The 56,011-nt window shown below is 64.1% G+C and carries 49 protein-coding genes and 1 tRNA gene; 13 read left to right on the top strand and 37 right to left on the bottom strand.

The features are described 5' to 3' along the window. Positions 1-238: 238 nt before the first annotated feature. The 3 genes from PRtIB026_RS19920 to PRtIB026_RS19910 form a co-directional block, all read right to left on the bottom strand. Positions 239-901, bottom strand: a complete 663-nt coding sequence (locus PRtIB026_RS19920) for a lysoplasmalogenase (protein WP_203652035.1) — start codon at positions 899-901, stop codon at positions 239-241. Between the two features lie 264 nt (positions 902-1,165). Beyond that, positions 1,166-2,491: an isocitrate lyase gene (gene aceA, locus PRtIB026_RS19915; RefSeq protein ID WP_203652037.1), complete on the bottom strand. Its 1,326-nt coding sequence runs from the start codon at positions 2,489-2,491 to the stop codon at positions 1,166-1,168. Between the two features lie 494 nt (positions 2,492-2,985). Then, the gene (locus PRtIB026_RS19910) at positions 2,986-3,750 is read right to left on the bottom strand and encodes a secretin N-terminal domain-containing protein (protein ID WP_177330852.1); all 765 of its coding nucleotides are present in this window, start codon (positions 3,748-3,750) and stop codon (positions 2,986-2,988) included. Between the two features lie 227 nt (positions 3,751-3,977). Between PRtIB026_RS19910 and PRtIB026_RS19905 the strand changes: the two genes are divergently transcribed. Continuing rightward, on the top strand, positions 3,978-5,420 hold the full coding sequence (locus PRtIB026_RS19905; RefSeq protein ID WP_203652040.1) for a SulP family inorganic anion transporter: 1,443 nt from the start codon (positions 3,978-3,980) through the stop codon (positions 5,418-5,420). Between the two features lie 141 nt (positions 5,421-5,561). Here PRtIB026_RS19905 and fusA read toward each other — a convergent pair whose 3' ends face one another. Next, a complete protein-coding gene (gene fusA / locus PRtIB026_RS19900) occupies positions 5,562-7,676 on the bottom strand; it encodes an elongation factor G (RefSeq protein WP_203652042.1) in 2,115 nt (704 codons plus the stop codon). 67 nt (positions 7,677-7,743) lie between these two features. Beyond that, entirely contained in the window at positions 7,744-8,172 is a 429-nt protein-coding gene (locus PRtIB026_RS19895) for a hypothetical protein (protein WP_203652043.1), read from the bottom strand. A 230-nt stretch (positions 8,173-8,402) separates the two neighbouring features. Here PRtIB026_RS19895 and PRtIB026_RS19890 point away from each other — a divergent pair, with 230 nt between their 5' ends. After that, the gene (locus tag PRtIB026_RS19890) at positions 8,403-8,705 is read left to right on the top strand and encodes a hypothetical protein (protein WP_110738050.1); all 303 of its coding nucleotides are present in this window, start codon (positions 8,403-8,405) and stop codon (positions 8,703-8,705) included. Positions 8,706-8,708: 3 nt separating this feature from the next. Here PRtIB026_RS19890 and PRtIB026_RS19885 read toward each other — a convergent pair whose 3' ends face one another. Further along, on the bottom strand, positions 8,709-9,959 hold the full coding sequence (locus tag PRtIB026_RS19885; protein WP_203652044.1) for an aspartate aminotransferase family protein: 1,251 nt from the start codon (positions 9,957-9,959) through the stop codon (positions 8,709-8,711). 214 nt (positions 9,960-10,173) lie between these two features. Between PRtIB026_RS19885 and PRtIB026_RS19880 the strand changes: the two genes are divergently transcribed. From PRtIB026_RS19880 to PRtIB026_RS19870, 3 genes are all read left to right on the top strand, one after another. Then, entirely contained in the window at positions 10,174-10,671 is a 498-nt protein-coding gene (locus PRtIB026_RS19880) for a PaaI family thioesterase (RefSeq protein ID WP_203652045.1), read from the top strand. Positions 10,672-10,737: 66 nt separating this feature from the next. Further along, a complete protein-coding gene (locus PRtIB026_RS19875; RefSeq protein WP_203652046.1) occupies positions 10,738-11,253 on the top strand; it encodes a GNAT family N-acetyltransferase in 516 nt (171 codons plus the stop codon). A 30-nt stretch (positions 11,254-11,283) separates the two neighbouring features. Further along, positions 11,284-11,979 (top strand): glutathione S-transferase N-terminal domain-containing protein, encoded by a 696-nt coding sequence (locus PRtIB026_RS19870; RefSeq protein WP_203652047.1) that lies wholly within the window; start codon positions 11,284-11,286, stop codon positions 11,977-11,979. A 139-nt stretch (positions 11,980-12,118) separates the two neighbouring features. On the opposite strand, the gene PRtIB026_RS19865 is transcribed toward PRtIB026_RS19870, so the two are convergent. Next, complete coding sequence (locus tag PRtIB026_RS19865; RefSeq protein ID WP_203652049.1) at positions 12,119-13,735, bottom strand: inorganic phosphate transporter; 1,617 nt, start codon at positions 13,733-13,735, stop codon at positions 12,119-12,121. A 130-nt stretch (positions 13,736-13,865) separates the two neighbouring features. On the opposite strand from PRtIB026_RS19865, the gene PRtIB026_RS19860 reads away from it, so the two are divergent. Together PRtIB026_RS19860 and PRtIB026_RS19855 are read left to right on the top strand one after the other, a co-directional pair. Further along, positions 13,866-14,252: a DUF488 domain-containing protein gene (locus tag PRtIB026_RS19860; RefSeq protein WP_186714710.1), complete on the top strand. Its 387-nt coding sequence runs from the start codon at positions 13,866-13,868 to the stop codon at positions 14,250-14,252. Next, positions 14,242-14,673, top strand: a complete 432-nt coding sequence (locus tag PRtIB026_RS19855; protein WP_203652052.1) for a GNAT family N-acetyltransferase — start codon at positions 14,242-14,244, stop codon at positions 14,671-14,673. Before PRtIB026_RS19860 ends, PRtIB026_RS19855 begins: the two co-directional genes overlap by 11 nt. Before the next feature lie 141 nt (positions 14,674-14,814). On the opposite strand, the gene PRtIB026_RS19850 is transcribed toward PRtIB026_RS19855, so the two are convergent. The 11 genes from PRtIB026_RS19850 to PRtIB026_RS19800 form a co-directional block, all read right to left on the bottom strand. Next, positions 14,815-16,248, bottom strand: a complete 1,434-nt coding sequence (locus PRtIB026_RS19850) for a right-handed parallel beta-helix repeat-containing protein (RefSeq protein ID WP_203652054.1) — start codon at positions 16,246-16,248, stop codon at positions 14,815-14,817. A 14-nt stretch (positions 16,249-16,262) separates the two neighbouring features. Continuing rightward, entirely contained in the window at positions 16,263-17,324 is a 1,062-nt protein-coding gene (locus PRtIB026_RS19845) for a polysaccharide lyase (protein ID WP_244670978.1), read from the bottom strand. Between the two features lie 95 nt (positions 17,325-17,419). Then, the gene (locus PRtIB026_RS19840; RefSeq protein ID WP_203652060.1) at positions 17,420-18,814 is read right to left on the bottom strand and encodes an alginate O-acetyltransferase AlgX-related protein; all 1,395 of its coding nucleotides are present in this window, start codon (positions 18,812-18,814) and stop codon (positions 17,420-17,422) included. A gap of 30 nt (positions 18,815-18,844) precedes the next feature. Then, a complete protein-coding gene (locus PRtIB026_RS19835) occupies positions 18,845-19,474 on the bottom strand; it encodes an alginate O-acetyltransferase AlgF (protein WP_203652062.1) in 630 nt (209 codons plus the stop codon). 18 nt (positions 19,475-19,492) lie between these two features. Further along, complete coding sequence (locus PRtIB026_RS19830) at positions 19,493-20,587, bottom strand: alginate O-acetyltransferase (RefSeq protein WP_203652064.1); 1,095 nt, start codon at positions 20,585-20,587, stop codon at positions 19,493-19,495. 156 nt (positions 20,588-20,743) lie between these two features. Beyond that, positions 20,744-22,171 carry an MBOAT family O-acyltransferase gene (locus tag PRtIB026_RS19825; protein WP_203652066.1) on the bottom strand — a complete coding sequence of 476 codons (1,428 nt, stop codon included), beginning with the start codon at positions 22,169-22,171 and terminating at the stop codon, positions 20,744-20,746. A 12-nt stretch (positions 22,172-22,183) separates the two neighbouring features. Continuing rightward, the gene (locus PRtIB026_RS19820) at positions 22,184-23,629 is read right to left on the bottom strand and encodes an alginate export family protein (RefSeq protein WP_203652068.1); all 1,446 of its coding nucleotides are present in this window, start codon (positions 23,627-23,629) and stop codon (positions 22,184-22,186) included. Continuing rightward, positions 23,626-25,074 (bottom strand): sel1 repeat family protein, encoded by a 1,449-nt coding sequence (locus PRtIB026_RS19815; protein WP_203652070.1) that lies wholly within the window; start codon positions 25,072-25,074, stop codon positions 23,626-23,628. The genes PRtIB026_RS19820 and PRtIB026_RS19815 overlap by 4 nt, the downstream gene beginning before the upstream one ends. Before the next feature lie 9 nt (positions 25,075-25,083). Beyond that, positions 25,084-26,247, bottom strand: coding sequence for a PilZ domain-containing protein (locus PRtIB026_RS19810; protein ID WP_203652072.1), 1,164 nt, complete (start codon positions 26,245-26,247; stop codon positions 25,084-25,086). A gap of 16 nt (positions 26,248-26,263) precedes the next feature. Then, positions 26,264-27,796: a glycosyltransferase gene (locus PRtIB026_RS19805; protein WP_203652075.1), complete on the bottom strand. Its 1,533-nt coding sequence runs from the start codon at positions 27,794-27,796 to the stop codon at positions 26,264-26,266. A gap of 54 nt (positions 27,797-27,850) precedes the next feature. Then, on the bottom strand, positions 27,851-29,158 hold the full coding sequence (locus tag PRtIB026_RS19800; protein WP_203652077.1) for a nucleotide sugar dehydrogenase: 1,308 nt from the start codon (positions 29,156-29,158) through the stop codon (positions 27,851-27,853). Between the two features lie 568 nt (positions 29,159-29,726). Between PRtIB026_RS19800 and PRtIB026_RS19795 the strand changes: the two genes are divergently transcribed. From PRtIB026_RS19795 to PRtIB026_RS19775, 5 genes are all read left to right on the top strand, one after another. Beyond that, positions 29,727-30,116: a helix-turn-helix domain-containing protein gene (locus PRtIB026_RS19795; protein ID WP_028692527.1), complete on the top strand. Its 390-nt coding sequence runs from the start codon at positions 29,727-29,729 to the stop codon at positions 30,114-30,116. Between the two features lie 63 nt (positions 30,117-30,179). Beyond that, positions 30,180-30,818, top strand: coding sequence for a UvrY/SirA/GacA family response regulator transcription factor (gene uvrY / locus PRtIB026_RS19790; protein WP_028692526.1), 639 nt, complete (start codon positions 30,180-30,182; stop codon positions 30,816-30,818). Positions 30,819-30,829: 11 nt separating this feature from the next. Beyond that, on the top strand, positions 30,830-32,653 hold the full coding sequence (gene uvrC / locus PRtIB026_RS19785; RefSeq protein WP_050704747.1) for an excinuclease ABC subunit UvrC: 1,824 nt from the start codon (positions 30,830-30,832) through the stop codon (positions 32,651-32,653). Between the two features lie 33 nt (positions 32,654-32,686). Further along, positions 32,687-33,247, top strand: a complete 561-nt coding sequence (gene pgsA / locus PRtIB026_RS19780; RefSeq protein WP_028692524.1) for a CDP-diacylglycerol--glycerol-3-phosphate 3-phosphatidyltransferase — start codon at positions 32,687-32,689, stop codon at positions 33,245-33,247. 64 nt (positions 33,248-33,311) lie between these two features. Beyond that, positions 33,312-33,387: transfer RNA gene (locus PRtIB026_RS19775), tRNA-Gly, on the top strand. A 121-nt stretch (positions 33,388-33,508) separates the two neighbouring features. On the opposite strand, the gene PRtIB026_RS19770 is transcribed toward PRtIB026_RS19775, so the two are convergent. The 4 genes from PRtIB026_RS19770 to PRtIB026_RS19755 form a co-directional block, all read right to left on the bottom strand. After that, positions 33,509-33,766: a PAAR domain-containing protein gene (locus PRtIB026_RS19770; RefSeq protein WP_186734712.1), complete on the bottom strand. Its 258-nt coding sequence runs from the start codon at positions 33,764-33,766 to the stop codon at positions 33,509-33,511. Then, the gene (locus tag PRtIB026_RS19765; RefSeq protein ID WP_244670979.1) at positions 33,763-34,578 is read right to left on the bottom strand and encodes a DUF6708 domain-containing protein; all 816 of its coding nucleotides are present in this window, start codon (positions 34,576-34,578) and stop codon (positions 33,763-33,765) included. Before PRtIB026_RS19765 ends, PRtIB026_RS19770 begins: the two co-directional genes overlap by 4 nt. A gap of 198 nt (positions 34,579-34,776) precedes the next feature. After that, the gene (locus PRtIB026_RS19760; RefSeq protein ID WP_267812763.1) at positions 34,777-35,961 is read right to left on the bottom strand and encodes a DUF6708 domain-containing protein; all 1,185 of its coding nucleotides are present in this window, start codon (positions 35,959-35,961) and stop codon (positions 34,777-34,779) included. Beyond that, positions 35,961-38,465 carry a T6SS effector BTH_I2691 family protein gene (locus PRtIB026_RS19755; protein WP_324256568.1) on the bottom strand — a complete coding sequence of 835 codons (2,505 nt, stop codon included), beginning with the start codon at positions 38,463-38,465 and terminating at the stop codon, positions 35,961-35,963. Before PRtIB026_RS19755 ends, PRtIB026_RS19760 begins: the two co-directional genes overlap by 1 nt. On the opposite strand from PRtIB026_RS19755, the gene PRtIB026_RS19750 reads away from it, so the two are divergent. Next, positions 38,364-38,759, top strand: a complete 396-nt coding sequence (locus PRtIB026_RS19750) for a hypothetical protein (protein WP_267812761.1) — start codon at positions 38,364-38,366, stop codon at positions 38,757-38,759. The two genes, PRtIB026_RS19755 and PRtIB026_RS19750, sit on opposite strands and share 102 nt — an antisense overlap. Positions 38,760-38,912: 153 nt before the next feature. On the opposite strand, the gene PRtIB026_RS19745 is transcribed toward PRtIB026_RS19750, so the two are convergent. The 15 genes from PRtIB026_RS19745 to tssB form a co-directional block, all read right to left on the bottom strand. Next, the gene (locus tag PRtIB026_RS19745) at positions 38,913-39,170 is read right to left on the bottom strand and encodes a PAAR domain-containing protein (protein WP_062574485.1); all 258 of its coding nucleotides are present in this window, start codon (positions 39,168-39,170) and stop codon (positions 38,913-38,915) included. Continuing rightward, a complete protein-coding gene (locus PRtIB026_RS19740; protein ID WP_238341046.1) occupies positions 39,167-39,970 on the bottom strand; it encodes a DUF6708 domain-containing protein in 804 nt (267 codons plus the stop codon). The genes PRtIB026_RS19745 and PRtIB026_RS19740 overlap by 4 nt, the downstream gene beginning before the upstream one ends. A gap of 2 nt (positions 39,971-39,972) precedes the next feature. Then, entirely contained in the window at positions 39,973-43,131 is a 3,159-nt protein-coding gene (locus tag PRtIB026_RS19735) for a T6SS effector BTH_I2691 family protein (protein ID WP_203652080.1), read from the bottom strand. Further along, a complete protein-coding gene (locus tag PRtIB026_RS19730) occupies positions 43,128-44,066 on the bottom strand; it encodes a DUF4123 domain-containing protein (protein ID WP_203652081.1) in 939 nt (312 codons plus the stop codon). Before PRtIB026_RS19730 ends, PRtIB026_RS19735 begins: the two co-directional genes overlap by 4 nt. Then, positions 44,063-46,174, bottom strand: a complete 2,112-nt coding sequence (locus PRtIB026_RS19725) for a type VI secretion system Vgr family protein (protein WP_203652085.1) — start codon at positions 46,172-46,174, stop codon at positions 44,063-44,065. The genes PRtIB026_RS19730 and PRtIB026_RS19725 overlap by 4 nt, the downstream gene beginning before the upstream one ends. A gap of 74 nt (positions 46,175-46,248) precedes the next feature. Continuing rightward, a complete protein-coding gene (locus PRtIB026_RS19720; RefSeq protein WP_062574481.1) occupies positions 46,249-46,764 on the bottom strand; it encodes an Hcp family type VI secretion system effector in 516 nt (171 codons plus the stop codon). A 121-nt stretch (positions 46,765-46,885) separates the two neighbouring features. After that, a complete protein-coding gene (gene icmH, locus PRtIB026_RS19715) occupies positions 46,886-47,722 on the bottom strand; it encodes a type IVB secretion system protein IcmH/DotU (RefSeq protein WP_203652089.1) in 837 nt (278 codons plus the stop codon). A 1-nt stretch (position 47,723) separates the two neighbouring features. Then, positions 47,724-49,061, bottom strand: a complete 1,338-nt coding sequence (gene tssK / locus PRtIB026_RS19710; protein ID WP_203652093.1) for a type VI secretion system baseplate subunit TssK — start codon at positions 49,059-49,061, stop codon at positions 47,724-47,726. 46 nt (positions 49,062-49,107) lie between these two features. After that, positions 49,108-49,896, bottom strand: coding sequence for a type VI secretion system lipoprotein TssJ (tssJ, locus tag PRtIB026_RS19705; RefSeq protein WP_267812754.1), 789 nt, complete (start codon positions 49,894-49,896; stop codon positions 49,108-49,110). Then, a complete protein-coding gene (locus PRtIB026_RS19700) occupies positions 49,893-50,474 on the bottom strand; it encodes an FHA domain-containing protein (RefSeq protein WP_203652104.1) in 582 nt (193 codons plus the stop codon). Before PRtIB026_RS19700 ends, tssJ begins: the two co-directional genes overlap by 4 nt. Further along, complete coding sequence (gene tssG / locus PRtIB026_RS19695; RefSeq protein ID WP_203652107.1) at positions 50,471-51,487, bottom strand: type VI secretion system baseplate subunit TssG; 1,017 nt, start codon at positions 51,485-51,487, stop codon at positions 50,471-50,473. Before tssG ends, PRtIB026_RS19700 begins: the two co-directional genes overlap by 4 nt. Continuing rightward, positions 51,451-53,217: a type VI secretion system baseplate subunit TssF gene (tssF, locus tag PRtIB026_RS19690; protein WP_203652112.1), complete on the bottom strand. Its 1,767-nt coding sequence runs from the start codon at positions 53,215-53,217 to the stop codon at positions 51,451-51,453. The genes tssG and tssF overlap by 37 nt, the downstream gene beginning before the upstream one ends. Positions 53,218-53,220: 3 nt before the next feature. Next, entirely contained in the window at positions 53,221-53,619 is a 399-nt protein-coding gene (tssE, locus tag PRtIB026_RS19685) for a type VI secretion system baseplate subunit TssE (RefSeq protein ID WP_203652113.1), read from the bottom strand. Then, positions 53,616-55,106, bottom strand: coding sequence for a type VI secretion system contractile sheath large subunit (gene tssC, locus PRtIB026_RS19680; protein WP_267812751.1), 1,491 nt, complete (start codon positions 55,104-55,106; stop codon positions 53,616-53,618). The genes tssE and tssC overlap by 4 nt, the downstream gene beginning before the upstream one ends. A gap of 50 nt (positions 55,107-55,156) precedes the next feature. After that, a complete protein-coding gene (gene tssB / locus PRtIB026_RS19675; RefSeq protein WP_203652115.1) occupies positions 55,157-55,660 on the bottom strand; it encodes a type VI secretion system contractile sheath small subunit in 504 nt (167 codons plus the stop codon). Positions 55,661-56,011 lie beyond the last annotated feature (351 nt).

The following is a 56,011-nucleotide window of genomic DNA, read 5'->3' as shown; positions in this document are numbered from 1 at the left end:
CGTTGCAAATTTATTCGTAGGTTTAAGAACAAAAATCTTTCGTAACTGGCTGAAAGCCTTGAGTTTCGGGCATTGCACGCGGATTTGTTAATTATGTTTCTTACCCCGCGTAACGACAGGCTAGTTGCGTAATGATAATTAATATCATTTAACCTGAGCTGTAATGTTTTAGCTGTTTTGGGCCTTGCAAAGTTCATCTGCCGAGCGCCCCCTCTTGCAAATGCGAAAAACTCTCGTTCTAGCAGCTTCTGGCATTGCTCGCACCGCTCTGGGTCAATACTTTGTCGCTTGTGTCGCGGCTTACCGACGCGGCGATCAGCCACTGGCCGAGCCAGTAGAAGAGGATGATCAGGTGCTCGGCGGTGGCGAATGGGCTGACGAAGCGGTCGATGCCGATCAGGCTGTCGGAGAATACAAATGCACAGGCGCCCAGCGCGGCCAGGCCACCACAGGCCAGGGCGCGCCAGAGCATGGCGCCGATGGTCAGGGCGTAGAGCGCCACTGGAATCAGCAGTGGGCCCAGGCCATGGCCGGCGAGCAGGCCGAACAGCGAACCGCCGATCAGCACGGCGCAGGCCAGGGCCGGGTAGGCCGGGCGTCGCGTGAGGCTGCAGTAGCCGCGCAGGTAGGCCAGGTGCGCGCAGAGGAATGCCCCAAGGCCGAACACGAACAGGTCTCGGGGGATCGCCAGGAGTATGTCGCCGAGCACCGAGAAGGCCAGGCCGAGGATGATCCAGCGGCGATAGGGTGTGGCGGGGGTGGTGCTCAGCCAGGCAATCAGTGCGAGCACCGGAATGGGTTTGACCAGCAGGCCGAGCAGGGCGTTGTCGCTGGCCAGCGCGTATAGATAGAAGGCGGCGGCTGCGACGGCGAGGGTAAGCAGGTGGCCAGGGCGGGGCATGGGCAGTCCTTGCTGTGGGGTAGCCACAAGCTTAGACCTGATCCTGGGTTTTGCTGGTAATGCGGTCCCTGTAGGAGCGGCCTTGTGCCGCGAAAGGGGCGCGAAGCGGCCCCGCGATCTCTACATCATGCAAAATCGCCGGGGCTGCTGCGCAGCCCTTTCGCGGCACAAGGCCGCTCCTACAGAGGAGCTGGGCTTGGCCTGAAAATGAACAAGGCCCGGGATCCTCGCGAATCCCGGGCCTTGTTCAACAGCTCACTGCACTCAGTGGAACTGCTCTTCCTCGGTCGAACCGGTCAGTGCGGTCACCGACGATGCGCCACCCTGGATCACGGTGGTCATGTCGTCGAAGTAGCCAGTGCCCACTTCCTGCTGGTGCGCGACGAAGGTGTAGCCTTTGCTCGCGTCGGCGAATTCCTGCTCCTGCAGCTTCACGTAGGCGGTCATGTCGTTGCGGGCGTAGTCGTGCGCCAGGTTGAACATGCCGTGCCACATGTTGTGGATGCCGGCCAGGGTGATGAACTGGTGCTTGTAGCCCATGGCCGACAGCTCGCGCTGGAACTTGGCGATGGTGGCGTCGTCCAGGTTCTTCTTCCAGTTGAAGGAAGGCGAGCAGTTGTACGACAGGATCTGGTCCGGGTATTCCTTCTTGATCGCCTCGGCGAAGCGGCGGGCTTCATCCAGGTCCGGCTTGGCGGTTTCGCACCAGATCAGGTCGGCATACGGCGCGTAGGCCAGGCCGCGGGAGATGGCCTGGTCGAGGCCGGCACGGACTTTGTAGAAGCCTTCACGGGTACGCTCGCCGATCACGAACGGCTGGTCGTACGGGTCGCAGTCGCTGGTCAGCAGGTCGGCGGCGTTGGCGTCGGTACGGGCCAGGATGATGGTCGGTACACCGGCAACGTCAGCGGCCAGGCGGGCAGCCACCAGCTTCTGTACGGCTTCCTGGGTCGGTACCAGTACCTTGCCGCCCATGTGGCCGCATTTCTTGACCGAGGCCAGCTGGTCTTCGAAGTGCACGCCGGCGGCGCCTGCTTCGATCATGTTCTTCATCAGCTCGTAGGCGTTCAGCACACCGCCGAAACCGGCTTCGGCGTCAGCCACGATCGGTGCGAAGTAGTCGATGTAGCCTTCGTCGCCCGGGTTCTTGCCGGCTTTCCACTGGATCTGGTCGGCGCGACGGAACGAGTTGTTGATGCGCTTGACCACGGTCGGTACCGAGTCGACCGGGTACAGCGACTGGTCGGGGTACATCGACTCGGCCGAGTTGTTGTCGGCGGCAACCTGCCAGCCGGACAGGTAGATGGCCTGGATGCCGGCTTTTACCTGCTGCACTGCCTGGCCACCGGTCAGGGCACCCATGCAGTTGACGAAATCTTTTTCTGGGCGGAAGGACGGGTGGGCACCTTGGGTGACCAGCTTCCACAGTTTTTCTGCGCCTTGGCGAGCAAAGGTGTGCTCTGGCTGCAGCGAGCCACGCAGGCGAACGACATCAGCGGCGGTGTAGGTACGGGTCACGCCTTTCCAGCGCGGGTTTTCGGCCCAGTCTTTCTCGAGGGCTGCAATTTGCTGTTCGCGTGTCAGTGCCATGGAAATAAACCTCGTCGCATCGATCTTGAGTGTAATTGTGCTGATGCTCGGATACGCGGATCAGAAGCCAGGCGGCTGTCCTGTCCGGGGGAGTGCGGCGGCGAACGCAGGAGGCTCGAAGGGGAAGGGTTGTGCAGGCCAGGCGAAGGTGTGCCCTGCAGGTCGGCTCGTGGTTGCCTTGCTGCGGTGCGACGCGATTGCCAGAACTGCGGTGATGCGCTTCCGTCCCTCGGGACAACTTCTTCGTTGCAGTCGCAATCCCGTCGAACCGCCTTGTGGGCCGTATGGACACGAGGTGCCTCCACGGTGGGAGGAGCGCACCTCGAAGACCCTTGCCAGGGCCTCTGATTAGCGGGAGCGAGGCCATCATGCCCTTGCCGAAAAGAGCCTGTCAAATGTTTTGTAGTGCTTTTTCCGGCTTACTACATCTTTGGTCTAATGCGACTTGGTGGTCAGTTTCAAGGCCTTTGGTCGAGGCCTTGAATTGCCTGGGTTCAGTCGAGAAGGTCGACTTTCACCCGCAAAGTCATGTTTTCACCGCGCTGGGTGCTGTAACTGAGGCTTGACGCGCTGCGTTCGGATTGGCTCTGCTGGTTGAACCCGGCCAGGGTGATCCACTCGCCGAGCTTGCCGGTGACGGTCGTGTCGGTGCTCTGCACTTTCACTACATCGGCACGTTCCTGGCTCATTCGATCATTATTGGTGCTGATTTGCAGACGAACCGTGTCGCCGCTCAGGCGCGGGGTGACGTAGAAACCCTGGGTGACATTGCGGTATTCGGTGTTGCTCTGGATGCGCCCGTAACCGTCGGTGGCGGTGCTGGTGACGGGGATGCTCTGGCCCACCTGGATCAGTGCCGGCTGGCCGTCGCTGGCCTGCACCTGCTGCATGCCGCCTTCGCGGTTGGCGGTGCCGTAGCGGATCACGCGGGCGTTGCCGCGGTTGTCCTGGAAGTTGCTGTCGTTGTTGTCGACGCTGATCAGCAGGCGTTTGGGCGCGGTGTCGAGCTGTTGCAGCAGGGCGCGCAGGTCGTCGATGCGTTCCTGGCTGGCGTTGACGATCAGCTTGTCCTCGAAGGTGCTGACGCTGCCGTCCTTGCCCAGGAACGACTGGGCGGCAGGCAGCAGTTCGGCGCTGCTGCGGTGTTGCAGGGGGATGACCTCGGTGGCGGCCTGGGCGGTAAGGCTGGCGGCCAGCAGCAGGGAGGCGAGCAGGGGGCGTAGCGGCATGTCCATGATCTCCGCGGGTGGAATGGACATGATGGCAAATTTGCGTGCAACTTGCCGTGCGGATTGACGGTGGCTGCTGTCAGACAAATTTCGTACCATCGCGCCCCTCGATTTCCAGTCTCGCTCCCAAAAGGCAACGCATGTCTTGTGGGAGCGGGTTTACCCGCGAATGCGTCAGGGTATGCACCATCGCATTCGCGGGTAAACCCGCTCCCACAGGTAATGTGTGCTGCCATTGCTGTCTGTACAGGACCTCCATGAAACCCGCCCGACTTCGCGCCGACCTGCTCGCCGGCCTCACCACTTCCTTCGCCCTGGTGCCGGAGTGCATCGCCTTCGCCCTGGTGGCGCACCTCAACCCGTTGATGGGGCTGTACGGCGCCTTCATCATCTGCACCCTGACGGCCTTGTTCGGTGGCCGTCCCGGCATGATCTCCGGCGCCGCCGGTTCCATGGCGGTGGTGATCGTCGCCCTGGTGGTGCAGCACGGCGCCCAGTACTTGCTGGCCACGGTGCTGCTCGGCGGGGTGGTGATGATCCTGTTCGGCGCGTTGCGCCTGGGCAAGCTGGTGCGCCTGGTGCCTTACCCGGTGATGCTCGGCTTCGTCAACGGCCTGGCCATCGTCATCGCCCTGGCCCAGCTGGAGCACTTCAAGGACGGCGAGCACTGGCTTGGCGGGACGCCCCTGTACCTGATGATCGGCCTGGTGGCGCTGACCATGCTGGTGGTCTACCTCCTGCCGAAGCTGACCCGGGCCGTGCCGCCGGCGCTGGTGGCGATCCTCGGCGTCGGCCTGCTGGTCTACCTGCTCGACCTGCCGACCCGCACCCTTGGCGACATGGCCCATATCGCCGGCGGCCTGCCGCACCTGGCCCTGCCGGAGGTGCCCTGGAACCTCGAGACCCTGAAGATCATCGCGCCTTACGCATTCCTGATGGCCATGGTCGGTCTGCTGGAAACCCTGCTGACCCTCAACCTCACCGACGAGATCACCGAGAGCCGCGGCTATCCGGACCGCGAATGCGTGGCCCTGGGCGCGGCCAACATGGTCTCGGGCCTGTGCGGCGGCATGGGCGGCTGCGCGATGATCGGCCAGACCGTGATCAACCTCAGCTCCAATGGCCGTGGACGCCTGTCGGGCGTGGTGGCCGGGGTTATGATCCTGCTGTTCATCCTGTTCCTGTCGCCGCTGATCGAGCGCATTCCGCTGGCCGCGCTGGTGGGGGTGATGTTCGTGGTGGCCCAGCAGACCTTCGCCTGGGCCTCGCTGCGGGTGCTGCACAAGGTGCCGGTCAGCGATGTGCTGGCGATCATCGCGGTGACCGTGGTCACAGTGTTCACCGACCTGGCCATGGCGGTGATGTTCGGTATCGTCATCGCGGCGATCAACTTCGCCTGGCAGCATGCGCGGGAGCTGTACGCCGACAGCCATTTGGATGGTGAGGGCAGCAAGCATTACCAGGTGCATGGCACGCTGTTCTTTGCCTCGACCACGCCGTTTCTCAACCAGTTCGATCCGGCCAATGATCCGGCCAGGGTGACCTTGGACTGCCAGCATTTGAGCTTTGTCGATTATTCGGCGATAGCTGCGTTGCAGACCTTGCGCGAGCGGTATGCCAAGGCCGGCAAGCAGTTGCGGGTGGTGCACCTGTCGGAGCGCTGCAAGAAGCTGCTTAAGCGGGCGGGTGAGCAACACTGAAGGCACGATACCTGTAGGAGCGGCCTTGCGCCGCGAAAGGGCCGCAAGGCGGCCCCGGCGATCTTTGCCCAACACTGAAATCCTGGGGCCGCTTCGCGACCCTTTCGCGGCGCAAGGCCGCTCCTACAGAGGGCGTGCTCCCTACGACTCGCCGCGATTCTTCTTCACGATGGCATCGGCAATGCTCGCAGGTGCTTCGGCATAGCGGGTGAACTCCATCGAGAAACTGGCCCGACCCTGGGTCATCGAGCGCATCGAGGTGGCGTAGCCGAACATCTCGCCCAGCGGCACCTCGGCACGGATCACCTTGCCGGCCGGAGTCTCGTCGCCGTCCTGGATCATCCCCCGGCGGCGGCTCAGGTCGCCGAGGATGTCGCCCTGATACTCCTCGGGCGTCACCACCTCGACCTTCATCACCGGCTCCAGCAGCACCGCGCCGCCTTTGTGCGACAGCTGCTTGGTGGCCATGGACGCGGCGATCTTGTAGGCCATCTCGTTGGAGTCGACGTCGTGGTAGGAACCGTCGAACACCGCCGCCTTGAGGTTGATCAGCGGATAGCCGGCGAGCACGCCGTTCTTCATCTGCTCCTCGATGCCTTTCTGGATTGCCGGGATATATTCCCGTGGCACCACGCCACCGACGACTTCGTTGATGAACTCCAGGCCTTCCTTACCTTCGTCGCCCGGGGCGAAGCGAATCCAGCAGTGCCCGTACTGGCCACGGCCACCGGACTGGCGGACGAAGCGGCCTTCGATTTCGCAGGTGTTGCGGATCTTCTCGCGGTACGCCACCTGCGGCTTGCCGATATTGGCCTCGACGCCAAACTCCCGCTTCATACGGTCGACAATGATGTCCAGGTGCAGCTCACCCATGCCGGAGATGATGGTCTGGCCGGTCTCCTCGTCGGTCTTGACCCGGAACGACGGGTCCTCCTGGGCCAGCTTGCCCAGGGCGATGCCCATCTTCTCCTGGTCGCCCTTGGTCTTGGGCTCCACTGCCACCGAGATCACCGGGTCGGGGAAGTCCATGCGCTCGAGGATGATCGGCTTGTCCATGTCGCACAGGGTGTCGCCGGTGGTGACGTCCTTCATGCCGATCAGCGCGGCGATGTCGCCGGCGCATACGTCCTTGATCTCGGCGCGCTGGTTGGCGTGCATCTGCACCATGCGGCCGATGCGTTCCTTCTTGCCTTTGACCGAATTGAGCACGGCGTTGCCGGAGCTGAGCACACCGGAATACACCCGGGCGAAGGTCAGGGTGCCGACGAACGGGTCGGTGGCGATCTTGAAGGCCAGGGCCGAGAAGGGTTCCTTGTCGTCGGCGTGGCGTTCCAGGTGCTTCTCTTCGTCGTCCGGATCGGTGCCCTTGATCGCCGGGATCTCGCTGGGGGCGGGCAGGTAGTCGATCACCGCGTCGAGCATCAGCGGCACGCCCTTGTTCTTGAACGACGAGCCGAGGATGGTCGGCACGATCTCGTTGGCAATGGTGCGCTTGCGCAGGGCGGCCTTGATTTCCTCGGTGGTGAACTCCTCGCCGTCGAGGAACTTCAGGGTCAGCGCTTCACTGGCATCGGCCGCAGCTTCGATCATATGGGCGCGCCATTCGTCGGCCAGGTCCTGCAGCTCGGCGGGGATCGCTTCTTCACGGTAGCTGGTGCCCTGGTCGGCGTCGTTCCAGTAGATGGCCTTCATCTTCACCAGGTCGATCTGGCCGATGAAGTGCTCCTCGCTGCCGATGGCCAGCTGGATCGGCACCGGATGGTGGCCCAGGCGCTGGTCGATCTGCTTCACCACCCGCAGGAAGTCGGCGCCCTGGCGGTCCATCTTGTTGATGTAGGCCAGGCGCGGCACATGGTACTTGTTGGCCTGGCGCCATACGGTCTCGGACTGCGGCTCGACGCCGTCGGCGCCGCTGAACACCACCACCGCGCCATCGAGCACGCGCAGCGAGCGCTCGACCTCGATGGTGAAGTCGACGTGGCCGGGGGTGTCGATGATGTTGAAGCGGTACTTGTGCTCGAACTGCTTGGTCGAGCCTTGCCAGAAGGCCGTGGTGGCCGCCGAGGTGATGGTGATGCCGCGCTCCTGCTCCTGGGCCATCCAGTCCATGGTCGCGGCGCCGTCGTGCACCTCGCCCATCTTGTGGTTGACCCCGGTGTAGAACAGGATCCGCTCGGTGGTGGTGGTCTTGCCGGCATCCACGTGGGCAACGATACCGATGTTGCGGTACAGCTCGATGGGGGTCGTGCGGGCCATGGTCGGTCACCTGTGGGTGAGGATTCTCCCAAGGTAGCAGAGCGGGAGAATCCTGCCGGGGCGACCGTCAGTCGGCGAGCACCTGCAACTGCCACTGGCCATCGTTTTCGCGGGCCAGGCCGCTGGCCGGCAGCAGGGCCAGCAGGCGCTCGTGCAGGGCGGCCTCGGTGAACGACTTGAGGGTGGCCATGTCCAGGGTGCCGACGGTGATCAGCTCGGCCTTGGTATACGACAGCCAGGCCTTCTTCAGCGCCATCAGCACGTCGCTGCCGGCGGTGCTGGCGAAGCGCCGGTGCAGGGTGCGGCCTTCCAGTTCGAAGCTGTGACGGTGCTCGTAGCCGCTCTCGTCGCCATTGCCCTCGACGCAGCGGTGGCAGCGGCAGGGGCCGTCGCCGAAAGCGTTGCGCAGGTAGGCGTTGAAGTCCACGACGGGCTTGAGGGTCAGGCGTTTGTCGACCTCGAACAGGTCGGCGATCAGGGGTTGTTCGGCGCTCACTCGGTATCCTCGCGTGGTGTGGCGTGCATCGCCGGGCACCCTAACAGATCGGGCCCTTCAGATCACCTTTTGCAGGCCTGGCCTCTTCGCGGGTAAACCCGCTCCCACAGGCAATGTGAAAATCCCTGTGGGAGCGGGTTTACCCGCGAAGAGGTCATTAGAGACAACAAGGGCCGCCTGCCGTACTCTACGCGCCCATACGCCTAATACACCTGTTGAGGTAACCCCGCTTGAGCACCAAGTACCCGTACACCGCCACCGTGACCATCAGCGCCGAAGACCGTGGGGGCGATACCGAGGCCTCGGAGAACACCAACATGCGCGTGGGCCTTGAGGCGGTGACCGAGGTGCTGAAGAAAGTGCATTTCGTCGGCACGCTCGCGGCCCCCGAAAAAGGCGCCACGCACATCTGCGTCACCTTGGAGAATGGCCTGACCTACTACGGCCTGATCGTCAACGGCCACGCCGAGCTCGAAGGCGGCTGGATCGCCTTCGAGTGCGACATGCCCACTCCTGAAGAACTGGGCCTGTAACCCTCAGTCCAGCTCCATCAGGCACTGCTCGAGGATATCCAGGCCTTCCTCGAGCACCTCAGGCTCGATGGTCAGCGGTGCCAACAGGCGGATGATGTGCCGCGCCTTGCCGCTGGGCATCAGCAACAACCCCTTGCTGCGCGCTGCCTCCAGCAGTTTGGCCAGTTGCGCCGGTGCCGGGCTGCCGTCCGGGTTGACGAATTCCAGCCCGCGCATGGCCCCGGTGCCGGTCAGGCGCCCGAGCGCTGCGCACATTCCCGACGCTTTCCAGCGCGCATGGCGCGCCACGATGGCCTGTTCCTGCCGTTCGCCCCAGGTGGCGATATTGGCGTCGGTCATCTGCGCCAGGCTTGCCAGCGCCGCCGCGCAGGCGATCGGATTGCCCGAATAGGTCCCGCCCAGCCCGCCCTTGGGCAGCGCGCCCATGATCGCCTGCCGCCCGACTACCGCGCCCAGCGGCATGCCGCCGGCAATGCTCTTGGCCAGCAGCAACAGGTCCGGCTCGATGCCCAGCCGGGGGAAGGCGAAGCGCTGGCCGGTGCGGCCGAAACCGGACTGGATCTCGTCGATGATGATCAGGATCCCGTGCTCGTCGCAGAAGCGGCGCAGGGTCTGGGCGAAGGCGGGGTCGAGGGCGAGAAAGCCGCCTTCGCCCTGCACCGGCTCGAAGATGAACGCCGCCACGTCCTCCATCGCCAGTTCCACGCCGAACAGGCGCTCCATGGCCTTGAGCGCCTGCTCGCAGCTCACCCCGGTGTCCGCGCTGGGGTAGGGCAGGTGGTAGACCGGACCGGGCAGTTCACCGACCCGCTGCTTGTACGGGGCGACCTTGCCGTTGAGGTTGAGGGTGGCCAGGGTACGGCCGTGGAAACCGCCGTCGAAGGCGACGATGGCGCGCTTGCCGGTGGCGCCGCGGGCGACCTTGAGGGCGTTCTCCGCCGCTTCCGCGCCGCTGTTGGTGAGCATGCCCGCCAGCGGGTAGCTGACCGGGACGAACTGGCGCAGGCGCTCCATCAGCTCCAGGTAGGGGCCGTGGGGCGCTGCGTTGAAGGCGTAATGGGTCAGACGCGCGGCCTGCTGCTGGATGGCCTCGACCACCGCCGGGTTGCAGTGGCCCAGGTTGAGCACGCCGATACCGCCGACGAAGTCGATGTAGCGCTTGCCGGCGGTGTCCCAGACTTCGGCGTTGCGGCCGTGGGAAAGAGTGATCGGGTGAACGATGGCGATGGACTGGCTGATACTTTCCTGATTCATCTGCACGCGGCCTGTTGTTCGAGTCAGGTCGTATCCAAGCGTGGCGGGGATATATCCCGCAAACGAATTATTCGATTGCCGTCATTCGTTTTCTTCCTGAATTTGATGGGTTGTCTTTGACATTATCCCGGGACACGCTCATTGGCGTGGAACGGGCAGGGCGCTACCATCGGCAGCCAGCCTCCTTCCCAAATCCAACAAGCCAAGGACGCACATGACCGAGCAAGCCCTTTCCCTGCAGCAACTCGCCGCCCCTGATGGCACCTGCTATGGCTGCGGTTGTTCCCACCCCAGCGGCCTGCACGTGCAGAGTCACTGGGATGACGACGGCGTCCACCTGCTGTGCCGTCATTCCCCTGATCCGACCTTCATCGGCTGGCCCGGCCTGGTCTACGGCGGCCTGCTGGCCATGCTGGTCGATTGCCATTCCAACTGGACCGCGATGGCCCACCACTATCGGGCCGAAGGCCGCGAGCCCGGCAGCCTGCCGCGTATCGACTGCGTTACCGGCCAGCTCAGCCTGACCTACCTCAAGCCCACGCCGATGGGCGTCGAGCTGCAGCTCAAGGCGCGGGTCGAGGGTGAGGTGGGGCGCAAGAGCCGGGTGATCTGCGAGGTCTGGGCCGGTGATGTGCTGACCGTCACCGCTGACTCGGTGTTTGTCCGGGTCGATACCGAGAAGCTCAAGCGCCAGGCTCACGGCGACGCCTGAACCTTGCGCCGGTTGGGAGGGGCTGGCATTGTCGAGGGTGATCCGGATGCCCGACAGGATGTTGCCATGCCCTACCAGATCCGCCCGGCCCGCAGGGACGATTGCGCAGTCCTGAGCCATATCGGCCAGGCCACCTTCGCCCTGGCCAGCCCGCCCGACAGTGCCCCGGCGGCGCAGCAGCATTACATCACCCACAACCTGCAGCCCGAGCATTTCCAGGCGCACCTGTGCCACCCGCACAAGCGCCTGCTGGTGGTCGAGCAGGACGGCCAGGTGCTGGGCTACAGCATGCTCGACCTGGCGCCCGGTGAGCTGGGGATCGCCGCGGCCGATCAGCTGGTGGAGATTTCCCGCTGCTATGTGCTGCCCGTCGCCCACGGCACAGGCGCCGCGCAGTCGCTGCTCGAGTCTATCTTGTCCCACACCTGTGGCCCGGTTCGCCTGACCGTCAACGAACTCAACGCCAAGGCCATCCGTTTCTACGAGCGCAATGGTTTTCGCAAGGTGGGCGAGGCGATCTTTCCCTGCGGTGACGAGCGGCACCGAGACTGGGTGATGGTCAGGACGCCCGACAGTCTTTAAATTGAATCCCCCAACCTTCAGGGCGCGAACATGACCGATCTTTGTGCATTCCCCATCACCCGCAAATGGCCGGCCCGGTATCCCGAGCGCCTGCAACTGTATTCGCTGGCCACGCCCAACGGCGTCAAGGTCTCGATCATGCTCGAGGAGATCGGCCTGCCCTACGAGGTGCACAAGGTCAGCTTCGACAACGACGACCAGCTGAGCCCCGAGTTCATCTCCCTGAGCGCCAACAACAAGATTCCGGCAATCCTCGACCCCGATGGCCCTGGTGGCCAGCCGCTGCCGTTGTTCGAGTCGGGGGCGATTCTGCAGTACCTGGCCGAGAAGAGCGGGCAGTTGCTCAGCCAGGATCCTGCCCAGCGCTACCAGACCCTGCAGTGGCTGATGTTCCAGATGGGCGGCATCGGGCCGATGTTCGGCCAGGTGGGGTTCTTCCACTTATTCGCCGGCAAGGAGTACGAGGACAAGCGGCCCCGGGATCGCTACGTCAATGAGTCCAAGCGCCTGCTGGGCGTGCTCGATCGCCATCTGCAGGGGCGCGAGTGGATGGTCGGTGCGTACAGCATTGCCGATATCGCCATCTTCCCTTGGGTGCGCAACCTGGTGGAGCGCTACAACGCGCGCGAGTTGGTGGGGTTCGATGAGTTCAAGGAAGTTCAGCGGGTACTGGCGAAGTTCGTCGAGCGCCCGGCGGTCCAGCGCGGTTTGAAGATCCCGGCCTGACAGGGGATCTGTGGGAGCGGGCTTGCCCCGCGATAGCGTCGGAAAATTCAGTATCGCTATCGCGGGTCAAGCCCGCTCCCACGCTGGTGATGTTTGCAACTTTGCTTTCTGCGCGATCGTCTGCAGATGTCAGCGACATTCAGAGAATCTGGTTCAGCAACCAGTACAAGCACCCCGCCAGCAACATTGCCGCCGGCAAGGTCAACACCCAGGCCATCAGCAGGTTGACCAGCGTCTTGCGTTGAATCCCTGAGCCATTGGCCACCATGGTCCCGGCCACGCCCGAGCTCAGCACGTGGGTGGTCGACACGGGCAGGCCGAACAGGTCCGCCGCGCCGATGGTGCACATCGCCACCACCTCGGCCGAAGCGCCCTGGGCGTAGCTCAGGTGGGTCTTGCCGATCTTCTCGCCCACCGTCACCACGATGCGCCGCCAGCCGACCATGGTGCCCAGGCCCAAGGCGATGGCCACCGCCACCTTGACCCACAGCGGGATATAGCGGGTGGCGTCGTCCAGCTGGTGCTTGAACAGCTGCACATGGCGGGTGGTGTCGGCGTCGTAGTGGGCCAATTGGTGTTTGTCGATCAGGCGGATGGCCTCGCTGGTCAGGTACATGTCGTTGCGCACGTTGGCCATGGCCTCGGCCGGCACGCGCTTGAGCGAACCATAGCCTTTGACTTCCTCGCCGATCATGCCAGTCAGCGCGGCCAGCGCCGGGATCAGCTCGGCGCTGGCCTTGGGCTCAGAGATGAACGCGGTCAGCACCTGGCGCGGATCGGCCGGTGCGGGGGCTGGCGCGGCGCGCACCAGGGCCTGGCGGGTGACCTCGGCGACCGCCGAGAACTGCAGGGCTTGCTCGTTGGGCATGGTCTTGTTCAGCGCATAGGCCATTGGCAGGGTGCCGACCAGGATCAGCATGATCAGGCCCATGCCTTTCTGACCATCGTTGGAGCCATGGGCGAACGACACGCCGGTGCAGGTGAGGATCAGCACGCCGCGAATCCACCAGGGCGGCGGCGTCTGGCCTTCTGGCGCCTGATACAGCTCGCGGCGCTTGACCAGCGCGCGCAGGGCGAGCAGCAGCAGGGCGGCGCATGCGAAGCCGATCAGGGGCGAGAGCAGCAGGGCGTAGCCGACCTTGCTGGCTTGGGTCCAGTCCACGCCGCTGGTGCCGTCGCGTCCGTGCATCAACGCGTTGGCCACGCCCACGCCGATGATCGAGCCGATCAGGGTATGCGAGGACGACGCCGGCAGACCCAGCCACCAGGTGCCGAGGTTCCAGATGATCGCCGCCAGCAGCAGGGCGAAGACCATGGCGAAGCCGGTCGACGAGCCGACCTGCAGGATCAGCTCCACCGGCAGCAGGGCGATGATGCCGAAGGCCACCGCGCCGCTGGAGAGCAGCACGCCGAGGAAGTTGCACAACCCCGACCAGACCACCGCCACCGGCGCCGGCAACGAATGGGTGTAGATCACCGTGGCCACCGCGTTGGCGGTGTCGTGGAAGCCGTTGACGAACTCGAAGCCCAGGGCGATCAGCAGGGCCAGGCCCAGCAGCAGGAAGGGGGTGACGGTGGTGACCACGGTGCCGCTGGCGCTGACATCCTGCTTGAGGCTCCAGAAGGTGTAGGCCAGGCCGGCCAGCAGCAGGCCGAAGAACAGGGTGAGGGTGGCGCGTCCGGGACGGTGGGACAGGTGGGGGCGGGAGTCGAGCTTGGGCAGCGCGTCCTGGCTGACCAGCAAGGGAGTTGTCATGATGGCTCCGGGGGCTTCGACGGAGAGGGGAAGGTTTCCTATCCTAGAAACAATCTGTTACTCCCGCGTGACCTCGGTCAACGGAACCTCTAGTCTAGAAGGCACCACGCAATTGCCAAGCGAGTTTCCGATGATCTGTTGCAAGCGGGTGTACGATCCCGTCATGGCGAGCGATGGCCAACGTGTGCTGGTCGACCGCCTGTGGCCGCGCAACACGCGCAAGGAAGACCTGCACGGGCAGTGGCTGCGCGAAGTGGCGCCGTCCGACGCATTGCGCAAGGCGTTTCACGCCGGCGAGTTCGACTTTGCCGGTTTTACCCAGCGCTACCAGCAGGAACTGGCCGCTCACCCCGAGCACTGGTACCCGCTGCTGGACCTGGCTGGCAAAGGCGACCTGACCTTGCTGTACGCCGGCAAGGACACCGAGCACAACAACGCCCAGGTCCTGGCCCGGTGGCTGGAGGACGAACTGGAACGCCGTGGCCCGGCCAGTTCGCCGGTGTGCTATGCCCCTTGAACTGATTCCTGCCAGCGACGAACACCTGACGTTTGCCCGTGACCTCACGCGCCGCGCCATGCTGCCGTATTACCGTGAATTCGATCTGTTGTGGATCGAGGAAGCCTTCGACGAAGCCTGGGGCTGGCGCGAACAGTGGCTGGTGGTCGAGGACGACCGGGTGCTGGGCTTTTGCAGCCTGAGCCAGGACCGTCAGGCGCTGTACATCCGCGAGCTGCACCTGTTGCCCGAGCAGCGCGGCCGGGGCGTGGGAGGTTGGGTGCTGGAGCAGTTGGCCGGCTGGACCGCGCAGCGCGGGTTGCCCTGGCTGCGGTTGATGGTGTTCAGCAGCAATCCGGCGCGGCGCCTGTACCAGCGCCGAGGGTTCGTCGAGGTCGGGATGGACGAGTGCTTTGTGCGGATGCAGCGCCCGGCACCTTGACGCGATCCTGTGTAGGAGCGGCCTTGCGCCGCGAAAGGGCCGCAACGCGGCCCCGGCGATCTTTGCTTTAACGCTCAAATCCTGGGGCCGCTCCGCGCCCCTTTCGCGGCACAAGGCCGCTCCTACAAGGGGCGGTGGATTTCAGTCCTGGCGCACCCTGACCATCTGTCCCTGAACCAGCATCGCCTTCAGCACCGGCCCCTGCAACGCCAGCAGGTCGCCGGCCAGCAGGTTCTGCAGCAGCGCCTTGCCATCGAAGCGATTGCCTCCCAGTTCGACCTCGCGCACGCCCTCGACCCGCACCACCGCCTTGCCCACCTGCCCCAGGCGGTTGCCGCTGATCACCAGCGGCCCGGGCTGCGGCGTGGCGTTGCGCAGGCTGACGGCGTACTCCGGGGTGTTGCCGATACGGTTGCCCACCAGGGTCAGGGCCGTGACCTCGCTGGCATCCACGGCGCTGCCTTGGCTGCTGGCCAGCAGGTTGTCGTCGATCAGCAGCGGGGCTTCGGTCGTCGGCGCGAGGTTGCGCAGCTGGATGCCATGGCCACGGCTGTCGCCGATGCGGTTGCCGGCCAGCAGCACGGCGCCGCGCTGGTCGCTGATCTCGATGGCGGCCTTGGCGGCGCCGAGGATCAGGTTGTTTTCGACCAAAGCCCGGGTCTGGCCACGCAGGCGCACGCCGCTGTTATTGTCGACGCCGCGCAGCTGGTTGCCACGCAGGCTCAACTGGCTGTCGCGGGCGTCGATGGCGTACTGCTGCGAGCCTTCGAAGCGGTTGTCGATGATGGTCGCCTGGCTGTGCTGCAGCTCCACCGCGCTGGACAGCTCGCTGAAATGACTGGCCTCCACCAGCAGCGTGGCCGGACGCGTGCTGGACGGCTGCTGGGTGCTGAGCGCGGTGCTCAGACCACGGGACAGGTTGGTGTTGTAGCCCAGGCGTTTGAGCGTCGAGCCGATCACCTGGGTATGGCTGCCAGCCCAGGACACCACGAAGGGCCGCCAGGCGCGGTTGGTGTTGCCGGGCTTGTCGCCAGCGACGCTCTCCAGCGTCGATTGGTTCAGCCCCAGCCAGCCCTGGTTGATCAGCGCGGTGCCGGAGTAGCTGTACAGGTAGAGGCTCGTGCCCTCCAGCAGCAGCCCGGCATCGGCGCCGATCATCAACGGGTAGCTGAGCAGGTAGCCGTCCTTGTAGCGCTTGAGGACCCGTGGGTCGTGCAGCGCATCGTGCAGCTGCGCCAGGGTGATGCTGCCACCGCGCAGCACCACGGCCTGCGGGTGATGCGCCTGGTAGCCGGCTATGGCGCGGAACAGGCCGTTGTTGACGAACGGCTCGAACGGCCAGCTGCCGGCCTGGGACGAGAACATCGGTTGCAGGCTGACACTGGCGCGGCCCGCGGGTGGCGGGCGGCGCGCCTGCTCGAAGGTCACCGCCTGGCGGGCCTGGTGGCGCAGTTGCTCCAGCTGCTGCTGATACTGCGCCTGGGGCAGGGTGTCCATCACCGGCGCGGCCTGGGCGGTCGTCGCCAGCAGCAGGGCGGCCAGGCAGGTGAGGGAAAAGCGGCTGAACGGTGCCATGGGTGCGTCCTTGATCAAGGCAGGTTGGGGTAGGCCGGCTTGAGCGGGCCGCCGATCTGGCTGTAGTTGTCCACCTCGCCGTCTTCACTGTCGTACAGCTGGCGGGCGAGGGCATGCCCGGGCCGGCGGGCCAGGAACGGTATCAGCCAGGCCAGCTTGTAGGGCGCGACGTCGGCCTGGCGCTGGCCCTTGAGCTGGGGCAGGGAGTCCGGGGCGAGCACGCTGCGGGCGGCGAAGGTGGCCAGCTGGTCGAGGGTACGCTGGTCGTCCTCGCTCCAGGCCAGGCCGTTGGCCCGGGCCGACTCGCCGAGCAGCACCAGCGGCACCAGGGCGTACTGGCTGTAGTTGGCGGCCAGCCTGCTGCGTGCCACTTCCAGCGGCAGGTAAGCCTGGTCGCCACTGCGCACGGCCTGGGCCAGGCCCCGGCGCAGGTTGCCGTCGGCCCAGCGGATGAAGTCGTCGCGGCCCACCAGCATGCCGGCGGCGGCCACCGCCCAGGCGGCCCAGTAGTCGTGGTTGTTGAAATAGACCGTGGTGGACTGGCGGCGCGGGTCGTATTCGCGGATCACCTGCTCGCCGAGCTGGGTGAACCAGTGACGTTGCGCGGGGCTGAGTTGCGCCTTGCCGTCGGCCGCGGCCTGGGTCAGCAGCACCGCGCCGGCCATGGCCGCCAGGGCCCATTTGCGCGCGGCCATGCCGGTGTTGCTGGCGTCCGGGTCGAGCAGGGCACCCGCTTGCGCCCAGTGTTCCAGCCACTGGTCCTGGCAGGCCAGGGCCATGTTGGCCTGCTGCGGCTTGCTGGCGTTCTGAAAGCGCTTGCCGGCCTGGATCAGGCCGCCGACGAATTGCTTGAGCTGCCGGGCGACGCGCTCGCTGTCGGCGTCGGGGCTGGCGCGCAGGGTGGACTTGCTGGCGTCGCGTGGGTCGTATTTGCTTTGCAGGTGCAGGCTGGCGGTGTAGGGCGGTGGTGCTTCCTTGCTGCAGGTGAGGGTGCGGTAGTCGGCGATCATGGCCGATTGCGCGGTGGCGCGGGCGGGCCAGATGGTTTGCGCGGCGTGGGCCGTGGGGGTGAGCAAGGCCAGGGCTGCCAGGGTGAGCGTGAACCTGTGGGGGCGCTTTGCGCCTCTTTCGCGGCGCAAGGCCGCTCCTACAGGGATTGCGTGGGTGCGGTTCACAGGCACAGGCGGGTCTCCACATCGGTGGCGGCGGTGCCGGCCTTGGTCGGTTCGAGGAACACCGAGAGCAGGTTGGCGCCGGCGAACTCGGGGGCCTTGCTCAGTTCGAGGTAGTACTGGCCGCCGCTTACCGCGGCCTCACGCCGGAACCACACCTTGTCGCGGGCGCCATTGTCGTAATAGACGATGAGGTAGAAGTCCTTGACGCTCCTGTCGCTCAGGCGGATATCGAGAAAGCCGTTGGACACGGTCTGCCGGGCGCCACCAGCATTGCTCAGCAGTTCGATGCGCTCGCCGACCTTGAGTGGCGGACGCTGCAATTTCGTGCCAAGGATTTCCCTGGACGCCTTGCAGCCGCCGTGTATCGCCGGCACCAACTGGCGGTACATCAACGGCGAATCCAGGCGGTAGTTGGCCGGCAGTTCCCAGACGATCAGCTTGGGCGGCGCCTCGGGCTTGTAGTCGGCGGACAGCAGGTACTCCAGCAGCGAGCCGTCCTCGCCCACGCCGGGCAGGGCGTAGTTGAGTACATCCGCTTCCAGGTACTGCTTCAGGTAGCCGTCGAAGTTGAACTGCTTGCTCTCGTCCTCGCGGGCCGCCGCGTTGCTGTCGCCGACCAGGATCACCTCGGGATCGGGCGCCTCGTCGAACAGGGCGTCGCTGCTGTCGGCCACCGGCACGGTCTGGTAGCCGCGCACGTACTGGAAACCGTAGTTGTTGCCGCAGATGTAGCTCAGGGCCAGGTTCAGGGTGCCGTCCTTGGGCACCATCACGCCGGGCTCGGTGCTGTAGCGCTTTCTGGTCAGGCTGTTGTAGAACGGCTGGCGGCGGATCTCCTCGGCCATGAGCCTGGCCGTCGCCTCGGCGCCGGCCGGGGTCCAGTGGTGGTCGCGGCGGAAGAAGTATTCGCCCTGGGGCGGCTGGCGCACCAGCTGCATCATCGGCGCCACCACCGCGCCACCCTGGCGCAGCTGCCCCAGGTAGCTGTCGAGGTTGCGGCTGGCGCGCGCAAAGTCGAACCCGTGCAGTTGCTCGGCATAGAGCTTGTCGCGGTGCATCAGGCCGCGGGTCGGCTGGATCGCCATGGCCACCTGGATGCCCTGGCGGTGGAACGCGTCCATCAGCCGGGCGAACTCCGGGCGCATGGGCGCGGGAATGCCGAAGTCGTTGGTCAGGTCGACCATCGAGCGGAACAGCCAGCGCTCCTTGCCGGGGACGATCTGGCGCATCAGCTTCATGCGCCCTTCGGCATAGTGCTGCGGTTCGGCCAGGGCCGGGCAGACCATGCACTGCAGGTTTTCGCAGCCGGGCCGGACGGGCTCGGCGGCCTTTGCCTGCGCGCCGAGCAGGGCCAGGGTGGCCGCGAGGCCGAGGGGGAGGAGGGTGTTCATGGGCCAGTCATCCTTGCGTGCGGCACGGCGTCACTCGGTCGGGTCGATGCTGTTGGCCAGGCTCAGGCTGCGGTTGCCTGGCAGCAGCACATAGCTGTACGAGCGGCCCTTCTTGAGGAACAGCTCATCGAAGCTGGCCACTTCCTGGCCACCGACGTAGGCGGCGAAGTCGATCTTGATCTCGTTGACCATGCGCGCGCCGGTCTGGCCGCTGGCCAGGGCCTTGACCACCTCGTGCTTGCCGTCGGCGGTGCGCAGCGTGGCCTGGGACGGGGTCAAGTTGTAGAAGGCCACCTGGGCCTTCTTCGGCTCGTTGACGTACTGGTCGGCGATCAACTGCAGCTGCTTGCCGTCGTAGACCACGGTGCTGGCGGCATTGGCCACCAGGGTCGGTTCGATGGCCTTGGCGCCGATACCGATCCTGTGCACGCCGGCCGGCACGAAGCGGTAGCCGCTGAGCTGGCCGGGGGCGACCTTCTGCGGGTTGAGCTTGCCGCTGAGGGCCACCTCGACGTTGCCGTCGGACAGGTTGAGCACACGCACGAACGCAGAATCGGCCGGGGCCACGGCGTCGTACAGGTCGGCATTGCCTTCGGCGGCCAGGGCGGCGTGGCTGGCACAGGTCAGGGCCAGGGCGGTGAACAGGGGCGAAAGCTTCATCAGGTTCTCCTAGGGACGTCAGAAATGTCCGGGCTGGGCGCTGCGGGCCAGCGCGCCGGGACGATGGGCCAACAGGGTGCGCAGGGGGAACTCCCAGACCACGGTGTCGATCTGCGGGTTCTGCAACTGGTCGCCGGCGAGGAACTGGTTCATCGCCTCGAAAGGCCCGCGGGCCTCCACGGCGATGGACAACAGGTCGCGGTTGAGCGCCTCCTTGAGGAACCCGACGAAGTTCCAGTCGTCGATCTTGCTGTAGCTGGTGCCCACCAGCAGCAGGCTCTGCGTCTGCTCGGCGAACAGCGCGTCGCTGTCCTGGTCGGCCTGGAGGGTCTCGTACAGCTCGATCGGGTTAGGGCCGAACTGCGGCGCCAGGCGGGCGTGGTCGAACTGCAGGTAGTTCATCAGGTCGCCCTTGACCGTCTTGTCGCCGGCCTTGCGCGACACGTACACCTGGTCGCCGAGCAACTGCGGGCGCTGGCGGGCCAGTTCGTAGGCCGACAGGCGCGCGCCGTCCGGGCTCCAGTGGGTGTCGGACTTGAGGAACAGCCGTGGGCCGGCCAGGTTGCGCAGGTAGGCGTCGCGCAACGGCACCACGTCCAGCCGGCGTAGCTGCAGGTCGGCGACGAAGCGGTCGTAGAGGCTGTGCACCCGCGGATCGAAGGCGTGCTCGGCGTGGTTGGCGTAGATATCCAGCTTCATCGGCAGCGGCAGCAGCACCAGGTGCTTGCCGTGCTCGGCCAGTTGCCTCTGGACCTTGACGATCTGCTCCAGCTGGCTCGCCAGGCTGGCGTCCAGGTCGTTGGGCACGCGGTATTCCTGGTTGGTGTAGAGCCAACCGTCCTTGCCCAGCACCACGCCCTTGGTGCCCTCGCCGAACAGCTGGAACTGGGCGTCGGCCCACAGTCGTTGCGAGGGCTCGCGCAGGAACAGGCGCTTGTCGTAGACCTGTTCGAACTTGCGCAGCAGCTTGCCGTCGACGAACAGGTTCCAGCTGTCGGTCTGGGCGCGGGCAAAGCTCAGCACCGGCGGCAGCGAATAGACGAACATCGCCGCCAGCGCCAGGGCGAAGACCACACCGTTGGCCTTGCCGGCCGAATTCATCACTGGGTACATGGCATTTCCACGGAACAGTAAGTTGATTCATTAATCGACACGTCCCCCTGTAGGAACGGGCTTGCCCCGCGATCAAGGCGACGCGGTGCATGGCACCGGCTGCGCCGGTGTTCGCGGGGCAAGCCCGTTCCTGCAGGGGGCATCTCAAGCCTTGCCCTAGAACTGGAAATACAGGAACGGCGAGAACGAACTGGCCGCCAGGCTGCTCAGCGCCAGCAGGAAGCCGCCCCACAGCAGCAGGCTGTGCAGCACACCGACGTGACGCATGAAGTAGCCTTCCTTGTTGCCGGCGTAGAAGCGCACGTTGTTGATCCCGGCCAGGATCAGCCAGGCGATTGCCACCAGGGCAAAGGCCATGGCCATCTTCGAGGCGCCGAGCACATAGAGCTCCAGCGAACCGAAACCGTTGAAGCCCAGCAGCGCCTGGTAGATCTGCAGGCTGTGGCGCAGGTCCATGGTGAAGAACAGCGGCATGCTCAGGATGATCAGCAGCGCGGTGCGCAGGTTGCGGCCCAGGTGATAGGGCGTGGTGACCTTGGTCGCCAGGTTGAACCTGCGCTCCAGCACCATGCCGATGCCGAAGAACAGCCCCCAGCAGATGAAGGCGAAACTGGCGCCGTGCCACAGGCCCGACAGCAGCATGGTCCACACCAGCGCCGGCAGGGCGCCGGCCACGCGCTTGCGCACCAGCGGCAGGTACACGTAGTCGCGCAGGAAATGCGCCAGGGTCATGTGCCAGCGCGACCAGAACTCGGTGATGCTCTGCGACACATAGGGCTGGTTGAAGTTTTCCGGGAAGCGGAACCCCATCATCAAGGCCAGGCCCAGGGCCATGTGGCTGTAGCCGGCGAAGTCGAAGTACAACTGCAGGGTCGAGACCACCAGGCCGAACCAGGCATCGCTGAACTGCAGGGTGCCTTCGCCGACGAACAGCACGTTGATCGGCGCCAGGCGGTCGGCGATCAGCACCTTCATGATGAAACCGAGCATGAAGCGGCACACCCCCAGCGAGAACAGCTCCAGCGAGTGGCTGCGCTGGCGCAGCTGCGGCGCGAGCTGGCTGTAGCGCAGGATCGGCCCCGCCACCAGGTGCGGGAACAGCGCGACGAAGGCGGCGAAGTCGATGAAGCTGCGGGTGGGCGTGGCGTCCTTGCGGTAGATGTCGACGATGTAGCTCAGGGCATGGAACACGTAGAACGAGATGCCCAGCGGCAGGAAGATGTTCTCCAGGGTCCAGGTGTTGATGCCCAGCGGCGCCAGCAGCAGGGCCAGCACCTCGGCGCCGAAGTTGGCGTACTTGAAGTAGCCGAGCGTGGCCAGGTTGCCGGCCACGCCGAGCCACAGCAGGCGCAGGGCGCGGCGTTTGTCGCCGGCGTCCAGGCGCGCCTTGATGAACAGGCCGAAGCCGTAGTTCCAGGCGGTGATGGCGACGAACAGCAGCAAAAAGTCCGGGCGCCACCAGGCGTAGAACACGTAGCTGGCGGCGACGATCACCAGCGAGCGCCACTGTGGCCGGGCCAGGTAGTAGATAGCCAGGAACAGCGGCAGGTAGAGGAACAGGAAGACGTTGGAGGCGAAGATCATGCTGGCCGGTCCTTAGTAGCTGATCACCACGCCGACACTCAGCTGGTAGTCGTCGCCGGTGTCCAGCGCGCTGCCTGCGTTGAGGTAGCTGGCGCTGACCAGGGTGTTGACGTCCAGGTGCTTGCCGTCGAGGGCTACCGGGAACATCTTCCAGTAGTAGTTGAGGTCGATCATCTGGCCGACGTTGTCGCCCTTGCCGTGCCGGCCGGCGTTCAGTTCGCTCTGGCGCCGGGCGCGGGCATCGGCGGCCATGCGGATCGGCAGGGCGCCGCCTTCGTCGCGCAGGTTGAGCTGGGTCACCCGCAGGTCCAGGGCGCTGCGCGCCGTGGGCCGGGTCTCCAGGGCGACGCCGTAGTAGCTCAGGTTGCGCAGGTCGAGGGCGACGAACGAGCTGGTCAGGCGCGTGCTGTACGAGCCCTGGCGGGTGATGCGGTCGGACTGGATCGGGTTGAGCCGGAAGCCGTCGTTGTCGTCGTCCGGCTTGTCGGTCAGGCCGCCGCGCAGGGCCAGGCGCGGGGTCCAGGGCAAGGTCTCGAAACGCTTGCCGACCTCGCCCAGCGCCGCCCAGCCGCGGCTGCCGTGGCCGGTGCTGGTGACACCGTTGCCGGCGGTGTTGTCCATCGTGCCGTCCAGCGCCGCCAGTTCCAGGTGGTAGTCGCTGGCCAGCGGCAGGTTGTCGCCCTTGAAGAACAGTCCGTAGCGCCAACCCTTGAAGTCGTAGCGGTCGTCGGCGTCGTGGCCACTGCGGTCGTTCTCCTGCATCAGGCGCACGCCGACCTGGTTGTTCGGGCTCCAGCGATAGGCGTACTGGCCCATCAGGTACAGCGTGCGCGCTTCGCTGGCGGCCAGCGAATTGACGTCGGTGTTGTAGTTGCGAAATTTCTGCCCGACCGCGACGAAGGCATCGCTGAAGGTATCCTGGTAGTTGAATCGCAGCGACTCCAGGCTGTCGTCCCACCAGATGCCGTAGTCGTCGTAGAAGCGCTGACGACCGAACGACAGCGAGAAGCGCGGGTCGTCGCCGATCAGGTTGCGCTTGACGTACAGCTCGCGCAGCTCGGCGTACCAGCCCTCGGGTTGCTCGCGCTCATTGTTGTTGGTCGACTCGTTGGCCAGGTTGCTCGACTGGCTGGAGTCGTAGTTCAGCCACAGGCGACCATAGACCATCCATTTGGCCCAGCGTTTTTCCGGCGAGTACCAGGCGAACGACGGCTCGTAGCGCAGGCTGTAGAAGCTTTCGCGGTCGCGGCCGACCTGGGAGTCCTGCGGCCCGTAGCCGGTCTGCACGGTGAGCTTGTTGAAGAACTCCGAGGTGATCAGCGGCTCGCTGCCGTCAACGGCCGCGACGCGCACAGGCGCGTTGCTGTCGGCCTCGGGGCCGGTGACTTCCTCGGCCGCCAGCACCGTCAGGGGCGCCAGGGCGAGCAGGGCGCCGAGCAGGGGTGGGTGGGCTTTCACAGGGTGGCCTCCTTCAACAGATCGTTGCGCGCGGCCAGGGCGCGCTCGATGTCATCCTTGGGCAAGGTCTTGTCCAGCCGTTTGATCAGGCCGCGGGCGCGGGTCTCGCCCAGGTCGAGGGCGATGCGCGCATAGGTGTAGGCCTTGACCGGGTCGTGGCAGATGGCCCGGCCGCGCAGGTGCACGGTGGCCATGCGGTACCAGGCCGCGGTCGAGCCCTGCTCGGCCTGCCGCTGCCAGATGGCCAGGGCACGCTCCTGGTCGGGCTGGTCGAGGCCGCCCTTGCTGTACAGGTCGCCCAGCAGCAGCTGCGCGTCGGGATAACGGGCGGTGATCAGCTCGTCGATCAGCGCCTGGGACTTTTGCGGATCCAGGGTCAGCCAGTTGTTGACCATGTAGAACGCCGCATCCAGCGCCTTTGCCCGGGTCGGGTCCTTGGCCCGCACCTGGGCGATCAGCGCCTGGGTCTGCTCGGCGTTGTGCTCGGTGGGGTTGGAAATCATGAAGTTTGCCTTGGACACCTGCGCCGGCAGGTAGCCACGGGCGACGGCGTTGTCCAGCCAGCGCTGGGCCTCGGCGATGCCGTCGGCGCGCAGTGTGTCGTTGGCCTTGTCTCGGGCCAGTTGTTCGGGCGTCGGCTCGACCTTGGGGCCCATGGCGCGGCTCTGGCGCTGCTCGCGCTCGGCATCCAGCTCGGCGCGGGTGGTGCCATGGATGCTGTCCAGCAGCGCGCCGATGCGTTGCACGACCTCCACCGGCAGGCTGGCCATCTCCGGCTCCAGGCTGCGGGCGAAGGCGAGGAAGGCCGGGTCCTGGCGCTCGCCGAGGAAGCGGTAGTAGCGCTCGATGCCGCGTGGGTCGATGCGCGCCGCCTGCTGGTACCAGCGCTCGGCTGCGGCGCTGTCGCCCTGGCGCTCGGCGACCACGGCGCGGTACAGCTCAGGGCGACAGTTGAGCAGGCAGCTCTGTTCGTACAGCGCCAGCAGTTCGGCGGCGCGCTCGCCGGGGAACAGCTGCGGATAGACCAGGAACACCTCCAGGCTGGTGCTGGTGCTGCGCGGATCACGGTCGTTGGGGTAGCGGGCCAGGGCCTGACGCACCCAGGCTTCGTGACTGCGCTGCAGGCGCGGGGTGCGGTCGAGCAGGCGCGCCAGCGAGGCCAGCGCCGGGATCTGGCCGTGGCCGTCGGCGAAGGCCTCCTGGTACAGGCTCACGATGTCCTGGCGGTTGGCACTGTCGCTGTTGGCCAGCACATCGCCGAGCAGCTGCTTGGAGGCCAGGTCGCCACGCTCGGCGAGGGCGCGCAGGTCGCTCGTGACATCGGCGCTCGGGTCCTTGTACAGCGCGTAGCGGATCTGCTCCAGGCTCTGCCCGGCCCAGCCGCTGCCGGCCCAGGCCAGGCCGAGGCCGGCCAGCAACAGGCGCGGGGCGTTCTTGGCGATCATGACCGGCCCTCAGTTGCCGCTGCCGAACGGCAGGCCCAGGTACAGGTCGACCGCCACGGCCTTCTGGTAGGCCGCTGCCGGCAGCGGGCTGTCCGGCTGGATGGTCAGGGCCAGGTTGTGGTTCAGCTCGTCGGAGCGGGCGTCGACCACCTTGCCGCTGAAGTGCTGGTCGAGGCCGAACACCTGCATGTCCACCGAGCGCACGCGGCCGACATCGGCGAGCTTGTCGAACGGCACGTTGGCGCGCACGAACAAGCCCTCGTGCTTCGGCAGCAGGTGCATCATCGGCGCCGCCTTGTAGCCATAGCCGTCCAGCGGCGGCGACGGGTACCAGACCTGGCAGTCGCACGGGCTGTTGATCACCGTCTCGACGCTGGCGCGCCCCAGCAGCGCCTGCAGGTCGCCCGGGGCGAGGTCGGCCAGGGCCTTCATGTCCGCCGGGCTGGTGAAGCTGGTGGCCAGCTGGGTGGAGATGTTCGCCAGCGGCTGGCCGGCCTGCACCTCGCTGGCGCCGGCCGGCAGCAGGTACTTCACGTAGCCGTTGTCCGGCATGCTGATGACCTGGGCATTGCCGGCCACCGTGGCCTGCAGCGCCGGGACGCGGAAGAACAGCAGGTAGCCCTTGTAGCCGACGAAGCCCAGCGCGGCCAGGCCGGCGGCGGCGTACAGCGCGGTGCCGGCCACGGCCTTGAGGCGCTCGGCCGGGGTGCGGGCGCTGGCCTGCTGGTGCTTGCGCGCCTTGATGTAGTTCTCGCGCTGCATCACGTTGAACAGGCCGTTTATGTCGGCGACTTCGCCCGACAGGTAGGCGCTGATCAGGTAGCGCAGGATGTCGCGCTTCTGCGCGTCGAGGTCGACGAACTGCGCGCCGACCTCCTTGCCGCGCTGGGAGACGATGCGCACCTTGCCGTCGATCGACAGGTCCACCTGGTTCAGGCGCAGCTGGATCGAGGCGTCGTACAGCGCGCCGACGGTCAGCGGCGCCTCGTGCAGCAGGCCGATGCCGCCCAGCGAGATGTCGGCCAGGTCGGCCTCGAACGGTTCGCGGCCGACACCGGACAGGCGCACCCGGGCGTGCATGCGGGTGCGCACGTACTGACGCTCGTCGATGGCTTCGTGGACGATGTTGGCCGTGGTCGTGCCCGGGGCCGCCGGGGTATTCGAAGTACTCATGTGCAGGCGCCTTTCCTTAACGTTGCGAGAGTTCCAGAAGAACGGTGATGACCCCGAAGAAGATGGCGATCGAGGAGCACAGCATCGCCTTCGAGGACCAGCGGTTGAGGCCGGCGTCGAAGTCGACGCTGCCGGTGGCCAGGGTGGTCTTCTGCCGCGTCCAGCGTTGCTGGTCCATGTGGAACATCGCGTAGACCTTCATCAGCGAACCGACGATCTGGTTGTAATAGAGAACGAACGGGTACATCGGGCTGACCGGGTGCCCGGCGAAGACGAACAGCACCGTCACCAGGCTGCGCGAGACCAGCACCCAGAACAGGTACACCAGCAGGTACTGGATGCCGAACACCAGGCCGGCGACCACCGAGCCGGTCAGGCCCATCAGGCAGGTCCACATCGACACCCGCTGGTCGAGCAGCACGTACAGGGTGAACAGCCCCAGGCGCGCGCGGCCGAGCAGGGCGGTGGCGCGGAAGTTCTGGCGCAGCGAGTTGCCGTACCAGCGGAACATCAGCTGGCGGGTGGCCACCCAGAAGCTGTCGCTGGGCGGGTGCTCGACGGTCAGGGTGTGGCTGTCGGGCACGTAGAAGGTGTCCCAGCCGGCGCGCATCAGGCTCAGCCAGCTCGACTTGTCGTCGCCGGTGAGGAACTGGAAGCGGCCCAGGCGCCAGTGTTCTAGAAAATCCGCCTCGACGTCGCGGATGAAATCCGGGTCGGTCATCACCTCGGCGCGGAAGAACGACAGCCGCCCGGTGAGGGTCAGCACCCGGTGCGACAGGGCCATCGAGCACATGTTGATATGCCGTTGGACGAAACGCATCGAGTGCCACTGGCGCATCCAGCGACTGCCCTCGACCTCGCAGAACTCGTTGGTGGTCAGGCCGCCGACGTCGGGCAGCACGGCGAACAGCTTGACCGCCCGCTCGACGCAGCCGGGCAGCATCATGGTATCGCCGTCGACCACGCCGACCACCGCGTCGTCCAGCGGCATCTGCCGCGACAGCGCGCGGAAGGCGTGGGCCAGGCCATCGCGCTTGCCGGTGCCGCGGGCGCGGACGATCACCAGGCCGATATCGTCGCGGCCCCGCACCTCGTCGCGCATGATGTCCTTGATGAACTGCTCGTCGCCTTTCTCGACGATCGAGGCGATCACCGTGCACGGCACCTTCAGCCGCTGCACCTCCTGGAACACCGACTGGTACACCTTGAAGGTGGTGTGGGTGGGGATACGAAAGCTGGTCACCACCATGAACATGTGCGATGGCAAGGCCGCGTCGCCCAGGCGCTCGACCCGGCGGCGCAGGCGCGGGAAGCGCCAGTGCAGGAAGTACATGCCGCGCAGGTAGTGGACGATGGCGTTGCCGTAGCGCCACATGCCCAGGGTGCCGATGATGAAGATGAACAGGTGGTGGTTCGGGTCCAGGTACTGTGGCGCAACCATCTGCGCGGCCAGGGCGATCAGCCCGGCGAGCAGCGCCCAGGCACAGAAGCTAGCCGCCGCGCGCATATACCCCGGGGCCGCGAAAGGCCGCTGTTGCTGTCGTTCCATGGCGTTGTAGCTCCTTGGGTCGGGGCCCGCCGTAACGGCGGGCGGCGGCGTGCCTTACCAGCAGATGCCGTGGCGTTGGGCGTCGCTGCTGCCGGCCATGAAGCCGACCAGGTCGATCACCTGCTTGCCGTTGCCGACGTCCAGGGCCTGGACGAAGCGCTCGTCGTTGTTGCCCAGCACGATCACCTCGGCCTCGTCGATCACCTGCTGCAGGTCGCTGCGCAGCAGGGCGCTGACGTGGGGGATCTGCTGCTCGATGTACTGGCGGTTGGCGCCGAACTGGCGGGCGTGGTCAACGTTGGCGTCGAAGATGCGCAGGTCGTAGCCCTTGCCGATCAGCTGCTCGGCAAGGGTCACTAGCGGGCTTTCGCGCAGGTCGTCGCTGTTGGCCTTGAAGGCCAGCCCGAGCAGGGCGATGCGACGCTTGCCGGCCCGGGTCACCAGGTCGAAGGCGTTCTGTACCTGGTTGCGGTTGCTGTCCATGATCGACGCCAGCAGCGGGTGCGCCACGTCCAGCTGGCTGGCGCGGTAGGTGAGGGCGCGCACGTCCTTGGGCAGGCACGAGCCGCCGAAGGCGAAGCCCGGGCGCAGGTAGTAGCGCGACAGGTTGAGCTTGTAGTCCTGGCAGACCACGTCCATCACTTCGCGGCCATCGACCCCCGACGCCTTGGCGATGTTGCCGATCTCGTTGGCGAAGCTGACCTTGGTGGCGTGCCAGACATTGCAGGTGTACTTGATCAGCTCGGCGACCTCGATCGATTTGCGGATCACCGGGGCGTCGAGGCCTGTATACAGCGTGGCGAGCAGATCGCCGGACTGGCTGTCGAGTTCGCCGATCACGGTCATGGCCGGGAAGTCGTAGTCCTGGATCGCCGTGCTTTCACGCAGGAATTCCGGGTTGACCGCCACGCCGAAATCGCGCCCGGCCTGCTTGCCCGAGGCCTGCTCGAGGAGCGGGATGACCACGTTCTTCACCGTGCCCGGCAGCACCGTGCTGCGCACCACCACGGTGTGGCGGCTGGCCTTGTCGCGCAGGGCCGCGCCGATCTCCCGGCACACCGCTTCCATGTACACCAGGTCGAGGTCGCCGTTGGCCTTGCTCGGCGTGCCGACGCACAGCAGCGACAGCTCGGTGGCCAGGATCGCCGCCTGGACATCGGTGGTGCCGCGCAGGCGGCCCTGGCGCACGCCGTCGAGCAGCAGCTGTTCCAGGCCCGGCTCGACGATGGGCGAGCGGCCCTGGTTGATCATGTCGATCTTCGCCTGGGCGACGTCCACCCCCAGTACCTGGTGTCCGCGTGCCGACAGGCAGCCGGCGCAGACCGCTCCCACATAGCCAAGTCCGAAGATACTGATGTTCATAGATCCCTCTCCCCAGGCGCGGCGCAAGGCCGGCCGAGATACTCAGTTCAGAAGTTTTGAAAATGCCAGACGCGCAGGATCAGGCCGCGCTAGATATATAGCGATGCAGGCTGTTTCTTGGTGGTCTTTTTACATCCTAAGGAGTTTTCTGATAGTTCGGCAAGCTTTGTTGTGTTGTTGTTTTGATAAATTCTAAATTTCCTGTGAGAAAGTTGAAAATTACTTATAAAACAATGACTTAAAGTTAGATAAAAGTTGGGCGTCAAAAAATAGATGCGCTTGTTTGTGCCGATAAAATGACGCCAAAATGGCGCTTTTCGCCACTTTCTCCACCGTTTCAGTCGCGCTTCGATGTGCGCTTTTTTACTGATTTGGGTGATTTTTCTTATTCTTGGAAGTGCTATTTTCGTCTGTCGTCGGGCGCGTCCATGTCCCCCAGACGTCCGACTGTGGCGCAATGATGGCTTGCAAGGATTGGATCCAATTGGCATAGTGCCGGACGACTGCGCAGGCATTCACTCGGGTGCGGGATGCACCCTTCTTCCATTCATGCAAAGGAGGCAAGCAGATGAACGGATTCGGTCCGCGACTCAGAGAAGAGCGCGAACGCCTGGGGCTGACCCAGCGTATCTTTGGCGACATCGGTGGCGTCGAGCCCAACGCCCAGGGCAAATACGAGAGCGGCGAACGCACGCCGCGCATGGACTACCTCGCGGCGGTCGCCAGCAAGGGCGTCGATGCGCTCTATGTGCTGAGCGGCGTGCACACCCCCGCGCCGCTGGACAGCCTCACGTCCGACGAAAACCGTCTGCTCGACGCGTTCCGCCGCCTGCCCTCGGCCGACCAGGCCGCGGTCTGGCACCTGCTCAACCGCCTGGCGGGCGAGGAGGGCGGGGCACAAGTGCTGCGTATTCGGCGGCCTGACCGGCAGGCATATTTCCATGACGCTTTGCGCTAGGTTCGTTGTGAAAAATTTTGTTAAGGTGGCGGGATCCAATCGCCCCACTGACGAGGTGTCTGCTTGATTAGGGTCCTGGTGGTCGACGATCACGATCTGGTGCGTACCGGCATCACACGCATGCTGGCCGACATCGACGGGCTGCAGGTGGTGGGGGAGGCGGACTCTGGCGAGTCCGCCCTCAAGCTGGCCCGCGAGCTCAAGCCGGACGTGGTCCTGATGGACGTGAAGATGCCAGGGATCGGTGGTCTGGAAGCCACGCGCAAGCTGTTGCGCAGCCATCCGGACATCAAGGTGGTCGCGGTGACCGTGTGCGAGGAAGACCCGTTCCCCACCCGCCTGTTGCAGGCGGGTGCCGCGGGCTACCTCACCAAGGGCGCCGGGCTCGACGAAATGGTCCAGGCAATCCGCCTGGCCTTCGCCGGCCAGCGCTACATCAGCCCGCAGATCGCCCAGCAGCTGGCGCTCAAGTCGTTCCAGCCGCAGGGCTCGCCGTTCGACGCGCTGTCCGAGCGGGAAATCCAGATTGCGCTGATGATTGTCGGCTGCCAGAAGGTGCAGATCATCTCTGACAAGTTGTGTCTGTCCCCCAAGACCGTCAATACTTACCGTTATCGAATCTTCGAAAAACTCTCGGTCACCAGCGACGTCGAACTGACCTTGCTGGCTGTCCGCCACGGTATGGTCGACGCAAGTCTGTAAGCACACACCTCATGTCACAACCTTTTGATGCAAGCGCGTTCCTGGCGACCTGCAGCGGTCGCCCGGGCGTGTACCGGATGTTCGACGCCGAGGCCCGGCTGCTGTACGTGGGCAAGGCCAAGAACCTCAAGAAGCGCCTGGCCAGCTATTTCCGCAAGACCGGGCTGGCGCCGAAGACGGCTGCCCTGGTGGGGCGCATCGCCCAGGTCGAAACCACCATCACCGCCAACGAGACCGAGGCGCTGCTGCTCGAGCAGACGCTGATCAAGGAATGGCGGCCGCCCTACAACATCCTGCTGCGCGACGATAAGTCCTACCCGTACGTATTCTTGTCTGACGGCGAATTCCCACGGCTGGGCATCCACCGCGGCGCGAAGAAGGCCAAGGGCCGCTATTTCGGCCCGTACCCCAGCGCCGGTGCCATCCGCGAGAGCCTGAGCCTGTTGCAGAAGGCGTTCTCGGTGCGCCAGTGCGAGGACAGCTACTACGCCAACCGCACCCGCCCGTGCCTGCAGTACCAGATCAAACGCTGCAAGGGGCCGTGCGTGGGGCTGGTCGCCGCCGAGGAGTACGCCGAGGACGTGCGCCACTCGGTGATGTTCCTTGAAGGCCGCAGCCAGCAGCTGGGCAACGAGCTCAGCGCCGAGATGGAAAAGGCCGCCATGGCCCTGAACTTCGAGAAGGCCGCCGAGCTGCGCGACCAGATCGCCCTGCTGCGCCGGGTCCAGGACCAGCAGTACATGGAGGGCGGCTCCGGCGACGTCGACGTGGTGGCGGCCTTCGTCAACCCGGGCGGCGCCTGCGTGCACCTGATCAGCGTGCGTGGCGGCCGGGTGCTGGGCAGCAAGAACTTCTTCCCCCAGGTGGGCATCGAGGAGGAGGTGGCCGAGGTCATGGCCGCGTTCCTGTCCCAGTACTACCTGGGCAACGCCGAGCGCGAGCTGCCGGGCGAGCTGATCGTCAACGTGGTGCACGACGACTTCGCCGCCATCAGCGAGGCGCTGCAGACCCTGCGCGGCCGCGAAATCAGCATCAGCCATCGGGTGCGCGGCACCCGCGCGCGCTGGCAGCAGCTGGCGGTGACCAACGCCGAGCAGGCCCTCAATGCCCGCCTGGCCAACCGCCAGCACATGGCCGCGCGCTTCGAGGCGCTGGCCCAGGTGCTCGACCTGGACGAGGTGCCGCAGCGCCTGGAGTGCTACGACATCAGCCACTCCAGTGGCGAGGCCACCGTGGCCAGCTGCGTGGTGTTCGGCCCCGAAGGCCCGCTCAAGTCCGACTACCGCCGCTTCAACATCGAAGGCGTTACCGCTGGCGACGACTACGCGGCCATGCACCAGGCCTTGCAGCGCCGCTATGGGCGGATCAAGGACGGCGAGGGCAAGCTACCTGACGTGCTGCTGGTGGACGGCGGCAAGGGCCAGCTGAACATGGCCCGCGACGTGATGCAGGAACTGGGCTTTGCTGACCTGACGCTGCTGGGGGTGGCCAAGGGCGTGACCCGCAAGGCCGGTTTCGAGACCCTGTACCTGAACGACGTGGCCCACGAGTTCACCCTCAAGGGCGACTCGCCGGCCCTGCACCTGATCCAGCAGATCCGCGACGAAGCCCACCGCTTCGCCATCACCGGCCACCGCGCCCGGCGCGGCAAGGCCCGGCGTACCTCGAGCCTGGAGGATGTCGCCGGGGTCGGACCCAAGCGCCGTCGCGACCTGCTGAAACATTTCGGCGGCCTGCAGGAGCTCAACCGCGCCAGTGTCGACGAGATCGCCAAAGCCCCCGGCATCAGTAAAAAGCTTGCCGAGTCGATTTATGCCAGCCTGCATAGCGAGTAGAATGCCGGGTTCAACTCGCAGCCAGTCGTACCGATGAATATTCCAAACCTGCTCACCGTTCTACGCGTCCTGCTCATCCCGATCTTCATCCTGCTGTTCTATGTGCCCTATCACTGGAGCTACATGGCCGCCAGCACGGTGTTCGCCATCGCCGCCGCCACCGACTGGCTCGACGGCTACCTGGCGCGTCGGTTGCAGCAGAGCACCCCGTTCGGCGCCTTCCTCGACCCGGTGGCCGACAAGCTGATGGTCGCCGTGGCCCTGGTCCTGCTGGTGCAGGTGCACGCCAACTTCTGGCTGACGCTGCCGGCGGCGGTGATCATCGGCCGCGAGATCGTCGTCTCGGCGCTGCGCGAGTGGATGGCCGAGCTCGGCGCCCGCGCCCACGTGGCGGTGTCGAACCTGGGCAAGTGGAAGACCGCCGCGCAGATGCTGGCGCTGGTGATCCTGCTGGCCAACCCGCCGCTGCTGACCTTCTGGGTGGTGCTGGGCTATGGGCTGCTGCTGGTGGCGGCGGGCCTGACCCTGATCTCGATGGTGCACTACCTGCTGGCCGCCTGGCCGCACCTGCGCGAAGGTTCGGAGCAGAAGTAAAAGTTTTTTTGAATCAAGGGGTTGACGCCGTTCTGGAAATCGCTAGAATGGCACCCATCACGACGCGGGAATAGCTCAGTTGGTAGAGCACGACCTTGCCAAGGTCGGGGTCGCGAGTTCGAGTCTCGTTTCCCGCTCCAGATTCGATCCACAGTGCGTCGCTGGGATCACAAAGAAGAGGCCGAAAGGCCTCTTTTTTTGTGCCTGGGATTTGGTGGTTGCAGGTTCATGGCGTCTCTTGCCCCAAGGCACAAGCACCTGTCAGTCGAGAAGCCACCCCGAGTCCCCCTCGACAAGCGTGCCACCATGACTGGTGCGATCGCCCTGGCGTGCAACGCACTTGCCATCGATGAGAAAGTGCGTGGCCCCCGTTTCGATCAGCGCCCCACAGCTGATACGGTCCCCGACCCGGGCAACGGGTTTGCCATTGAACTGATAGGTTTCACAGCCGGTTTCCACCACACCCGCGCCATGCAGCGGGCACTCGTGCAGGTGGCCTACAAGGACGACTGGTTTCATGTGGGTTCTCCTGCAGGGCCAGTACGGGATTCACGGTCTATCGCTTCCGGCCATTGCACCCTGGGGGCCAATCGGCGAATGGGGGTGAGTTCGAAGTCATTGTCCCAATCGCGAGGCGGGCGAACAAAGGTGGGAAGGGCTTCTGGGCCCTGTTGCATGAACAGTCTGATGATTTCCCAGTATCGCTTGCCGTCCTCGATGTTATGGGTGAAGAAAAGACGGTCGATGATTTCGTCGGTGCCTGGCTTGCGGACTGCAATAAGGACATTCTCTACGAGTCCGCCATTGCCCATGGGGGCGTAGACACTACAGGCTTCGGCGATAAGATCTTTCCAGTCGTAGACCACAGGGTGGATCCCCCATTTTTTTCGGCTGAACACGCTGATGCGGTCAAATCTGTATTGATAGAAGTAGACTTTCTGGCGTGAACGGTTGAAGCGTATTGGCTCGTCGCGCGGTAGTTCTAGGTCTATACGGATGTAAGGTATTATCGCCCAGCATGAAAGAATTATAAATAGGTATCCTAGAAGTATGAATCCTATGTTTATCTCGCTGCTATTTGTGATTGAGTCATAGATGAATGGTAAGTTTATTAGAAGGCTGAGTAGTAATGTTATGCTTCCGCCGATGCTGCCAAGGCCTCTGGTGCTCAAAGTTGCTCTGGATACTTCCATGTAAGTGTTGTTTATTTGATTTGGTGTAGGCGGTAGCAGAGCCGGGTTGAATGATTGGGGTGGTTCTTCGGTGGGAAGAAGTAGGTCGTACTTCCAGCCAATGGGGTGGCGAGGTAGATATTCATTGGTTTTGGTCATTCGTTGATCGCCTGGATTTCTAAGTGTGCATAGGCCTCAGGGGAGTTTCGGTCTGGCCAGTACGTGACGTTCAAAGTTGCAGCCATGATGCTGTGCTTACCAAGGCCTGGGGTGAGTGCCGGCGGACGCCACCACTGGGCGAGCAGCCGCGCCCCGGAGGACACGCCCTCCATACCGACCAACAACCCGGCTTTACGGCTAATCGATACTGTCGACCTCATGGGGCGCATCCTTCTCGATATCGGGAGTTTGACTTTGGCTCTTGGGTCGACGTTTAGAGACACGGGGTTTTCTCTCCGGTCGCTTGCCAGGGCGTATGGCCCAGAGGTAGGCGTTTTCCCGCAGCCTCTCCTGGATATGGGGTGGGTAATCGTCAACGGTGGTCACTGCCGGGACGGGTTTTCCCGGCAGGCCTGCTTCACGGATGATCTTGGGCCAGCGAGGTTTCCAGCACAGCAGGAGACTCACCCAGTGACCTGTTCCGATGATCAGGAAGGCAGGAGAGAGCAGCACCAGACCGCACTTGATGACGCGTGGGGAACTGCGGAAGTAGTGGGTCAGGCCTTCGAACTGAGGCGTGAAGGCTTGCCAGGGCCAGGGGAAATGCGAGGTGATGTGGGGGGGCGGTAGTCCCTCTGGGCCTTCATCCATGAAGCGACGGATGAACTCCCATTCGGCTTGAAGCTCCGCGAAATTATTGGCGGATCTGCCGACCCAGATCAGTTCAGGACGCAGTGTGCCAGTGAACACGGGCGACCATGTGAGTTCCAGAGGCATGCCCATGCCACCTGGTGGTGCATACTTTTTATCAGAGCCGCTAGACGATACGCCGTTCCACGGCAGCGTGACGATTCCACCGCAGTAGACAGGACGATGGAGGTAGACCTGTTGGGTGGTACGGTTGAAGCGTATCAACAAGTGGCGGGAGGTGAACATTTCCAAGCGAGTTAAACGCAGGCCATACATTAGATAAGGCACTGCGAGAATTAGAGATATGCCAAGAAAGAAAAGTGACATAAATAATTGCTCGCCATATGGCTTGTCATTAGATATTAAATTATTGAGCTTTTCTATGCCGCCAAGTGCTATCCATAAGTTAAATGCTGCTGAAAGTATAACGGTCAAAGAGAGTATCGATATCAGTCCGCGTTTATCCTCCCACATGCCGCTGCGCATTTCGAGCACATGCTCGTTGTATACATAGACTGGGCCACGGCTCTTTGGGGTTTCAGATACTGATTTTTTTGCGGCTGCAACGTATTCTTCGTCTTCGCTTTCATACACCCCTCTATTCTTGATTGTTTTGTTCTGCTTTTTAAAGGCTTCGCGTTTTTCTTTTGGGTCAATTGCGGCCAGCCATGCGAACCACTCAATAAAATACATTAAACTACCTCATTCATGGCATTGAATAACGCTTCGAGCTCATCGGTGCCCTTCATGTATCCTTTGGCGGAGGGTTTAAGGCGGAAGCAGCATTTTGTACACCACTTCTCCAATGCGTCGTCATCGATAATGAGTAAGGTTATAGTGGTGCCGAGTACAATAGCGCCGCCTATCCAACTCAAGCGGCTCAGAAACATCATGGCTGCACGGTTCGCGGCTAGTCGTGCGGAAAGAGTGGAAAGGGTAGCGTATAAGCTGCTTCTCCATGTTTGGTTGGCACTCATTGATAGCCATTGGAAAAACGCACTCGCTTGTGAAAACGCTATTCCTCCTTGTCCCAGAATTAGGGCAATGGTTGCGCTTCCTCTAAGTCCGTAGGCTGCTGCAAGCGTTGGTTTGGATCTAGCTTCTGCTTCCTTGGCGTCGGAGAAGTCCCAGGCAATGCTGACAAGCCCCCCCACCGTCGCCAATCCCGCCCCCCACAGCCGATAACGCCCCAGGCTGATGTCCGCTCCCCGCGCAATCGCGCTGTTCCGCCCGACGCCCAGCAGGGTCTGTTCCGTGCCCACCGCCAGTAGCTCGAACCCCGCCGCCGCACTGGCCAGTCCAGCGGCCACTACCTCGCTCCAGAAGCGCCGGTCCTTGTCATCCCGCTGCCCCTGCAACAGGAGCAGTCCCGCCTCCAGCAGGAGCAGGCCACTGGCCAGCCGAAGCCGATAGAATGAATGAGCGTGAGCGCCCTGCAATGTCTCCACGTAGGCGCGATCAAGGCGTCGGACCATGGGGGCCGCCACCCGTCCTCGCGAGGGGGTGTCACCCTCGAGTGCGTGTTCGCTCAGGCGCAGGTTGATGGCTTGCTCGCCCAGCGAGGCGATGAGGTAGGTGCCCAGGCGTCGGTACAGCAGGCGATCCATGTTGCCGGGGGCGCCGGCCTGCAGGCTCTGGCGCCCCAGTTGACCCAGCCAGGCCAAGGCCCCGGCGGTGTTGAGGGCGCTGTGCTGGGCCAGCTGGTCGAGGTGGCCGTCCACCCGGCTGAACTGCGAGGCGAGTTCCTTGGCGTACTTGAGTGAGGTGTCCACCTGCTGCCAGTGATCGTATTCCGGCGGCAGTGCTTGCAGTGCCTGGCGCGTCTGCTCCAGCACCTCGGCAATGGCGCGCTGGTTGAAGACGAAGGAACGCAGGGCCAGGTTGTCGGGCGTCAGCGTGTCGGCATGCCACCACTGGGCGAGCAGCCGTGCCCCGGCCGACACGCCCTCCATGCCGACCACGCTGAGCCCGGTCTGGTGAGCGAAGCACAGGCCGCTGCGCAGGTCGTTCTCGTCGTAGTAGGCCAGGGCCGCGAGCAGTTGCTCAGATTGCAGCCAGGCGAGATGGTCGTCGGCCCGCACGTCGGCCAGGCGCTGCGCCTCGAGGCCGTGGGATTCGAACCAGGCAAGCTGGTCGTGCATGGCCTTGAGGTCGACGTGTGGCAGGTAGCGCGTTTCGAACTGCCGGGCGAACTCGCCGTTGTTCGCACGGGCCTCAAGGTCCTGGCGCCTGAGTGCGCCTGCGGTATCGAGAATGCCCTCCTTGGCCTGCGCCCACCAGGCGGCCATCTGCGGGTTGGCGCCCTGATCGGCACCGGCGAGGTGGGCGCGCATGGCGTCTTTGTGACGGTCGACCAGCGCGGCGACCTTGCGCTCACTGAATTGCTGATGCAGTTCGGTGAAGGCCTGGGCGACCAGCACCTTGCGCTCGTTGCTGGGGCCGGGTTTTCCCGCGACCGACTCCGAGGCTTGCAGCCAATCCTTCAGGTACTCCATGCCCGCGTTGCGCCAGGCATTGAGTTGCTGGGTGATGCCGATGGCATCCTCCACCACCACCGCGATACCACGGGCCTCGGGTTTGCCGGCAACCGGGCCCAGCATGTACCGGGCCGCCGTTAGCGAGTGGACGCTGGTTTCACTGAACAGCTGGTTGTCCAGCAGCTTGCGCAATGAGCTGTCGGTTTCCGCAGCGAAATCGGCGACCAGGTCCAGTTGGTCATGGCGCAGCACATAAGGCCTGGGCGTCGGGCAGCCAAGGCCGGTGAAGGCGGCGACATCCACGGCCGGCAGCCTGTCGCGTCGACGCAGCAGTTGCTGCTGGGCCGCTTCGGTCAACGGGTCGGGGCTGTAGAACAGGCGCAGCTCAGCCAGGTCTTCGAGGTCATGGACATTGAACGCCAAGGCCGTGTTGCGAATCATGTCGCGCAGGGTGTGGGCGTCTGTGGCGTCCGGCTCGGACTGCCCGGGGTCAACCAGCGACAATGAACCGTTCGCCGCAATGCGATAGGGCGGGTGCAGGCTGTGCTGCCCGCTGCGCTTGCGTTTCTCCATGACGTACAGGAAGCCTTGGCGCAGTGGCCGAATGGCATAGTCGGCATGCTGGAGCGTGGCAACGCTGTAGGGATGGCGCAGGTGATCGGGCAGGGTGGGCAAGCGCAGGCGTTGGCCAGTAGTGCCGCCAACGGCCGCATAGCGCAGGGGCAGGATGGTGAAGGTGCGCGTGCAATGGACGGCGGGCCCGCTGGCGAAGGGGGCTTCCAGGGCCTCGCAGTTCTGCCGAGTGATTTCGAGCAATTTGTTGAAGTCGAACATCCGATGTCCTCAGCGAAGCTGTTCATGCAGGTGGGTTTTTACCGACTCGACAAGCGACGTTTGCTTGTCGAGGGCGTCATTGATGGCGGCTTGCCAGACGGGATCGCTCGTCAGGCCCTCACCCAGCAGCGCCATGAAGGTCACATAGGTGATCTGGTCTTCCTGCCGTATGAGGCCTGATTCACGTGCAAAGGCCAGGAGCTTCTGCGCGAGGCCGAGGTGTGTTTGCTTGTGGCCGGGTTATCAGTCCCTTCTTCACGCACAGGGGGAATAGCGTGGCGCCCGTCATGATGATCATGCTCGACGACGCTAGCCTGCCGCACAGCACTAGCCCTATTCGATCAGCCAGGTGGGGTCACCTTCTATCAGTGTGCCGCCATGGCTTGTCTTGTCTCCCTGGCGCGCCGCGGGGCTGCCCTCAATTAGCGTATGCGCGGCACCGGTCTCGATGACCGCACCGCAGCTGAGCTCATCCCCCATGCGTGCGATTGCACGACCATTCACTGTGGCATTGGCCGCGCCACTGATGACAGTGCCTTCCCCGTGGCGAGGGCAAAGGTGGCGATGGCCGACGAGGACGACAGGCTTCATGGCGACTCTACCTGTGGAAGTGGAGCGGTTTGTGGGGCCGTTCGTGATTCGTGGTCTATTGCTTCTGGCCACTTGACCTCTGGTGCCAGACGCATGGCGAATTGGCACCAGAGGAGATCGTTGTGATCTCTATTGAGAGGGACTGGTGGAACAGCGGAGAGGCCATGTTGCATGTAAGTACATATATAGGCCCAAACTGACTCTTCACCCACCAGGTTGGTCAAAGGGAATCGGTCGATGACTGTGTTTGTGCCCGGTTTCACGATTGACAGCATGATCCCGACTTTTACGACGTGCGAACCCTGATGCGTGACGCCCTGTTTTTTCCAGCGCTCAGCGCGTACATCTCTCCATTCGTAGCTGACTGTTTTTACTGGCCATGGAATGAAGGGGTTCCACCAACAGAACGTAAAGTTGTAAGCGTAGATTTTTTGTCGGGCACGGTTGAAACGTATAGGCTCATCTCTAGGTGTTAGAAAAACCAGGCGGAAAAACAACGTTGTCTGCCATATGGTTATAAAGAATACAACAAGCTCTGCCAGGAAGAAGCTGTATTCACTTTTTGTTATGCTTTCTATCGTCAAGATTATAATTATAGCAAGAGGAAAGGTGCTGCCTAGCAGGCATGGGAGTAACAGCCATCGTAGGTTGAGTGAACTCCTAAAGGTTTCTAGATATATCTCATCTTGATGGTTTGCATTAATTAATGCGTGTGATGGTTCGACATTGGGATGGTCATTTGGAAGGTTGAAATCCTCTTTCCAGCCTGGACATGGAGGAATCAGGGCAGGTCTTTTCATTCTTAGTTTCTCACGTCCAGTTTGTCTTGTTTTTTTACTAGTCTGGCGAGGTTTGTAGAGTCGTCCTTGTCGGGCCAATAACAGACTGTTAACTCAAAAGCGTCGATAGTTTTGAAGTCTGCAGTTGGTGTGCTTCCTTCTATTCTTAGGGGCTTTCCTCGGAGGGAACTATCCTCTGGAGTGCCGGTGCTCTCATGTAACTCGTTTTTTGCCTTGTCGCTGTCTCCTGAATAGACAGTCGGTACAGTGTTTCTACCCGGTGAATAAATCACCAGTGTCCATTCGTATCTTGCCTGTCCGTGAGTAAAATTAGGAATGGTGATTGTGTAGTTCAGGCGTGTTTCGAGTGGGACCGAGAAGCTGTCCCTCAGCGTGACGAACGGCTCTATCGTTTTCGGAGGGTGTGTTTCTTTGAATGTTATATCTATCGAGGCGTGAGCAGTGATGCCCAATAGGGCTGCATTGAGAGCACCTATAGCGTTGTCATTGTCTTCTGCGACCTGCCATTCACGATGTGACGCTGGTAGTCCCCATCTGGACTGGCGAGCCCAGATTTCCAGTGGAGACGATTCGCTTTTTTTTGCGATCGTAGCAAACGTGTAGGCCGAAAGTGCAAGTACTAGTGCTATCCCTACAGGTCCTAAGAAAGCAGTTCCCAATACTAGTGTGCTCATCCCTACGAAAGCAGAAGAGAGTGAGAGTGCTCCAGCTATATAGTAGGAGGTTCTAGATGATGAGTCTCCTTGGGACGCTGTCCGTTGAGCCGCTAGTAAATAATTAGTTCCATCTGCAATACCAGCGACAGCAGCAATGGCACCACCGTACCTGACAAGTTGCGTCCCCTGCATCAATGTCGAGCCCGCTGTCACGCCGACCCGGGCAGGCCGCAATATCTCGATCGCTTTCCCTGTCGCCTCAATACTCAACCCCAAAACCCCGATGGACGACGACCACACCGCTGCCAGCGCTTCGGCCTCCGCATTGCCTGGGGTCGCGTTCAGCGCGTCATGATTCCTGCGCAGGCTGTCCTGCTGGAACCACAACCCACCCAGGCTCAACATCAAGTCCGCCCGGCCCGGCCCCAGGCCAGACAAGCCACTGCGCAGGTTGCCCATGGCCTCACGGGCCAGGGCGCGGGTCTGCTCCGCGCTCAGGCTGAGCAGGCGCAGGCTGTGGGCGGCCTGGTATTGCAGGCTGTCTGCCCCTATGCGCACGCTGCGCAAGGCCTCGCCGGCGCCGGTACCCGCGCTGGCCTGCAGGTGCTGCAACCGGGCCTGCAGGTCCTCGGCGCTCTCCATGGTCCAGAGCACCAGCTCCACGACCTTGCCGTGCTTGCCGGACACTGCCGCGGTGATGGCGCCGCTGAGCAGCATGGCGTTGACCTTGTGCGCGGCGGGTTTGCGAAAGGCCTGGTCCAGCTGGCCGAGCAGCGCATCGGTGCGCGCCTGCAGGCCTTCGTTGAGCAGCTTCAGGTATTCGCCTGCCCTGAGCGGCACGACGAGCTGCGTCATGTGCTGCCCGGCAAAACGCAGCAGCGCCGCGCTGTGCACGTAGCCGATCATCTGCCGGGCGCCGGCGGACAGGTGTTGGTGGAGGGTGTTGCCGGCATTGGCGGTGGCGGCGAGCAGTTGGCCGATGGCGTCGCGCACCGGCTTGACCATCAACTGCTGGCCCTCGTAGCTGGTGGTGAGGCCCTTGATCGTGTCGTAGACCTTGCTCAGGTCCTGGCTGGTCAAGGCCTCCAGCAGTTGCCGGAGCAGCCCTTGGTGCTTGGCGACCAGGGCCTGGTAAAGCAGGCTGTCGGGGTTTTCCAGTTCCTGTTGCCACAGCCGTTGGCTTGCGCCGAGCGCGGCGCCGTCCTGCGGCTGGGTTTCGCTGGGGCCGCCGTACAGGCAGGAACTCATCATGCCTACGAAGTACTCCGCCGAGCGCCAGTCGATGGCGCTGTAGTCGTTGTAGGCGATGCGTTGAAACGCCGGGGCGGCGTAGAGCTCGGCGTACAAGGTGGCGAGCTGGTCGATCAGCTGTTGGCGGTTGTGCAGTTCGGTCTCGTAGGCGCGGGCGAAGGCGCTGCGTGCGCCCTCGTCGTAGCGTTCCTCGAAGCGCTCCCGTGCCTCCTGCTGCTTGCGTTCGATCCGGCGCGGCAACTGGGCCTCGACATCCACGGCGGGGAGGGGAGCCTTGGCGGCGAGCAGGGGGCTGCTGTTCCAGCGCTCCACCTCCCGTGCTTCTCGCTCGACTTCGGTGGCGGCCTCGCCGGCGGCCAGCGTGGCGTTCAGCTCGCGAATGCCGAGCAGGGCCAGGGAGGTGAAATGCTCGAAGTGCCGTTGCGGCTCGGCGCGCCAGGCCTGCAGGGCCTGGGCCCAGGCGAGGCGTTGCGCGTTGCACTCCTGGACCATGCCGACGGGGTCTGGCACCGTCAGCGCGAGCACGCCGTCGGCGAGCTCTTCGCGTTGTATCAGGGCAGCGATGTACGTGCGCGTGGCCGCCAGGCGCTCGAGGCGAGGGTAGAAGCCATGGACGCTGGTGAAGGGGCCGGTGCTGGGCACGGCGTATTCCAGGACCTCGTCGAGTTGCAGGCGGTCTGCGTGCATGGCCCGGCCCACACTGCCGGGCGCTTCGCGGGCCGCTTTCAGGTCGAGTGCGAGGAAGCGGCTGGTGAGCTCGGGGTCGTTGTTCGCGATGGCGTGCTTGTACTGGTCCAGCACGGGTTTGGGCCAGGGGTCGTTGGCGAAGGCGATCCAGGCGGTCGAGTACAGCAGGGTGTTGATGTTGATGAACGACGCAATCACATCGTGATGTTCTTGCCGGCAGGCCGTGGACAAGGGTTTGCCGGCTTGCGGGGGTGGCTGGAAGGCCGGGAACTGGCGCAGTGCCCCTTCGGGGGTGACCTGGTAGGCGTGCCAGACCCGTTGGTCGAGCAGCACGTAGACATAGCCCTGGCGCAGGATGCGCAGCTGCTCGCTGTGCATGGGGATGCCGGCGACCCCATTGTAGTTGGGCAGGTTGCGCGTGCTCAGAGTCTTGGGGCTGGGGGCGTAGGCGGTACGCAGCAGGAGGATGGGCAGGCCGATACGCTGGCAGGCGGAGCAGCGGGGCTTGGGGACGGGGATGGCTTGGCGTTGTGCGTCCAGGATGGATTGACTGAGGCTGAGGGTCATGGATAGCTCCGAGACTGGGGCAGCGCGGCGACGACTTTGGACCAGTCGTAGTCGCTGTAGGTGGCGAAGCGCGAGACCAGGCGGCACTCGCCCGCTACGGCTTGGTTGAAGTCGTGCTGGATGGTGGGGTGTTCGAGCAGGCGTGGATGGATCATGATCTGGTGCAGGACCAGGCATGAAGCGTCATCGAGGTCCACAAGCCCACGCGCCCAGGCCGTGACGATCAGTTGGTACACATGGAAGGGCGCCTTCGGCGGAAGGCTCGAGGGGCCCTTCCACGCCAAGGGCGAGTAGCTCGGGGGCGATTGGTTCAGCAAACGCCAGGCACCCAGCAGACACCTGACTTGAGGGGCCATGTACTGCAGTTCGCGGACGGCGTGCGGTATGACCAGGTCCCTGGCGAACGCACGGCCTTGCACGCAGGCGAAGGTGCCACAGGCGGTTGGGTACAACCATGCGCTCAAGGGCCATAGCACATCGCTGATATCGAGCATCGTGGCGTGCAGCAACTCCAGGCGCAAAGGCTCGAACCAGGGAGCCGTTGCTGGACCGGCCACCGGGGGCATGGTCAAGCAACGGGCCGCGAGGTGCCGGGCGATGACCGGCAATGGCTGTTCGCTCAATAGCCAACCGCAGACATGGCGTTTGTCGAAGTCCACTTCTGACAGGGCATGGACGGCAGTGAGCTGAAGCAGTGTGTCAGCGGGCTGGCCGGGCGCCGCCAGCTCGACCAGGGTCGGACACTCCGCTGTCAGGTGCGCCAGGTCGTCGCGCATCACACATTCGACTGCCTCTACGCCCAGTTGCCGGGTCAGCGCTGCAATGCTCAAGGGATGTTCGGGACCGCAGTTGGCAAGCGGGTCGAGCAGCAGGTAGAGAAAATCGTCGGGTTTACGCGCCTGTGCCACCAGATCGAGCAGATATTCAGGTTTCATCGCTGGTGCTCCACGCATTCTTCAAGCCCCTGCAACACCTGGCTGGTGATCGACAGTTCGTTGCCGCTACCGTTGGCGTTCTGGCTCAGCGGCGCTTTCAGGATCAGCGCCACGCCATCGAGCGTGATCCCGTCGCCGTCGATGCGCAGCGTGCCGCCTGGTGCTTTGAGGGTGATGCTCTGCGAGGCATGGATTTCGTAGCACCGGGTGTGCTGCCGAATGGCCTGGCCGGCCTTCAGTTCAAGGTGGCCCTCGATGGTCTGCTGCATATGGCCACCCACGCTGACGCTGTGGTTGGCCGCCGTGCTGTCAACGCGATGATTGCCCACCCGCACCGTGCGGTCCTGGGCAATCGTGATGATCTGGCTATGGCCGATGTCCAGCAGCGCGTCATGGCCAATCGTCACCTGGTCGTCGTTGCCGATGGTTTCGCGACGGTTGTTGGCGACGTCGAGCACTTCGTCATGGCCAACCTCCTCACGTCGATCATTGCCAACCTGCGTGGTTTCATCATGCTTGACCACATTGTTCTGATCCCGCTGCGCATGGATGAACACCTCTTCCTGCCCCAGCTCATCCTCGAAGCGCAGCTCGTTGAAACCTTGCCCCTTGTGGGTCTTGCTCTTGATGGTCATGCGCGTGCGGTGCTTGGGCAGTTCGTAGGGCGGCCGTTGATTGCCGCAGTAGGTGCGGCCGGTGATCATCGGCTGGTCGGGATCGGCGTTGACGTACTGGATGACCACGTCCTGGCCGATCCGCGGGATGGCCATGGCGCCCCAGCCGCCGCCGGCCCAGCCTTGGGATACCCGCACCCAGCAGGAGCTGTACTCGTTGTCGCGGCTCTCGCGGTCCCAGGGGAAGCTGACCTTGACCCGCCCCCACTCGTCGCAAAAGATCTCCTCGCCCTCGGGGCCGACCACCGTGGCCATGTGCGGGCCGTCGATGCGCGGCTTGGGCGGCGCCTCTGGGCGCCACTCGATGCGTCCGGGCACTAGCAGGGCCTTTTGCGTGTAGCGCGTGCCTTGCTCGGCGCCGGCGGCTTCCTCCTGCAGGCTGGTGAACTGCGCGCCCTCGTGGCGCACGCTGGCCACCCGCCAATGCATGTTGAGGTCTGCGCGGGGGTGTTCGACCAGGTCGAAGCTCAGGCCCGGCTGCAGGCGCACGTCGTCGCCCTCGACCTCGGCGATGCGCGCGTCGTGCCGCAGGGCGGTGAGACGGGTGCGGGTGAAGGGGATGCCGACTTCGTCACGCTTGTAGCGGCCGGGGTAGTCGAAGCGCTCGTAGTCGTCGGCCTGGTGCTGCAGGTCGCTGGCGTTGAATTCCTGCTGCAGGTGGTAGGCCGGGTGGGTGAAGGAGTAGTCGCGCTGCACCTGGCGGGCCGTGCGTACCTGCTCGCGGTAGTGCAGGCGGCGCAGGCAGGGGCGGGCCTGGTCGCCGCCGCTGTTGGCGTGGTAGAGCACGGCCAGCGGGTCGGGATAGTCGTCGTCGACGTAGCCTTCGTCGTCATCGTCTTCGGGCTTGACCAGGCTGGAGCTGATCATGCCCAGGGTCAGCACGCGGTCGCTGACGAGCAGGCGGTGGCCCTTGGCGCTGTGGACGAAGCGGTAGATGAAACCTTCCTCGGCGGCCAGGCGGGTGATGAAGGCGAGGTCGGTTTCGCCGGCCTGGACGCAGAACTCGCGGGGCGCGTGGGGAAAGCTGTGGCCCAGTTCGAAGTCGGTGATGCGCTGGGCCTTGAACAGGGTTTCGAGGATCTGCGGCACGCTTTGTTGCTGGAAGATGCGCCAGTTCGAACGCAGCCCGGCGCGGGCCAGCTTGGGCTCGATCACGGCCTGGTAGCGGGTGCGGCAGTTGCCGGTGTCGCCCTGGCTGAAGGCGCTGATCAGGCCGTGTACGTAGCGCATCGGGCGCTGGCCGCGCAGGATGGTGAACAGCGCGGGCTTGTCGAGCAGGTGGCCGAAGTCGACGTTGTCTTCGTAGCTGACCAGTTCGAGCACCAGCTTGAACGGGGTGCTGAGGGCTTCGTCGAGGGTGAAGGAGACCACCTCGAACGGGTCCTGGCTGGCCAGGGGCTCGAAGCGGTAGCTCAGGTCGGATTGATTAGGCATGGAAAGTCCCTGTCCGCCTTTTGACGGTGGCTGAAGCCCGGGCAGGCGCGCCTGCCCGGAACCCTGCGGTCGGGTCAGACGACGGGCGCGCGCCAGTCGTCGGAGCCCGCGGTGCCCGCGACGGTGTGATCCCAGGTGATCTTGCGGTAGGCCAGGGACACCTCGATCAACTGCGTGAAGTCGGCGTTCTCCTTGTCCTGGGCATGGGGCATGACGGTGTTGATGTCGACGATGGTGGCGTCGGTGAGCTCGGTGGTGAAGAAGTGCTCCTGCTTGCCCTCCACCGAGGTGCGGTACCAGTTGACCGTGACCTTCGGCAGCATTTCACCGGACGCCAGGGCGTTGTACATCAGCGGGGTCGCCTTGTTCAGCGCACTGGTGAAGATGAACGGCTTGTGTACCCGCTGCCCGGTCGGCTGGCCGCTTTGCGGGTCGGTGGGCACGGTCACCTTGTGCTTGATTTCCTGCACCAGGATCTCGTCTTCATGGCCTTCGACAAACACGTTGCCGACGGAGTCGGAGGTGAAGGCGCCTGCGGTGAGCAGGCCTTGGGTCTTGCCTTCGATCTTGATGTAAGCGGGTGTTGGCATGGCAGATATCTCCTGCATCCATGTGGGTAAGCACGCACACGGGAAGTGGCGTGGCCATCGGGCTCGATGGGCTTGTCAACGGGGCGCAGGCCCCGAAAATCCGTTGCTTCGGGCGCGCCGTTCACGGCTGCAGTAGGGTGTTCAGCGCCTCGATCGCCTCGCGGGTGAGCAGGTCCAGGCGGTAGCGGTAGTAGCCGTACAGCCCGGCCAGGGCGATCGCCGAAACCACCAGCGGGCTCCACCAGGGCCATTCGCGGCGCAGGCGCACGTCTCGCGGGGCGACGTTGGCCAGCGGGTCGCCGAACAGGTCCGGGGGCGGGCCGCGCAGTTCGAGGATGATTTCGCGCAGTTTGAGAATGAGGGCCTGCAGCGACTCGTCGCCCTTGGGGTCGATGCCGTACTTGCCGCGCAGGCCCAGGCACAGGCACAGGTAGATGAACTCCAGGACGTCCTGGTAGCGCTTGGGCTCCTGCATCATGCGCGACAGCACGGTGAAGATCTTCTCGCCGCCCCAGGTCTCGTGGTGGAAGACGCTGAGCAGGGGCTTCTGGCTCCACAGCGAGCTCTTGCCCCATGGCGTGGACATCACGGCCTCGTCGATATACAGGCACAGCGCGTAGGAGTGGGCCTGCAGCTGGGCCGGTTCGTAGTCGTACCGGCGCATCTCCTCGACGATGGCGTTGACCTGGTTGTAGACGGCGTTGTAGAGGAACGGGATATCCCGGTGGCTTTCCTGCTTGCGCAGACGCATCACCAGGCCGAACAGGGGCATCGCCGCATCGATCATCTGGTTGCTGAAGGCTCCACGGAGCTGGAAGTCCGGGTCAGGTACGTAGTCTGGGTGGTCCATCGCGCTGGTAGGGGCCGGCACGGACTGCTGTGTCTGGCTCTCGCCGGCGAGCGCGCTCAGTAGGCTGGCGCCCGGCTCAGTGGGGCGATTGTTGGCTACTTCGGTCATTTCATTCGCTCCGTATCGCCCAGAACTGCAATTGGAGCCCCGGGAACTCCCCCGCGACATGCAGGCCAAAGCCGTTGCTGTCCTTCATCGCGGCCCAGTTCGGGCTGCGCCGGTCGAGCTCGAAGTAGCTGAAGCCGGCATGGAACGGCAGCTCCCGCGGCGCCACGGGCATCGGTCGCAGCGCAATGCCGGGCAGTTGCAGTGGCACCAGGTCAGCCAGTGCCTCGAGGGAGGTGATCTTGGTTTTCTGCAGGAACGACTGCTGGAACGTCTCGGCGGGCAGGTCGGCATGCACCGCGAGGATGAACGTTGCCTCGTCGATCAGGCGGCGATCGTCCAGGGTCACGGTCAGCACGCCGAACGGCTGCGCCACCAATGGCAGGGAAACGGCCCGCGGTTGGCGGACGATGCTCAGGGTACGGCGCAGTGCATCCTCCAGCGGCTTGAACGACTGGCGCAGGGCGTTGTGCCGGTAGGCTGGCGGCTCCGGCGGCAGGCGCTCGTCGTCGGTGAAGGTCAACAGCTCGCCGCACGCCTGGCTCAGGCTCAGGTACAGCTGCTCAGGGTGGGTATGGGGCTGACGGGCCAGGTGCTGGAAGCACGGCCACCAACGGTTCATGGCTTGCAGCAGATTGAAGTCGCGGATATCGGCCACCCCCGACTGGCCGGGCGAGCCGATACGCGCCGCGAGGTTGCGCGCGCGCTCGCGCAAGGTGTTGCTGACTTCGTCGAGAAAGCGCTTGAGTGCCGGGGCCGCCTGAATCGAGACACAGGTGGGGTAGAAGTCGTCGTCCAGCAGCAGGCTGCCGTCGGGCCGGCGCTCGAGGATCCAGGCAAGGGGCAGTCGGGAGTAGGCGCTGTTGTCCTCGGTCTCGCGCATGAGTTGAAGGTTGGGGACCGCCAGGTCTACCTGCACCAGGTCGCCGTCGGCGCTGTGGGTGTCCTTGATCTCCAGGGGCTGGGCGCTGTAGCGGTAGTTGCCGCTGCTCTCGGGCCAGCTGACTTCGCGTCCCCCTTCGGTGCGCAATGGCAGGCACAGGAACACCTCGTTGCGTTGCGTGCCGTCGTCGGTGATTTCCAGGGCGGGCGGCGGCGGCAGGTCGCCGGGAATGTCGAATACCGTGCCGTCCGGCATGATGCCGCGGGCCCGGGTGATGGCCACCTTGCCAAGGCTCAGGTACTCCTGGTTCAGCTGCAGTTCGCTGAAACCGTAGAACGCCGCATTCAGGCTGCTGACGCGCTGCTGGACCGCGGCGTCGCTGGACCTGGCCTGTTGCTGGAAATGCTGTGGCTTGACGAACATGCCTTCGGGCCAGAGAACTGGATTGCGTGAGCTCATGGGCGCTCCAAATAAAGGTGGAGGGTGGAGACCTGCAGGCGGGGCATCAGCTTTCCTCCTGCAGCAGGATCTGCGTGCCATCGAGGGTCACGGCGAGCACGACCTGGCGGCCGCGTGGCGCGATGCGTATCACCTGTCGCCAGTCGGCGTTGGTGATGTCGTTGAACTTGGCGATCACGGCGATGAAGCGCGTGTCGGCGTCGATGGGCTCGAAGCGCACGAACTTGAACTGCCCCGGTGCCAGCAGGTAGTCGTCGTCGCGGATGTAGGTGCTGCGCAGGGCCTTGGCGAGGTCCTGGTCGAGTTGCGCATACAGGCTGTTGCGCAGCAGCGAGTCGTCACGCAGTTGCAGGATCTTGATCGCGACGGGCGTGGCGATCGAAGGCGTCGCTTTCTGGCTGGGGGCGGCCACGTCGAACCGGACGTCCTTGGCGTCATAGCTGCCTGGGCCTTCATGCTCCGTGGGGGAATGGGCCGGTGCCTGTTGGTCGTTCGGCTCCACGGGGGACATGGCTGGAAACAGCGCTTGAAGATGCTCCAGCAGACCGGCGACCTGCTCAGTCAACGCCAGCGGATCGCCTGCACGGAGGCTGACCGCATAAGGCGTGGGCTCCAGCGCTTCACCGGGTACCTTCGCATCGAGGCTGTGGGGGTTGGTGTTGATGGTTGGGCTGGCGTGCAGGCTGAAGGCGACCTCGGTGGGCTGGTCCGACAGCGCGCCCACTGGGATGGAAGGGTCCATCACCACCTGGCCGATCTTGCCGAGGGCCGTGCAGCCTGTGGCCGACCCGAGGGCAAGCAGAAGCGTGGCTACCCTCAGTGGATGAGACGTCATGGCTTCCCTCCGGCGATGAGTCGCTGCAGGGCGCTTACCCCAGGCTGGGCCGGTTGCTGCGGAGCAGTCAGTGCGGCCAGGGGATCCGGGGCCTGAAGTCGATCGAACAGCGTGCAGATATCGACCGGGAGACTCGCTGTACGGGGCGCGGGATGCCAGGGGCTGGCCAACGAGCTGTCCAGCAGAGCTTCGAGCGCCTGCCGGCCAGGCTTGAGCAGGTCATCCAGGTCGCCGCGGATGAAGCTTTGATCACTTGGCCCGGCTTGATAGCGGGCGTGCAGTTGATAGGGGCCGACCTGCAGGCAGTCGCCTTCGCCCACGCGCACCGGCTTGCCTGGGCCGGGAGGCAGCGGGCTGTCGTTGAGCAGGGTCTGGCCGCAGAGGTCGATCACGCAGAAGCTGCCTTCCAGCCAGCGGATCGCACAATGAGCGGGGTGAATCCGCCGCTGGCGATCCAGCAGCAACCAGTCGGCTTTGCGGCTGCCGATGATGCCGCCGTCGCGGTCGAACAGATGGCACGCGACGACGCCGTGGTGCAGGCGATCGAGATTGTCGATGCTGAGGGCGAGCCGGGTCATGCGCGCCCCCGTATCCGCACGACCGGGCTGACTTCACCTTTGCGGTCTTCGATGAAGCTGGTCCAGCCCAGGTGCGCACCCTGCTCGCGGTGCAGGCGGAACGGCGGCAGTTCACGGGGTTTCAGGCGCAGCTCGAGGTCATAGGCCAGGCCGTCGCGGAGCAGGAAGTCGATCAGTGCACGCAGTCGCTCGAAGTCGACGCCGCCGGGCAGCAGGCTGCGCAGGCGTGCCAGGTCGAGGTCGCCGATCAGCAAGGTGAACTTGCTGCTGCGGGTTCGCGTGCGGTCGCCGAGCACGAAGCTCTCGCCCAGTTGCCCGTTGCAGCGGCCCAGGCGCACCACCTGGCGGTGTGAGATGGTCACCGTGCGGGTCTCGAACTCGCGGATCTGCACCGACGGCAGATCGAAGCAGTGGGCAATGATCCCGGCGACCACACCGGGTGCCCGGCTGCGGCTGGCAATGACGCCGACGAAACTCAGCAGACGGCTCCAGGGCAGCGGCGTGTCGCCACGCAGGCGTTCGTCGCCGAGGCCGATCAGGGCGAAGGCGTAGCGCGAGAAGTCATCGCTTGCCCCGGTCTGGAAACGCACGTAGTAGCGGTATTTGCGCCAGATGCGGTGCAGCAGGCTGAGCAGGCAGTGGTTGAAGAAATCGAACAGCGCGGGGCGCACGCCGATGCCCTGGGCGTATTCGTAGGCCAGTTCGTCGAGGTAGTAGCTGGGCAGGGGCGAGTCGGTGCCGTGCAGCCCCATGAAGGTGGTGCGCACGCGATAGCGCGACGGCGCCTCGGCGATCCGCTCGGCGGCCAGCACGTCGGCCACCGGAAAGCTCAGCCGCGGGTCGCTGGCAAGGTGCACGCGCTGGCGTGTGGCGGTATCTGGCCAGCGCGGCTCGAGGTTGTCACCGTGCAAGCCATGCAGCCGCTCCAGCAGTTGGAAGAAGCTGTGCCGGTGGGCCTCGGCGAGCAGCGTTTCGGCTAGATCAGCGGTTGTCTGCCGGTCAGCAGTGGCCATGTGTAGTGCTCGTTGTTGGTGGTATTGATCACTTCCAGCTGGTGGAAGGAGTTGGTGCTCGCGTAGAGGGCGAAGAAGTGGGACAGCACACAGCCGAACAGGTACAGGTCGCCTTCGCAGAGAAAAGCCTGCTGGTCGAGCCGCAGGCGGGTACGCAGGCCGCGAATGGGCAGACCCTTGATCAACCAGTCCAGTGGTTCGGTGTGCGCCTCGCCGATGCCGTCCAGGCGTTTGCGTGTGGCCCTGGCCTGCTGGATGTCGTGCAGGGCGGCGAAATCGTAGGCGCCGATCACCGCCTTGAGCGGGGCGGCCGAGAGCAGCGACAGGTAGTTGAGCGAGAGGTTGGAGATGAGTGTCCACTGCAACTGGCCATCCAGCACCGGACGGTACGGGCGGGTTGGCAGGCAGATGTTGCGGTAGCGGATCAACGGCGCGGTGGCCTGGTTGATGACATCGATATCGCCCAGGCCCAGCGCCATCGGCAGGTCCCGATTGGTGCAGGTCAGCTCGATCGAGGCGGTTTCCATGTGACCGATGAACTGGCTTTCGTCGCCCCGTACGAAGGCGATCTGGTGATCCAGCCCGTCACCGAGCAGCGATTGCTCGACCCGGCAGCGGTAGTACAGCGCGGTGCGTCCCTGCACATGCTCGATCTCGTGGGCGAACGACTCGAAAGGCTGGAATACCCGCAGTTGCTCGCCAGGGCTGCCATCGGCGCTGGTGCGGGTGCTGATCACCCGGTCGACGCTGAAGATCTCATGGCTGTCGCGGCGCAGGCCATGGGGTACCAGGCGATGCTGGTCAGCCGTTCCGGACAGGTCGATGGGCTCGGCTCCGTGCTCGAACAGATTTATGGCAGGGGCGCAGAACAGCCTGAAGTCATCGGGGCCGACCCGCGTCGAGCCGGGCAGTGGGCGCGCGAGGTGGAACTCGATGCGGATCGTGGAGCTGGCGTGCGCTGGCCAGACCCTGCCCAGGCCGGTCAGGTTGAAGAAGTGGAAGCGTTGCGGGAAGACCAGGTATTCCTGGAGGATCCGGTAGCCATCGAACACATTGCGCGGGTAGGGAAGCAATGCCTCGTCGGGGCTGAAACCGGAGAAGCTCAGGTGGTTGGCCGGCAGGCGACGCACCTGGCCGTCGATGGTCACGCTGATGTGCTCGAGGTATTGCGCCAGCCACAGGTAAAGGGTCTGGGCGTTGCTGCGCTCGCCACCGAGGTGGAACTCCAGGCTGTCGCAGCCCAGGGTGTTCAGCGGGCGTTGCACCTGGGTCTCGAGCTGGAGGTGAATGACCGAGCTGTCGGGCGTCAGGGTCGCGCTCACCTCACCGAGCGTGAAGGGATAGAGCTTCACCTCGGTGCAGGTGCGGAACTCGCAATCCACGCCATCGACCGGCCGGGAAAACAGGCGTGAGCCTCTGGGAACGATCTGGGCCTGGCTGAGCGAAGCGTCCAGGGGCGAGAACTGAATGATCGTCGCGCTGGGCAGGGGGCGCAGGTAATTCGGCCAGAGCAGTTGCAGCATGCCATGGGTCAGTTCCGGCACCTCGTCCTCGAGTTTCAGGCGCAGCTTGGCGGTTAGGAAAGCGAGGCCTTCGAGCAGGCGCTCGACACCGGGATCGCCACTGTCCTTGCCCAGATAGCGGCTGAGCTGGGGATTGTCCCGCGCAAAGTCCTCCCCCAGTTCGCGCAGGTAGCGCAGTTCTTCGCCGAAGCGGTCCTTCAACGACATGGCCTACCTCACCTGGGTGTTGCGGTTGTGGCCGTTGACCAGCAGTTCGATCTGCAGCTGTTCGGCGTGGTTTTCCACCCGCACCTGGCAATCCAGGCGAAAGTGCAGTTCCAGTGGGTTGTCCGTGTCTGGCTGCCCCTGCAGGTTCAGCACCTGGATCCTCGGCTCGTAGCGCCGGATCGTGCGCTGGATGTCCGAGCTCACCTGGCGCAGCAGGTCGCCGTTGCCCTGGTCATGGCCGTTGAAGTCGCGCAAGCCGAGGTCGGGGCAGCTCTGCGAGCAGCCCCGACGGGCGTTGAGCAGCGTCTCGAGGTGGCGTTTGATCCGCTCGACGGTGCGCCCGGTGCTTTCTCGGCGGCCAGCGGGAGCGTCGCTGGCCAGGCGGTCGAAGAGGCTGCTCATTGGGTGTCGAGCCGGCCGACCAGGGAGATCTCGAAGTTCGCCCCCATGTACTTGAAGTGCGGGCGCACCGCGAGCGAGACCTGGTACCAACCCGGATCGCCCGCGACATCGGTGACTTCGATCTGCGCGGCACGCAGGGGGCGGCGACTGCGGATGTCGGCCGAGGGGTTTTCCTGGTCGGCGATGTACTGCTTGAGCCAGCGGCTGAGCTCGCCTTCGAGGTCGTTGCGCTCCTTCCAGCTGCCGATCTGCTCGCGTTGCAGCACCTTGATGTAGTGCGCGAGCCGGTTGACGATGAACAGGTAGGGCAACTGGGTGCCGAGCTTGTAGTTGGTCTGTGCCTGCAAGCCTTCGGATGTCTTGGGGAACTGCTTGGGTTTCTGCACCGAGTTGGCCGAGAAGAACGCGGCGTTGTCGCTGTCCTTGCGCATGGTCAGGGCGATGAAGCCCTCTTCGGCCAGCTCGAACTCCTTGCGATCGGAGACCAGCACCTCGGTCGGGATCTTTGCCTGCAACTGTCCGAGGGCCTCGTACAGGTGCACCGGCAGGTCGTCGACGGCGCCACCGGATTGTGGGCCGATGATGTTCGGGCACCAGCGATAACGGGCAAAGCTGTCGTTGATGCAGCTGGCCATCAGGAAGGCGGCGTTGCCCCACAGGTAGTTCTGGTGTCGAGCGTCGATGTTTTCGTCGTAGCTGAAGCTGCTGATGGGGTGTTCCTGGCGGTCATAGACCGAGCGCAGCATGAAGCGCGGCAGCACCAGGCCGATATGGCGGGCATCTTCACTGTCGCGCAACGACCGCCACTTGGCGAAGCGTGGTCCTTCGAAGATGTCCTTGACCTCCTTGAGGTCGGGCAGGTCCTCGAAGCTGCTCAGGTTGAAAAACTCGGGAGCGGGGGCGGTGATGAAGGGGGCATGCGACATGGCGCCCACGGAGGCGACATAGCTCAGCAGCTTGATGTCAGGCGAGGAGGGGCCGAAGTTGTAGTTGCCGATCATGGCCGCCACGGGTTCACCGCCAAACTGTCCGTAACCTGCGGTGTAGACATGTTTGTAAAGCCCGCTGCAAGTGATGTCCGCGGCATTGTCGAAGTCATCGAGCAAGTCGCTTTTGCTGACATGCAGGACTTCCAGCTTGATGTTCTCGCGAAAGTCGGTACGGTCGACCAGAAGTTTCAGCCCGCGCCATGCGGACTCCAGCGCCTGGAACTCGGATTGATGAAGAATGGCATCCATTTGTTTGCCGAGAAGTCGGTCGACTTCGGCAATCATCTGGTCGACCCGGTGCTTGTTGACCAACTGGTCCGGGGTATCGTCCTTGAGCATTTCCGATATGAATGCAGCCACGCCTTGCCTGGCGATCTGGTATCCCTCCTGGCTGGGTACCAGCATGGTTTCGACCATGATCTGGTCGAGCAGTGTCGAGTTACCGATGGTTTCAGCCGTGGTATCGGCAGTGATTGTCGTGTTGTTTGTGGTGGACATCCGAGACGCTCCGTTGTCTATGTCATATGCCATCTGTCAGAAGTGCGTTTTCATTCCGCTGGCGGGGCTTCGAGTACCAGGTCCAGCTCCTGCGCGAGTTGCTTGCGTGCCTGCTGGTCCGTCAGCAGGTGCTGCAGGTGCCGGCGAAATGCCGGGACATTGCCCAGCGGGCCTTTCAGGGCGACCAGGGCCTCGCGCAGCGCCAGCAGCTTGTTCAGCTCCGGCACCTGGCGAGCGATCTGGTCGGGGCCGAAGTCGTTGATCGTCCTGAACTGCAGCTCGACCGCCAGCTCGGCGTCGGCGACAGGGTTGAGTGCCGAAGGGACCGAGAGGCTCAGCTTGACGTCGGCGTCCTTGAGCACGCTGTCGAAGCTGTGCTTGTCGATGCGCATGGGTTGGCGGTCCTCCAGGTTGCGGTTGTCGACCAGGCCGAAGTCACCCAGCACCAGCATCTTGTGCGGCAGTTCAACCTCGGCCTGTTGATCCCCCGTGGCGGGTACATACTTGATGTTGATGCGCTCTTTGGGCGCAACGGAACTTGAGTTTCTGGACATGATGTAAGTTTATTCCTGATGCTGAAGTTTGTGGGGTGTTGTGCTTGTGGGAAGTTTTTTAGAATTTTGTAGGAGGGGTCCTACATATTTGTTTTTATATACACGTTAATGTTTTGGTGCTGTAAATTGCCCTTAGACGATGCTGAAATGAAGTAATCAAAGTCGAGTCTAAAAATGTAAGAAAATATTTGATTGTTTGTGGTGGTGAGGTTGTTCTAGGCTTGCGTCAAGTCTGTTTTTTAGCGATGGCTAATTGTCTTTTTTCTATTGCTTTGCATGTTCCCAATAAGAAGTTGCATCGAGCCGTGAGGTCTAATTCTGGTGTGCAATCCATATAGTTGCGTGCTTGGT

This window comes from Pseudomonas sp. RtIB026, from assembly GCF_016861355.2.
GTDB classification, from domain to species: domain Bacteria; phylum Pseudomonadota; class Gammaproteobacteria; order Pseudomonadales; family Pseudomonadaceae; genus Aquipseudomonas; species Aquipseudomonas peradeniyensis.
The sequence above is the reverse complement of the archived record's forward strand: the minus strand, read 5'-3'. Positions and strand labels throughout refer to the sequence as shown.

Coding starts and splice junctions, on each gene's coding strand:
- PRtIB026_RS19920 (WP_203652035.1), bottom strand. CDS start 901: ATGCCCCGCCCTGGCCACCTGCTTACCCTCGCCGTCGCAGCCGCCGCC.
- aceA (WP_203652037.1), bottom strand. CDS start 2,491: ATGGCACTGACACGCGAACAGCAAATTGCAGCCCTCGAGAAAGACTGG.
- PRtIB026_RS19910 (WP_177330852.1), bottom strand. CDS start 3,750: ATGTCCATTCCACCCGCGGAGATCATGGACATGCCGCTACGCCCCCTG.
- PRtIB026_RS19905 (WP_203652040.1), top strand. CDS start 3,978: ATGAAACCCGCCCGACTTCGCGCCGACCTGCTCGCCGGCCTCACCACT.
- fusA (WP_203652042.1), bottom strand. CDS start 7,676: ATGGCCCGCACGACCCCCATCGAGCTGTACCGCAACATCGGTATCGTT.
- PRtIB026_RS19885 (WP_203652044.1), bottom strand. CDS start 9,959: ATGAATCAGGAAAGTATCAGCCAGTCCATCGCCATCGTTCACCCGATC.
- PRtIB026_RS19880 (WP_203652045.1), top strand. CDS start 10,174: ATGACCGAGCAAGCCCTTTCCCTGCAGCAACTCGCCGCCCCTGATGGC.
- PRtIB026_RS19875 (WP_203652046.1), top strand. CDS start 10,738: ATGCCCTACCAGATCCGCCCGGCCCGCAGGGACGATTGCGCAGTCCTG.
- PRtIB026_RS19870 (WP_203652047.1), top strand. CDS start 11,284: ATGACCGATCTTTGTGCATTCCCCATCACCCGCAAATGGCCGGCCCGG.
- PRtIB026_RS19865 (WP_203652049.1), bottom strand. CDS start 13,735: ATGACAACTCCCTTGCTGGTCAGCCAGGACGCGCTGCCCAAGCTCGAC.
- PRtIB026_RS19860 (WP_186714710.1), top strand. CDS start 13,866: ATGATCTGTTGCAAGCGGGTGTACGATCCCGTCATGGCGAGCGATGGC.
- PRtIB026_RS19855 (WP_203652052.1), top strand. CDS start 14,242: ATGCCCCTTGAACTGATTCCTGCCAGCGACGAACACCTGACGTTTGCC.
- PRtIB026_RS19850 (WP_203652054.1), bottom strand. CDS start 16,248: ATGGCACCGTTCAGCCGCTTTTCCCTCACCTGCCTGGCCGCCCTGCTG.
- PRtIB026_RS19840 (WP_203652060.1), bottom strand. CDS start 18,814: ATGAACACCCTCCTCCCCCTCGGCCTCGCGGCCACCCTGGCCCTGCTC.
- PRtIB026_RS19835 (WP_203652062.1), bottom strand. CDS start 19,474: ATGAAGCTTTCGCCCCTGTTCACCGCCCTGGCCCTGACCTGTGCCAGC.
- PRtIB026_RS19830 (WP_203652064.1), bottom strand. CDS start 20,587: ATGTACCCAGTGATGAATTCGGCCGGCAAGGCCAACGGTGTGGTCTTC.
- PRtIB026_RS19825 (WP_203652066.1), bottom strand. CDS start 22,171: ATGATCTTCGCCTCCAACGTCTTCCTGTTCCTCTACCTGCCGCTGTTC.
- PRtIB026_RS19815 (WP_203652070.1), bottom strand. CDS start 25,074: ATGATCGCCAAGAACGCCCCGCGCCTGTTGCTGGCCGGCCTCGGCCTG.
- PRtIB026_RS19810 (WP_203652072.1), bottom strand. CDS start 26,247: ATGAGTACTTCGAATACCCCGGCGGCCCCGGGCACGACCACGGCCAAC.
- PRtIB026_RS19805 (WP_203652075.1), bottom strand. CDS start 27,796: ATGGAACGACAGCAACAGCGGCCTTTCGCGGCCCCGGGGTATATGCGC.
- PRtIB026_RS19800 (WP_203652077.1), bottom strand. CDS start 29,158: ATGAACATCAGTATCTTCGGACTTGGCTATGTGGGAGCGGTCTGCGCC.
- PRtIB026_RS19795 (WP_028692527.1), top strand. CDS start 29,727: ATGAACGGATTCGGTCCGCGACTCAGAGAAGAGCGCGAACGCCTGGGG.
- uvrC (WP_050704747.1), top strand. CDS start 30,830: ATGTCACAACCTTTTGATGCAAGCGCGTTCCTGGCGACCTGCAGCGGT.
- pgsA (WP_028692524.1), top strand. CDS start 32,687: ATGAATATTCCAAACCTGCTCACCGTTCTACGCGTCCTGCTCATCCCG.
- PRtIB026_RS19770 (WP_186734712.1), bottom strand. CDS start 33,766: ATGAAACCAGTCGTCCTTGTAGGCCACCTGCACGAGTGCCCGCTGCAT.
- PRtIB026_RS19765 (WP_244670979.1), bottom strand. CDS start 34,578: ATGACCAAAACCAATGAATATCTACCTCGCCACCCCATTGGCTGGAAG.
- PRtIB026_RS19760 (WP_267812763.1), bottom strand. CDS start 35,961: ATGTATTTTATTGAGTGGTTCGCATGGCTGGCCGCAATTGACCCAAAA.
- PRtIB026_RS19750 (WP_267812761.1), top strand. CDS start 38,364: ATGCTGGAGCGTGGCAACGCTGTAGGGATGGCGCAGGTGATCGGGCAG.
- PRtIB026_RS19745 (WP_062574485.1), bottom strand. CDS start 39,170: ATGAAGCCTGTCGTCCTCGTCGGCCATCGCCACCTTTGCCCTCGCCAC.
- PRtIB026_RS19740 (WP_238341046.1), bottom strand. CDS start 39,970: ATGAAAAGACCTGCCCTGATTCCTCCATGTCCAGGCTGGAAAGAGGAT.
- PRtIB026_RS19735 (WP_203652080.1), bottom strand. CDS start 43,131: ATGACCCTCAGCCTCAGTCAATCCATCCTGGACGCACAACGCCAAGCC.
- PRtIB026_RS19730 (WP_203652081.1), bottom strand. CDS start 44,066: ATGAAACCTGAATATCTGCTCGATCTGGTGGCACAGGCGCGTAAACCC.
- PRtIB026_RS19725 (WP_203652085.1), bottom strand. CDS start 46,174: ATGCCTAATCAATCCGACCTGAGCTACCGCTTCGAGCCCCTGGCCAGC.
- PRtIB026_RS19720 (WP_062574481.1), bottom strand. CDS start 46,764: ATGCCAACACCCGCTTACATCAAGATCGAAGGCAAGACCCAAGGCCTG.
- icmH (WP_203652089.1), bottom strand. CDS start 47,722: ATGACCGAAGTAGCCAACAATCGCCCCACTGAGCCGGGCGCCAGCCTA.
- tssK (WP_203652093.1), bottom strand. CDS start 49,061: ATGAGCTCACGCAATCCAGTTCTCTGGCCCGAAGGCATGTTCGTCAAG.
- tssJ (WP_267812754.1), bottom strand. CDS start 49,896: ATGACGTCTCATCCACTGAGGGTAGCCACGCTTCTGCTTGCCCTCGGG.
- PRtIB026_RS19700 (WP_203652104.1), bottom strand. CDS start 50,474: ATGACCCGGCTCGCCCTCAGCATCGACAATCTCGATCGCCTGCACCAC.
- tssG (WP_203652107.1), bottom strand. CDS start 51,487: ATGGCCACTGCTGACCGGCAGACAACCGCTGATCTAGCCGAAACGCTG.
- tssF (WP_203652112.1), bottom strand. CDS start 53,217: ATGTCGTTGAAGGACCGCTTCGGCGAAGAACTGCGCTACCTGCGCGAA.
- tssE (WP_203652113.1), bottom strand. CDS start 53,619: ATGAGCAGCCTCTTCGACCGCCTGGCCAGCGACGCTCCCGCTGGCCGC.
- tssC (WP_267812751.1), bottom strand. CDS start 55,106: ATGTCCACCACAAACAACACGACAATCACTGCCGATACCACGGCTGAA.
- tssB (WP_203652115.1), bottom strand. CDS start 55,660: ATGTCCAGAAACTCAAGTTCCGTTGCGCCCAAAGAGCGCATCAACATC.